We start from the raw sequence: 47,077 nt of genomic DNA, 5'->3' as shown, positions 1-47,077 counted from the left end.
TGGTGGAAGTGGTTGGATGAACTTTGTTGCCGAGGGCGAAAAACAAGGCTATAATTGAGTTCTTCGCTGATCACCACAGTGGAGAAAGTGATTGGGAAACAGAGACTTAGCGCTCTAGTGCATGACTCGTCTCCCGCTCCATGTTCCGACAGGCCCCATCGCGGGGTTTTGTCATGTCAGGGACTTCGTTCCTGGCGCGCAGTACGTTGGCCTCATGGCAGAGTGGCTATGCACCGGATTGCAAATCCGTTTACAGCGGTTCGATTCCGCTTGAGGCCTCCATATTGAAAAGCCCTGACTCCGGTCAGGGCTTTTTCTTTGGGCGCTTTCTGGCCGGTTCCGGTCGAGCCCTCCCATTCATGGGCATGTCACTAGAATCCGCCAACTTCTTCCCTGCCCGTGCTGGCGGCCGGCAGGTCCTTGTCGCCTGGCTCGGCAGCCGTACTCCCCCCACTTCTTGCATCCCGCCGCCATGCATCCTGCCCATCGCCGCCTTCTGGCCCTCGTTTTGAGCACCTGTCCACTGCTGCTCCTGGCCGCATGCGCGTCTGGATCCAACGCAGGTCGTGCAGTGGAAGCAGCTCCGGCGGAAGGCCGCTTCATCGCCATCCATGAGAAGGCAGCCACCAGGGAAAATCAGGCAGAGGCCCGGCTGTGGAAGGAACGGAAACTGCTCGAGGACTTCGTTGACGCGATGAACAGCTACATCCGCATCCCGCGTGACATCAAGGTCATCGCGAAGGAGTGCGGAGAGTCCAATGCCTACTTCGATCCGGAAACCAGCAGCATCGAGATGTGCTACGAGATGTCCGCGGAGGAGCGTGCGCGCTTTGAGGCGGCGGGCGATGCTGCTGAAGATATCGACAACGCGCTGTACCAGAGCGCGGTGGGTACGCTCTACCACGAGCTGGGCCATGCGCTGATCAGCGAACTGGAGCTGAAGATCACCGGCCGCGAGGAAGACGTTGCGGATCAGTTGGCCGCCTACGTACTGACCGCAGACGATGAGTCCAGGGCGTTCCTGGTCACGGTTGCTGATACCTATGTGCTGTCCGCGCAGGAGCAGACCCGTATCGAGGATCTGCCCACGGCGGGCACCCATTCGCTGGACTTCCAGCGCGCCGTGAATTTCCTGTGCTACCTGTACGGCTCGGACGCGGGCACCTTCGGTTATCTGGTGAAGGACGGCACGCTGCCCGAGGAGCGTGCGGAGAACTGCGAGCACGAATATGGGCAGCTGGTCGATGCCTGGGAGTCGCTGCTGAAGCCGTACCTCAAGCCGGAGTAGGGGGCTGTGCGCCTGGCCTTGTCTTGGCCCGGGTGAGCGGCCGCGGTAACGCATCGCCAGCCACCCCACAGATCGAGGTGCTGGCCGACGCGCTATACGCGCGCAATCGGGCCGCATTCAACACTGCTTGAGGTGGCCGCCAGCGCTGGCGTCTCCGCACGGAAGTTGCGCGCGACCGGTTCGCCCACGCCGGTGTAGTGGCGGAACAGGTAGATCAGCGGCTTCCAGCGGGTCACGTCGATGTGCTGGCTGCCCGCAATGGTGATGTCCTCGTGTGCATGCACGCAGCGGATGCGGCCTTCGGCAATCACGAAGCCCTGGCCATCGTCATCGCTGGGTGCATGCATCGCCATCATCGTGACTTCCACCTGCAGCGGGCATTCGGCAATCGTTGCCGGTGCCACCTGCGCTGAGGGCATGGCACTGAACCCGGCCAGCGCGAACTTGTCGCGCACATGCACATAGCCCATGGCCCGCTTGGCCTCGGGCACCGGATCGCGCCCGGTCGCGCGCGCGATGGCTTCCACCTGCTCGGCTTGTGTGGCTGCTGGGAAGTTCAGCACGCACTCGTTGCGCAGCTGCAGGTTGCGGTAGCCTTGGCCCTGCGTTCCCAGGCCCAGCACGACCCGGTTGCCTAGTGCCCAGAACGAAGACAACGGGCTGATGTTGCTGCTGCCATCGGGATTGAGCGTGGTCATCAGCACCACCGGGGTGCCCGGGTACATGACGGTCGGGGCGATGCGCCGGCGCGGGAAGGAAGGGATCGTCACTGCGGGTCTCACGATTGCGGGACGGCCACTGTGCGGGGTAGCTGCCGGTGGATGCTTCGGCCCGCATCGAACTGTCCGCGTGCCACTGCATGCCACAATGCCGGCATGGTCCATACCTCCGGTTCCCTTGTCAGCGTCGGTGCCCTGGTTGGCGACCAGGCACGCGCGGCCATGCTGCTGCAGCTGATGGATGGGCGGGCCTACACGGCGATGGAGCTGGCCCGCGTGGCAGGAGTGACGCCGCAGACGGCGAGCTCACACCTGCGCAGGTTGGTCGAGGGCGATCTGCTGGTGGCCGTCGCGCAGGGGCGCCATCGCTACCATCGGCTGGCCTCGCACGAGGTTGCCGATATGCTGGAGGGCATCCTGCGCGTTGCCGACCGCACGCCGTCCTGCACCGCTGCGGCATCACGCAGCATGCCGGCGCTGCGCAAGGCGCGCTCCTGCTACCGGCATCTGGCCGGCGTGCATGCGGTGGCCATCGCCGATCATCTGTTGCAGGTGGGGCATGTGCTTCCGTGCGAGGGGCATTGGCAGGTGAGCGCGGGTGGTGCCGACTTCCTGCGAGGGCTTGGCCAGCCGCTGGCCGATGTGTTTCAGCAGCCGCTGGCGGTCAAGCCGGCCCGCTACTGCCGGGGATGCCTGGACTGCACCGAGCGGCGCCCACACCTGGCGGGCGTGGTCGGCGAGGCGATGCTGGACAGCTTCGTGAAGAACGATTGGCTGCGGCGCGTCGAGGCACGGCGAGAGCTGCAGTTGACACCGCCCGGGCGCGAGGCCTTCTGGAGGTTGTTCGGTCTGGCGACCTGAGTCGCGCGATCAATCTCATCCGCCCGCGACATGGCAAGGCGCTATGGTCGAGGTCCAAGCCTCAGGGAGCAGCAATGTCGAGCAGGGACAAGATGGATCGCGGCATGCAGGCAGCAGGCCGACAATGAACAAATCTACTGCGGAAGTCCGCTGGCTGACGTTCCGGTTGATGAACGGCCAGTCGATCGGGCCGGATCAACTGAAGGATGGCTGGGTGACCGCTTCGGAAACCCGCCATTGTGGTGTGCGTCGCGAGTCCATTGAAGGCGCGGGCATGGTCTATGCGCTGTATGGGCCTGCCAACCTGGCCTCACCGCGACGCGCGGAAATGCGCATGCGCGAGTTTCTGATGAGCTCCGGCTACACCTTCACCATGGGCACGCTGGGCGGCTGACGCCGCCCGTCATCGTGGTCACGGACGTACCGTCAATGCCTGGGCGAGCGTCCCGATCGGGCCGCGCGCATCGTGCAGCACCGTGCTGGTCAGGCCCAGGCCCTGGCGGCCGAACGACACCGAGGTGTCAAAACCCAGCCACTCGCCTTCGGGCATGCCGAACAGGTGCGCGGTCAGGTCGAGGTTGGGGAAGGCGATTTCCTTGGGATCGGCGCGCACGGCCATGCCATTGGACAGATCGAACAGGGTGGCTGCACGGGCCAGCGGACTGACCGGTTCGCCGTCCAGCAGTGCGTGCTTTGCGCGCGCCCAGTAGCTGGCGCGTCCAGGCCCTTGGTCGTGTCGGCGGATCTCTACGCTTTGGATGAATCCCCCTGGCCAGACCGTGCCCGGATCCCACGCCGGCATCGACTCCGGTGGTGCAATGGTTGCTAGCGGTGTGCCGGCGATGGTCTCGGTATCGTTCGGACGCATCAGCCAGGCGCGCACGCGCAGTGCCGGCCGGCCGCCATGCTGCAGCGTGGCTTCGACCAGCTCGATGGTGCGACCGCTGCGCAGTACCTGCACGTCGGCTTCCATCGCTTCGATAGGGATGGTACCGAGAATGTCGTAGGACAGGCGCGCGATCAGGAAGCCGTGGCCACGTGCGGTGGCATCGCGCTCCAGATGATGCGCCAACAGGCCGATCGCAGGCGCGATATGTTGTTCGCGGATGTTCCAGGCGCCGCCGGTATGTTCGGTCGGCAGGTAGCGGGTGTCGCTGAGTCGTTCGAAGAAGGCCATCGTGCGCGTTGCTTCAGCAGGAAGGGAGGCGGCAGGTGCTGCACCGGTCCCTGCATCGTAAGCGTTTGGCAACGTGGCGGGCTGAGCCGGCTCCCGCAGGAGCCGGCCGGACGCCGGTCAGGGAGACGGGCAGTCCATTTCGCGGCACATCTTGTACTCGGCCAGACACTGCTCAGAGGTCTTGCCCAGCGGTCCATGTGACGTGCGCAGGCACTGCTCGTACTTCAGCGTGCAGAACTCGCAGGATCCTGCTGCGAAGGCCAGGCCGGTCACGGCCATGCCAAGGAACATCACGGTCTTCAAGGTCGTCTTGATCATCACGTCAGTCCTTTGTTCGCCCTTCATTGGGCCCGGCCACCATAGCAGTCCTCATGGCACGCCCCTGATGCGCTGCGGCACGCGATGGGCTCAGTGCTGCACCGCCTTCAAGGCCTCGACCACCTGTGCTTCAGAGAAGCCACAGTGACCTTCGCCCGCCGGCTGCAACACCCGTGGCCGTGGCCGTGCGCCGGCCCGTGCCGCCAACTGCGGGTACACCGCCTGCATGTGCGGCACGATGGTCGGGTCATTGTGGTTGAACTGGATCACCAGCGGTCGCTTCAATGCGCCGGTCAATGCCAGCGTGTTGCGAACGTGCGCCTGCGCCGCAGGCGCGGCAGCGATACGCTGCACGCCGGCGTTGAACGCGGCGTCGTCGCCGAAGCCGCTGTAGATCACGTCGATGTTGCCGACCGGCATGCCGTCGCTGCGCGTGACCAGTTCGTGCAGGACCAGCGCGTGCAGGCTGATCGTGCCGGCCAGTACATCAGGGGAGACCTGCAGCCGCCGCGCCAGCAATGCGGCGTGCGACGGATCGTGCTGCAGTGCAGTGGCAATGCCCTGGTACAACTCGCCCTGCGGCAGCGCCGCCGCCTCGCGCGATACCAGTCCTGCGCCCTGCAGGCCCTCGGCCTTGGGAAAGAAGTAATCGAACGCGACCAGTGTAGTCAGCAGTTCGGTCGCGATCTGTTCGCCACTGAGATTGGCGCCGCAGAGCGAAACACCGCCCGTATAGTGCTGCGGGAAGCGTTCAAGGGTACTGATGGCGACAGTACCCCCCATCGAGAATCCGAGCATCCAGGTGTGGCGTACATGCTTGAGTTCAATCAGGGCATGTTGGCGCAGGTGTTCCATGTCGGTGATCGCATCGGCCACCGCCCAGCCCTGGCTTGCATAGGCACTCTGCGCGACCGCGTAGCCCGCAGCCAACAGTGGCGCGGTGCTGTCATTGGCGGCCATCGGCGTAGTGCGAGGCACACCCACCGGTTCGTAGCCATGGGCCAGCATCACCAGGTCGCCGTTCCAGGCTGCCGGCACATCCAGCCGCCAGGGCGCGCCCTGCAGCTCGCCACTGAGCGTGCGTGCCGCCGTGGGCGGTGCACCCAGCAAGACCGTCGATGGCAACAGCAGGCCGAGGGCGAGGGCACATCGAAGCAAGGGGCGCATCGGGGTCGTTCCATGCAGGAATGGCGCCGAGCATAGATGCCAGCGAAACGTTGCGCGCGCTGCACTGCCGCAGGCATTGCCGGTCGACCGTGCTGCGCTCTACGCTGGCGACATGGTCCTGCACACTTCCGCGTCGATTATCCGCATTCCCCTCGGGAAGGCGGGATAGCGCGCGGTCGTCACGGCCATGCAACCCGCCCGGGAAGGCGGGCTGCGCACAGCTCTCTCTCCCGGATATTGGAAACCAGCCTGGAGAGCGTAGATGCACCATCCTTCATCGATCGGCGATGCCCCGATCCTGCACCTGATGTGCGGCAAGATCGGCGCCGGCAAATCCACCTTGTCGCAGCAGTTGGCTGCACAGCCACGCAGCGTGCTGATCAGCGAAGACGCGTGGCTGGCGGCGCTGTATCCCGACCAGATCCATTCCATCGCCGATTACCTGCAGTGCGCGGCAGCCCTGCGCGACGTGCTGACGCAGCATGTACGCGCGATCCTGAAGGCAGGTGTTTCGGTCGTGCTCGATTTTCCGTTCAATACGCCGGCCAGCCGTGAATGGGGCCGCGAATTATTCGACTCGGCCGGCGTTGCCCATCAGCTCCATTTTCTCGACGTTCCCGACCCCATCTGCAAGGCGCGGCTGCGCGCACGCAACGCACGCGGTGAACACCCATTCCAGGCCAGCGACGAGGCGTTCGAGCAGATCACCCGCCACTTCGTGGCGCCTGCGGCGATGGAGGGCTTCGTGGTGATCCGCCATTTGCAGGATGGGTGAGAGTCAGGGGCGGACAGCGCTGAATTGTCCATCACAGTGACGATTCCGATACGATCTGACGTATTGAACCCTTTCTGCTTGATCCGGAGTGCCGTCATGGTCGACCGTCTCGCCATTCTGCTTGAGCGCTTTTCGGTCACCGCTTCGGTGTTCCATGCGGGCGCGCTGTGCGGCATCAACAGCCTGGAGAGCGAAGATGAGGCCGGCCAGCTGCACCTGGTGCGGCGCGGGCCGGTGCAGGTCAGCCACGGCCAGCAGACCGTGCAGATCGAGGTGCCCAGCCTGCTGCTGTATCCGCGACCGACGCCGCACCGCTTCAGCACCGATCCACAGCATGGCGCCGACATGGCCTGTGCCAACCTGCATTTCGAAGGGGGCCGGCTGAATCCGATCAGCGCTGCGCTGCCCGATTTCATCTGCCTGCCCTTGGCGGATCTGTATGGCGGCCACGCGGCGCTGGAACTGCTGTTCGACGAGGCCTTCGAGCAGCGTTGTGGCCGTGCGGCCATGGTCAACCGCCTGTTCGAGGTGGTGATGATCCAGGTGCTGCGCCAGCTGATGGAAGGTGGCGAGATGCGTGGTGGCCTGTTTGCCGGGCTCGGCCATCCGCGGCTGCGGCTGGCGCTGGTGGCCATGCACGAAGCACCGGCACAGGCGTGGACGCTGGAAGATCTGGCCGACGTCGCCGGGATGTCGCGCAGTGTGTTCGCGGCCAGTTTCCGCGAGGCCATGGGAACCACTCCGGGCCAGTACCTGCAGGGCTGGCGGGTGGGCCTGGCGCAGCAGGCACTACGCCAGGGCAGGCCGCTGAAGCGGATTGCCGACGACGTGGGCTATGGCAGCGAAGCGGCGTTGTCGCGCGCGTTCAAGGCGCACACCGGGCAGTCGCCACGGCAGTGGCGCGGGCAGGCCCGTGCCACTGCGGCCTGAGCCTCAGCCCAGCACCAGCCTGGCCAGCTTCATCCCGCCGAACAGGCCAGCCAGGCCCAGTGCCACCGAGCCGCCGGCATACAACGCCGCCAGTCCGTGCTGGCCCCGCTGCAGCAGCAGGCCGATTTCCAGCGCGTAGGTGGAAAATGTGGTGTAGCCGCCGAGGATGCCGGTGGCCAGCAGCAGGCGAAGCTGCGGTGAGGCGCCATTGCGCATCGCGAAGACCTCGACCACCACGCCCATCAGCAGTGCGCCGCTGATGTTGATGAGGAAGGTCGACCACGGCCACGGGCTGCCGACTGCCACCCGTGCGCCGATCAGGTTGCAGGCATGGCGCAGGCAGGCGCCGAGACCGCCGCCAATGAAGACCAGGAAGTAATTGTTCAGAGCTTGCATCGCGTGCCTCGAGTGCGGATTCGCAGGTTCGATGGCGAACGGCGAGGGCAGGCACGACCTGCCCTCGACGAACGCCGGGTTCGTCTTGGCAGGAGCCATCAGCCTTCTCAGGCGGTTATCGGGGGAGCCCCATCCCCATCGTCGCCCATGCTACCAGCGGCGGTGCGCTCACGTCATCGAGGTCATCAGCACGCGGGCGACCTTGCTGCGGCTGAAGCCATCCATCAGCAGCTCGAACGCGAGCAGGTCCAGCGCCGCGTGACGGCGGTGATCGATCTCCAGTCCGTTCTCGGCAACCAGGTGACTGACCAGTTCGTAGGCGTCCTGCCAGACGTCCAGGTGGGCCTGGCTGGGGATGTAGGCATTGCCGGGCTCACCTACGCCGAGCCCACTGATGCCGTACAGCAGTTCACGCGCGTCCAGCTTGGCCGCATCGGCGATGCGGAACAGCTGTTCGGCCTTCACATGCGAGGGACTGACATGGTCGTTGAGCCAGTTGCTGATGGTTGCCGTCGTCGAATGCGCGGCGCGGGCCAGGTCGGCCGGGCGTGGATGCCCGGCTTTCTTCATGGCGGTGGCGAGTCGTTGGCCGAGAGTATTCATCTATGCAAGCCAGCTTAACGCGTGGAATGCGAAGAATCCTTGTCGCAAGAATAAGGCTGGTTAACAGAAGGACCGGCCATGACCGAATTCTGGAGCAAGGGGCAGGTGCGTACCCGGTTGGGCTTCCGGACCGACGCCGAACTGGCGCGTTTCTTCGGCATAAGCCGATCCGCAGTGTCGCAATGGCCCAGGGACTTTCCAATCCCGGCATTGCGGCAATACATCCTGCACCAGCGCTATCCGAATCTGTTCCCTGCAACTGAGGCGGCGGAAGGTAAATCCATCTGATCTGCGCCGCATTCTGTCGCATCTAGCACTCTAAGCACTTTTTGTTAAGTATGCTTAGCAACATAGGCAGATTCGATCAATCCGGGTTTGCCGATCAGTGATGTCTACTGGCGAGCGGAGCGGTCGAGGCAGGTCGCGTGTCGGCTTCGGACCATCCGGCGACCCCGTGGGCCCGTATGCAGTTTCGTGAACGATTAATAATTTCGATCACGAATGTCGCCGCATGTAATTGACCTGTCGTGAAATCTATGACTAATTGGCATCAACTGGGCGTGAAGCCCGGGAGTCTTTCAGTAGCACGCAAGTGAGTCGGTAGACCGTCAACAATGCAGAACAAGTCCAACGGAGGTCGTATGGAATACGGCATGCATGGCTTGGCTGAACGGGTACGCCGCGAACTGGAAGCCAGCTATCACAAACACGGATGCGGTCCGGCGTTCTGGGATACCTACCAGCAGGTGCTGGACCGCCTGGTCCCGCAGGGGACCGAGCGTACTGAAGTCACCAATGAAATGGCGTTGATCATCGAGCAGCTGGGCATCGTCCGACGAGCGCAGCTGGTCCCGCCGAACGCCAGCGGGCCGCGTTGATTCAGAGCAGGCGCCAGGCGCCGCAGGCAAGCAGCGCCAGCAGCATTGAAAGCAGGCCCAGGGTCCGCGGTCGCCACCAGCGCCGCGGTTGCCCGGCCATCGACTGTGGACTGCAGTAGCGCACCAGCCCCGGACCGAAGCCGGCCCGGTGCTGTTGCTGTGCGCAGGCTTCCAGGCAGGCGCCGCAGGCCAGGCAATCGGCCTGCGGCCCGTGGCGGATGTCCAGTTGCATCGGGCAGGCGCTGACGCAGGCAGCGCAGTCGGTACAGTCGCCCAGGCGGTTGGCGCTGAAGACGGGCATCGGCCCGGCCAGCAACGGATGCGCAGCACGGAACACGTAGTCCTGCGCAGTTGTTGGATCGAGCAGGCCACGACCGCGGCCGAGCACGCCGCCCAGGCCGGAGGGGCGCGAACCGCGTGGTTCACCCCGACGCGCGTCGTACATCATGCGCGGCGTGTGGGGATCGGTCAGCAACGGCTGCATGCGTGCGAACGGGCACAGCGAGCGGCAGACCTGCTCGCGCAGGAAGCCGGCATTGCCCCAGGTAGCGGCTGCATAGAACAGCACCCAGAACGTTTCCCAACGGCTCCAGCCCGCGTGCGGCAGCGCCGACACCAGTTCGCCGATTGGACTGAACAGTCCGACGACGGTCATGCCGGTCCACAGTGACAACAGTCCCCAGGCCACCTGCGTGGCGGGGCGTGCCATTGATGCCGGCAGCATGCGGGCCACGGCGCGTGCGATCCAGTCGAAGGCGCGGCGCCACAGTGTCTGCGGGCAGGCGTGGCCGCACCAGATGCGCCCGGCAAGATGGGTGAGCAGCGCAAGGCCCACCGCCAGCGCTGCCAATAGTCCGATCAGTACGCCGACGTCGCCAGGCCACAGCGTCCAGCCGAACAGGTCGAAGCGTCGCGCATTGATGTCCAGCAGCAGGGCCTGGCGACCGTCCCAGCGCAGCCACGGCAGTGCGTAGAACAGCACCAGCAGGGCGGCGCTGAGCGGGCCGCGCCAGTGCCAGTGCCAGGGGCCGGGTGTCGTGGTGCAGTTCGTGCTCATCCCAGCGGCAGCTCGTCGTCGTCGCTCGGCATCGGTCGTTGCAGGTACCAGGTGACTGCACTGGACAGCGCCGTCACTGCCCAGAACATGAAGAAGCCAGCGCTATAGCCAAGCTCGCGGCTGATCGCCGTGCCGGGGAAACTGATCGCCTGCAGGCGCAGCGGGTCGACGAAGGCGAAGAACACCACGCTGGCCACGCCGGCGGCAATGAAGCTGGGCCAGAGAATGGCGCCCCATTGCTGGATCAGTCGCTGGCGGCGGCTGGGAGAGGGTCTGTTCATGCTGTCCCGGTTCGAAAAGTGGGCGGCGCGTATACTTCGCCGGCTGGCGCAGCATCCGCAGGGCATGCTTCCTGCAAGCGTGCCAGCCTAGGTGCAGCGGACTGCGCCGACATTGATCTGGATCAACGGTGGTGATGGCCGGCTGCGGCACACTGCCGGCAAGCTTTGGGTACCCCGATGACCGCAATACCTCCGCCAGCCCTTCCCGTCGCCTCGCCGGAGTTGTGCACCGAGCAGGAAGTCTCCCGCCTGGTCCACGACTTCTATGCCCGCGTGCGCGAGGAAGAACGGCTGGGGCCGGTGTTCGGCGCGCACGTCCATGATTGGCCGGAGCATCTGGCGCAGCTGGTCGACTTCTGGTCGGCGATGCTGCGTGGCACCCGCCGCTTCAAGGGCTCGCCGATGTCCAAGCACATGGCCATTGAACTGGACAAGGATCTGTTCGACCGCTGGCTGGTGCTGTTCCGGATCACCACTGCCGAATGCAACAACCCGCCGATGCAGGAACTGGCCAACGATGTGGCCGCACGCATCGGAGACACCTTCTGGAAGCGCTACCAGATGCTGCGCTGGCCGCAGGTCGGCCTGCCGGTGCTGGGGATCCCCGCCAAGGATTGATCTGGGTCAAGGCGGCGCAGGCCGCCCGGCGCGATGCTGGCGCCATGGACACGTTCTCTCCCGCCGCTGGCGGCCTGGCCTGGAATTTCGACCCCGACCTGCTGCGTCGGCACGACCGCCCGGGGCCGCGCTACACCTCGTATCCGACCGCGCCGCATTTCCATGATGGCTTCGACGCACCGGCGTTGCGCCAGGCAATTGCAGACAGCAACCAGCTGGCCCGCGCGCTGTCGCTGTACGTGCACGTGCCGTTCTGTTCCAGCCCGTGCTTCTACTGCGGCTGCAACCGGGTGATCAGCCGTGATCGCGGCCGTGGCCACAGCTATGTCTCGCGGGTGCTGGCCGAGGCCGACCTGCTGGCGCCGCAGTTCGAGGATGGTCGCGAGGTCATCCAGCTGCATCTGGGCGGCGGCACGCCGAACTTCCTCGACGCCGAGGCGATGACCACGCTGATCGAAGGGCTGCGCCGGCGTTTCGACTTCAGCGATTCGTCACAGCGCGATTTCTCCATCGAGCTCGATCCGCGCTTCATCGATACCCGCGACGTAGCGATGCTGGCCCGGCTGGGGTTCAACCGCGCAAGCCTGGGCGTGCAGGATTTCGACCCGCAGGTGCAGGAATCGATCAACCGCGTGCAGGGCGTGCAGCAGACGCTGGACATCCTGCGCGCCTGCCGCGACAGCGGCATGCGCTCGGTCAACGTCGACCTGATCTATGGCCTGCCGGGGCAAAGCCTGGAGGGCTTCGGGCGCACATTGGAACTGGTGCTGGCGCTGCGCCCGGATCGTTTGGCGGTCTACGGATATGCGCACCTGCCGCATCTGTTCCGCGCGCAGAAGCAGATCGACGAAAGCCGGTTGCCGTCGCCGGAAGACAAGCTGGCGCTGCTGGGCCTGGCGGTGGAGAGGCTCTCCGCGGCCGGCTACCAGTACATCGGCATGGATCACTTCGCGTTGCCGGAAGAGGACCTGTCACGCGCGCAGCGTGCCGGCCAGCTGCATCGCAATTTCATGGGCTACACCACCCACGCCGATACCGATCTGCTCGGCCTGGGCGTGAGTGCGATCAGCCACATCGGGGCCACTTACAGCCAGAATCCGCGTGACCTGCCGTCCTGGGAGGATGCGGTGGATCACGGCCAACTGCCAGTCTGGCGTGGCGTGGCACTGAGTGCCGACGATCAACTGCGCGCGGAACTGATCCAGCAGCTGATGTGCCAGGGCGAGGTGGATGGTGCCGTGCTGGGCCAGCGCCATGGTGTCGACTTCGAGCAGTACTTCGCCGAAGACCTGCGTTCGGTGCAACGCCTGCAGGACGACGGTCTGGCCGAGTACCGTGAGGGTGTGGTGCGCGCCAGTGAACCGGGACGGCCGCTGCTGCGGCTGCTGGCAATGTGCTTCGATCCGTACCTGCGCGCGGCGCATGAGCAGCCGCGTTATTCGCGCGCGATCTGACGGCTCGCTGCGCTGTGCGTGTGTGGTGCCCGGAGCCGGAATCGAACCGGCATGGGGTTGCCCCCGGCGGATTTTAAGTCCGATGCGTCTACCAGTTTCGCCATCCGGGCCTGCAGCGCGGCGCCGATTGTAGCCCACCTGCCGCACGACGGCTGGATTGCACCGGAGCAGTGACCTGCGGGGACGTGCTTAACTGTTGTGCCTGTTCATGTCATAGTCCCAACCATCGTTCCCAGGGGGGGAGCCACCTGATGTCGCTGCACGCGATTGCCTATGCCAGTGAGGCCCGCGCCGATCTGCAGACAACCGATCTTGACCGCCTGCTGGCCGATGCCACGGCATTCAATCGTGTAGCCGGCGTCACCGGCGTGCTGATGTTCGACGGCACGCGCTTCCTGCAGTACCTGGAGGGTCCGGAAGATGGCATCGATTCGGTGTTCCCGCGCATCCTCAACGCGCGCAGTCATGGGCAGCTGAAGGTGTTGTGCCGCGCCCCGGTTGCGCAGCGTGCGTTCCCGCGCTGGTCGATGGGCACGCGCCGGATCGAAGCGGACCTGCTGGCGCAGATCATCGACGCCGCCTGGCCGGGCTTCCTGCTGGGCAGCGGTGGCTTCGAACGCCTGCGCCAGGCCTGGACCGGTGCTGATGGCGAGCTCGAACCGGCAGCGGTGGCACTGGGGTCCTGAACCGCCTTGGCGGCGGGGGGGCGAGGCCGTTACGCTGTAGTCTTTCCGGCGTGGGTTCCTCCGAGTGGTACAGCGAATGAGCGTATTGGCCGAAGCCATGGCTGCGAACGTGAAGCCTTGCCTGTTGCACAGGGCGTGCCGATGAGTGTGCCTGTTGCAGCGGCCGACGCACCCCGTTTTGCGGTGATCGGCCTGGGCTATGTCGGCCTGCCGCTGGCGGTGGCCTTCGGCCGGCACTGGCCGACGCTGGGTTTCGACATCGATGCCGGGCGCATCGCCGAGCTGCGCAACGGCGTGGATCACACGCTGGAAATGGAAGCCGACGAGCTGGTCACTGCGCAGCTGTTGGAGTACGGCAGTGATCCGGATCTGCTTGACGCGTGCAACGTCTACATCGTGACCGTGCCGACGCCGATCGATGCCTACGAGCAGCCCGACCTGGAGCCGCTGCGCTCGGCGACGCGGCTGATCGCCAGCCACCTGCGTGCCGGCGACCTGGTGATCTACGAATCCACGGTGTATCCAGGCACCACCGAAGAAGTGTGCGTGCCGCTGCTGGAGCAGGGCTCCGGCCTGCGCTTCAACGAAGATTTCTATTGCGGCTACAGCCCGGAACGGGTCAGCCCCGGTGATCGCCAGCGACGCCTGGCCGACATCCGCAAGATCACCTCCGGCTCGACCCCGGGCGTCGCTGCGGTGATCGACGGCCTGTACCAGCGCATCATCGCTGCCGGTACGTTCCCGGCGCCGTCGATGCGCGTGGCCGAAGCGGCCAAGGTGGTCGAGAACATCCAGCGTGACGTCAACATCGCGCTGGTCAACGAGCTGGCACTGATCTTCGACCGGCTCGGCATCGATACCCAGGACGTGCTCGACGCGGCGGGCAGCAAGTGGAACTTCCTGCCGTTCCGACCGGGCCTGGTTGGCGGCCACTGCATCGGCGTGGATCCGTATTACCTGCTGCACAAGTCCGAGAGCGTGGGTTTCCACCCGGACCTGATCCATACCGCGCGGCAGGTCAACAACCGCGTGGGTGAACACGTGGCGACGCGGGTGCTGGCAATGCTGGCCGAACGCGACCGCGCACCGGCGCAGGCGCGCATCCTGGTGCTGGGCGTGACCTTCAAGGAAGACTGCCCGGACCTGCGTAACAGCCGCGCGCTGGAACTTGCGCAGCGCCTGAGTGATGCCGGTGCCCAGGTCGAGGTCAGCGACCCATGGGTGGGTCCCGCCGCATTGGCCGACGAAGGCGTGCAGTGGCTGGCCGAGCCGGCAGCAGGCTGCTACGACGCGGTGGTGCTGGCCGTGGCCCATGCCCACTTCAGGGCGATGGATGAAGCACGGATCCGCAGCCTGCTGGCGCCCGGTGGCCTGGTCTACGACGTGAAATCGGCCTGGCCGCGCAACGTGGTTGATGATCGACTGTAAACCCTGCGGGCAGGCGGCGCGGTAGACTCGGGGGCAGTTGCAACCGAGGAAAGCCATGCACCGGTATATCGTCTACCTGCTCGCCATCCTGATGTTCCCGATCTGCCTGTGGCTGGCCGTGATATGGCCGGCCTGGTACTGGGGCGTCGGCCTGACTGCCGCGATGGTGGCGCTGGGGACCTGGGACCTGCTGCAGAAGCGCAGCACGCTGCGCCGCAATTATCCGGTGATGGCGCACTTCCGCTACGGCCTGGAATCGATCGGCCCGGAGATCCGCCAGTACTTCGTGCAGAGCGACCTGGAGGACGTGCCGTTCTCGCGGCAGCAGCGCGCGCTGATCTACCAGCGCGCCAAGAATGAGATGGACACGGTGCCGTTCGGTACCCTGCGCAGTACGTACGCTGTGGACTACGAGTGGATCAACCATTCGCTGGCGCCGACCGCCATCGCCAAGCATGATTTCCGAGTACTGATCGGTGCTGGCTGCGCCAAGCCCTATTCGGCCAGCGTGTTCAATATCTCGGCGATGAGCTTTGGCTCGTTGTCGGCCAATGCAATCCGTGCGCTGAACGAAGGCGCGCGCCGCGGCGGCTTCTACCACGACACCGGCGAAGGCTCGATTTCACCCTATCACCGCGAAATGGGGGGTGACCTGGTGTGGGAGATCGGCTCGGGCTACTTCGGTTGCCGCGACGAGAAGGGCGGTTTCAGCGAAGAGCGCTTCGTTGCCAACGCCACCCATGACCAGGTCAAGATGATCGAGATCAAGCTGTCGCAGGGTGCCAAGCCCGGCCACGGCGGCGTGCTGCCGGCGCCGAAGGTGACCGCCGAGATTTCGGTGACCCGTGGCGTCCCGATGGGCGTGGATTGCGTGTCGCCGTCGCGTCACTCGGCATTCTCCACGCCGGTCGAGCTGCTGCAGTTCGTCGCCCGCCTGCGCGAGTTGTCAGGCGGAAAGCCGGTCGGCTTCAAGCTGGCCATTGGCCATCCGTGGGAGTGGTTCGGCATCGCCAAGGCGATGCAGGAGACCGGCCTGCTGCCGGACTTCATCGTGGTCGATGGTGCCGAGGGTGGTACCGGCGCAGCCCCGGCCGAGTTCGTCGACCATGTCGGCGTGCCGATGCATGAAGCCCTTTTGCTGGTGCACAACACTCTGGTCGGTCTGGACCTGCGTGACCGCATCCGCATCGGCGCGGCGGGCAAGATCACCAGTGCCTTCGACATCGCGCGCACCATCGCGCTCGGGGCCGACTGGTGCAATGCCGGCCGTGGCTTCATGTTCGCGCTGGGCTGCATCCAGTCGCTGAGCTGCCACACCGACAAGTGCCCGACCGGCATCGCCACGCAGGACCCGGCACGCTGGAAGCACCTTGATGCGCCGGACAAGTCAACGCGTGTGTACAGCTACCACGAGCACACGTTGCACGCCTTGAAAGAGCTGCTCTGCGCTGCAGGCTTGAATGACCCGGCGGAGCTGGGCCCGGAGCACATCCTGCGTCGAGTTTCGCCGGTTGAGATCCGTTCGCTGGCGTCGCTGTACCGTTATCTGGAACCGGGCGAGCTGTTGCACAAGGTGCCGGACCACGCGGTGTTCCATGCGTTCTGGGCTGATGCACGCAGCGACTCGTTCCAGCCACCGCCGAAGATCCAGGCGTTGCGCGCCAGCAAGTCGCGGTAGCGCTTCGATAGAGTCGAGCCATGCTCGACTGCCTTTCGATCAGGCATCGCGATGTTGGAACGAAGAACAGCCGAGCATGGGCTTGGCTCTACAAGGAGATGTCATGCAGTTCAGGACCGGCACCATGGATGATGTGGCCAGGCTGTGGGCCCTGCGTACGCGCTGCGTGCGCGAGACCTGCAGCAGCCATTACCCACCCGAGGTCATCGCGCCCTGGTCTGCCTCGCCGCCACCGTCGCAGTACGCGCGGTTGTTGTCGCAGGGGGGCTGCGTGGTGGCCGAGGACGGGCAGGGTGTCCTGCTCGGGTTCGGCGTGTTTGATACCGATGCCAACGAGGTCGATGCGTTGTTCGTCGATCCGGATCGCGGCGGAAAGGGCATCGGCCAGGCGCTGATGCAGCGCCTGCTGGCGATGGCCGATCGTGATCGTGAGGTCGTGCTGTCGGCCTCGCTCAATGCCGTGCCGTTCTACCAGCGGCAGGGTTTCGTCAGCGTGCGCGAAGAGGCCTACCCGCATCCCAGCGGTGTGGCGCTGGCCTCGGTGAGCATGCGCCGGTCGTGGTGACCAGCGTGTAGAGCCGAGCCCACGCTCGGCTGCTTTTGTAGAGTCGAGCCATGCTCGACTGCTTTTGATTCAATCCGAGCATGGGCTCGGCTCTACAACGCAGTGCAGTCGAGCATGGCTCGACTCTACAACGCAGGTGTCACCGCCCGGCCAGCCACCCGATCACGCCCTCGGCGGCGCGCAGGCCACTGGCGTAGCACGCAGTCAGCAGGTAGCCACCCGTCGGCGCCTCCCAGTCCAGCATTTCGCCGGCACAGAACACGCCGGGCACTGCCCGCAGCATCAAGCCCTCATCCATCGCATCCAGGCGCACGCCACCGGCGGTGCTGATCACTTCGGCCATCGGCCGCGGGCGCAGCAGCCGCAGCGGCAGACGCTTGAGCGTGGCAACCACGGCGGTCAGATCGTTGCCCGCTTCCTTGCCGAGGAGCTCGAACACCAGCGCGGCCTTCACCGCATCCAGACCGGCCTGACGGCGCAGGTGTTCGCCGAAACTGCGACCCTTGCGCGGGCGCGACAGGTCGGCCAGCAGGCGTGCCTCGTCGCGTCCCGGCACAAGGTCCAGCCACAGCATGGCGTGGCCATCGCGGTTGATGGTCTCGCGCAGATCAGCCGCCAACGCGTAGACCAGGCTGCCTTCGATGCCGTACTCGCTGGCCACGCATTCGCCCTGCAGCGACCGCGGCTGGCCGGCCAGGTCGATCCAGTGCGCAACGACCGGCTTCAGCGGCGCGCCGGCGTTGCGCTGGGCAAAGAACGGCGTCCAGTCGACGTCGAAGCCGCAGTTGGCTGACTGCAGCGGCGCAATCTCCACACCCTGTGCCTGCAATGGTGTGACCCAGGCGCCGTCACTGCCGAGCTGCGGCCAGCTGCCACCACCGACGGCCAGCACGGTGGCATCGGCGTGGACCGCGATCTCACCCTCTTCCGTTGTGAAGCGCAGGGCGCCGTCGTCACTCCAGCCGATCCAGCGATGGTTGGCATGCAGGCGCACGCCCTGTTCCTTCAACCGGCGCACCCAGCCGCGCAGCAGCGGTGCCGCCTTGCGGTCGACCGGGAACACGCGCCCGGAGCTGCCGACGTAGGTTTCCACGCCGAAATCGGCGGCCCAATCGCGCAGCGCCTGCGCATCGAAGCTGTCCAGCCATCGACCGACCGTGGCCGCCTGCTCGCGGTAGCGGCTGTCGAACAACGGGCGCGGCTCGGAGTGGGTGAGGTTGAGCCCACCCTTGCCGGCGATCAGGAACTTGCGGCCGGGCGAACCCTTGGCCTCGTACAGGTCGACCTGCAGCCCGGCCGCGCGCAGGCGCTCGGCGGCGAACAGGCCGGCCGGACCACCGCCGACGACGGCGACCCGGGGTGGCATTGCGGTATTACGGTTTGACATCGAGCAGCTCGACATCGAACACCAGCGACGAGCCAGCCGGGATCGGGCCGACGCGACGGTCGCCGTAGCCGTAGTCCGGCGGAATCATCAGGGTGCGCTTGCCACCGACCTTCATGCCGGCCACGCCCTCATCCCAGCCGCGGATGACCTGGCCGGCGCCGAGCGCGAAGGTGAACGGTTCGCCACGGCTGACCGAGCTGTCGAAGGTCTTGCCGTGCTTGGTTTCGGTGCGGTTGTCGTAGATCCAGCCGGTGTAGTGCACGGTGACCTTGTTGCCGGCAACGGCTTCGGTGCCAGTGCCCGGGACGGTATCGATGCGCTCGAAGGTGGTCAGGGTGCCACCCGGCGGTGGGCCGGACGGTTCTGTCGAGCAGCCAACGGCGGCGAGGGACAGCAGCAGGGGAAGCAGCAGGCGGCGCATCGGGCGTCTCCGGAAGGGCGCAGGGCGAGGGCGGCAAGGGTAGCGCATCGGCGCCGGGTATCATGGGGCATGGCAAAACTCCTGCTCAATCTGCGCAATGTCGGCAACGACGAATATGCCGATGTCTGCACGCTGCTCGACCAGCACGGCATCGCCTGGTATCGCACCGAACCCAGCCCGTGGGGCATCTCCAACGGTGGCCTGTGGCTGCGCGAGGACGCCGATCATCCGCGCGCCAAGGCGCTGATGGCCGAGTACCAGGCCGAACGCGGGCCGCGCATCCGTGCCGAGCGCGAGCAGGCCCTGCGCGATGGCACCGCCGAGACTTTCGGCAGCCTGCTGCGGCGGCGGCCTGTGTACGTGGTACTGGTGCTGCTGGCGATGGCCGGTGCGGCGGCGCTGGTGCTGCTGCCGTTCGTGCTGCTGCGGGGATAAGGGGTTTCGGCCGGGTTGCACCCGGCACCCGCCGATGCCAGGGCAACTACAACAGCAACAGCAACAGCAGGCAATCCGTGGTGGGCAGGGCGGTGCGGGCAGGCGGGACACGCCGTAAACCCGTCCATGGGGGCTCGATGGCGCCATCCATGGCGCCAACGGTCCCGCCTGCCCACACCGCCCCGCCTCTGACAGATTCCGGGTATCTGCGGGGTCGGATCCCTCTGCCGCGCAGAGGGCTCTGACCCCCTGAATCTGTCCGTGCGGGCGGGAGGCGCTAAAATGGCAGGATGATCGCCAATACCGCTGCCTACCATTTCGCCGTCATCGACGCCCCCCAGGCCTTGTGCGACCAATTGCTGGCGCGCGCCGAGGCGGCGCAGCTGCGTGGCACGATCCTGGTGGCGGGCGAGGGGCTGAACCTGTTCCTGGCCGGTGCGCCGGAGGCGGTCGAAAGTTTCTATGCGGTGCTGCGTACCGATGCGCGCTTTGCCGATATGCGGGTCAAGACCAGTTTCAGCGAGCACCAGCCGTTCGTGCGGCTGAAGGCCAAGGTGAAGAACGAGATCATCAGCTTCCGTCGCGATGACGGCCAGCCGCTGGATTACCCGCGCGCACCTGCGGTCGACCCGGCCACCGTGCAGCGCTGGTTGCGCCAGGGTCATGACGACGCCGGTAAGCCGGTGGTGATGCTCGATACGCGCAATCTGCAGGAAGTGGAGTACGGCACCTTCAAGGATGCGCTGGTCTTGCCCATCGACAAGTTCACCGACCTGCCCGAGGCGTTGGCGCCGCACCGCGAAGCGTTGAAGGACAGCACGGTGGTCAGTTTCTGCACCGGCGGCATCCGTTGCGAGAAGGCGGCGCTGTGGATGGTCAACGACGGCATGGACAACGTGCTGCAGCTCGACGGCGGCATCCTCGGCTATTTCGAGGAGGTGGGGGGCGAAGGCTATGAAGGCCGCTGTTTCGTGTTCGACGAGCGCGTGGCGCTGGATGCCGAACTGAAGCCGATGGTCGACCAGCCGCTGCCGGAGCCGCGCCCCAGCGCGTTCTGATCCGCTCCGCTGTCGCGCCGGGCCATGCCTGGCGGAAATGTTGATTTCCGGGTAGAGCCGGCCGCTGGCCGGCTGCAAAGCGCTCTGCCTGCCGGCCAGCGGCCGGCACTACCGGATCAAGTGCGGTCAGCCCTGAACCCGCCCCACGGGAATCAGCATCCCGCTACCGTCACTGGCCGCCGCGCCTGACCGACCCCATGCATGGGGAATCCTGTGACGGAAAACCGCCTGATGATCCCGTTGTCGATTCTCGACCTGGCCCCGGTCTGCGAGGGCAGTGACACCACCGCTGCCTTCGCCAACATGCTGGAGCTGGCCCAGCATGCCGATGCGCTGGGCTACCGCCGCTACTGGCTGGCCGAACACCACAACATGCCCGGCATCGCCAGCGCCGCCACCGCAGTGCTGATCGGCCATGTCGCTGGTGGAACAAAGCGCATCCGCGTCGGTGCTGGCGGCATCATGCTACCCAATCATGCGCCGCTGCAGGTGGCCGAGCAGTTCGGCACGCTCGCCTCGTTGTATCCGGACCGCATCGATCTCGGCCTGGGCCGTGCGCCGGGCACCGATCAGCCGACCGCGCGTGCATTGCGCCGCTACTTCGACAGCGCTGACCAGTTCCCACAGGACGTGCGCGAGCTGCTGCACTACTTCGAGCCGGTGCAGCCCGGGCAGGCGGTGCAGGCCGTTCCGGGTGGTGGCCTGCGGGTGCCGACCTGGATCCTCGGTTCCAGCCTGTTCGGTGCGCGCATGGCCGCGTCGATGGGCCTGCCATACGCGTTTGCCTCGCACTTCGCACCGGATGTGATGGACGAAGCGCTGGCGGTGTACCGCCGCGAATTCCGCCCCTCGGCCACGCTGAAGCAGCCGCACGCGATGCTGGCCCTGAACGTCGTTGCCAGCGACAGCGAAGCCGAATCGCGGCGCCTGTTCACCAGCCAGCAGCAGAGTTTCGTGAACCTGCGCCGCGGCCGACCGGGCAAGATTCCGGCCCCGATCGACGACATCGAAACCTTCTGGGAGCCGCACGAAAAACTGGGCGTGGAACGGGCACTGGCCTGCACCGTCCTCGGCGATCCGCAGCAGGTGGCGGAGGGCATCGCCGCTTTCGTTGAACGGCACAAGCCGGACGAGCTGATGCTCACCGCCAACCTGTACGACCACCGCGCGCGCCTGCGCTCGTTCGAACTGGCGATGCAGGCCTGGCACGCCCGCCACGCCGGCTGAACAATTGCGTCACGAGCTGTTGCAGCGATGCACGGTCTGATGGGGCTCCCACTCACGGAGCCCCACATGTCCAACGCCCGCACTGAACACATCGCCCAGCTGGCTGAATTGATCAGGGACGTGGAGGTGGCGATGTTCACCACCACCGGTGTCGATGGTCGCCTCTACAGCCGGCCGCTGGCCACCCAGCAGGTCGCCTTCGATGGTGACCTGTGGTTCGTCATTACCGCCGACAGTCCGAAGGTGGCTGAAATCGCGCTCGATCCGCACGTCAACGTGGCCTATGCCTCGCCGTCGAAGAACACCTACGTGTCGGTGGCGGGGCGTGCGCGCGTGGTCGACGACCGCGCGAAGGTCGATGAACTGTGGTCGCCGGCGATGAAGCTGTTCTTCCCCGGTGGCAAGGATGATCCCAACCTGCGCCTGATCCATGTGCGTGCCGATTCGGCCGAGTACTGGGATGGCCCGGGTACGTTGCTGGGCAAGGCGTTGACGTTCGTGTTGTCGGCAGTGCAGGACGAGCCCGGGCAGTTGGCCGACAACGGATTCATTGACCTTCGGTGATGGCAGTAACCCGCCGGGCATGGCCCGGCGCTACCGGGCGTGGCTCGTGGGGGTAGCGCCGGGCCATGCCCGGCGAGCGCAGCGGCGCGCGCTCAGAACCAGCGCTGGAACAACTCCACCGTATAGCCCACCAGCTGCCCCGAACTGAAACCGAAGAAGGCGATCGCCGCCAATGCCGCGATCCAGTTGAACAGCATCAGTGCGCCATCGCGTTCCAGCAGCGCCAGCGCGAACAGCAGCAGCTGGAAGCCGAACAGGAAGTTGGTGAAGGGGATCGGCAACGACAGCAGCAGGCCCAGCAACACCAGCAGCATGCCGCTGAAGGCGTGCGCCGGCAGCGGTGTCAGCAGCTGCGGCAGGCGCGGTTTCAGCATCTTGTCCAGGCGCCGCAGCGGGCGATCGATGCGGTCCAGGAAACGGTGCATGGTGCCGCGCTTGGGCCCGCGACGGGCGATGAAGCCGGGCAGCCACGGTCGGCGCAGGCAGAACAGCATCTGCAGGCCGATCAGGATCACCAGCGGGCCGCTGACCGCGCCGCCCATGCCCGGGATCGGGATGAACGACGGCAGGATCGCCACGAACAGGAACACGCCGAACGCGCTTTGCTGCAGGTTGCACAGGATCTGGCCGAGCGGCATGTGCTCGGCCGGGTCGCCGGAGGCGAACATCTCCAGCAGGGTGCGGATGCCCTCGTTGCGGTAGGCCGGGCGCTCAGGGCCCGGTCCCTGGCCGGCCTCAGGCGGTGAGCTCATCGGCCTGCTCGTCCGACAGCGTGCGCAGCAGCAGCTTGTCCACGCGGGCACCGTCCAGGTCGACCACCTCGAAGCGCCAGCCAGCCCAGTCGAAGTATTCGCCCGCATGCGGGATGCGGCCGAAGTAGTGGATGCACATGCCGGCCAGGGTGTAGTAGTCGCCATCCTCGGCATCGGGCAGGTCGTTGCTGCCGATCAGCTCGCGCAGGTCTTCGATCGGCAACGAACCATCCACCAACAGCGAACCATCTTCGCGGGTCACCACCAGCGCATCTTCGTCGGCATTTTCGGTGGCCTGCAGACGGCCAACCACCGCGCCCATCAGATCGCTGATGGTCACCAGGCCCTGGATCTCGCCGTATTCGTCCACCACCAGCGCCATCGACTGCTGTTCCTCGCGGAAGATCTCCAGCAGCTTCATCGCGTGGGTGGATTCAGACACGTAAAGCGGCTCGCGCAGGGTCTGGAACAGCGCGTTGTCACCGCGCGCCATGCGCGTGGCCAGCGACTTCAGTTCCAGCACACCGACCACGTCCATGTCGTTGTCGCGGTACACCGGGTACCGCGAAAACTCATGCTCGGCCATGATCTCCAGGTTCTTGTCCAGACCGCCCTGCGTGTCCAGCCAGGCAATCCGGTTGCGCGGGGTCATCAGACTGTCGGCGGTACGATCGCCCAGGCGCATGACGCGGTTCATCATGTCGCGCTCGTGGGCGTCGATCACGCCGGCCTCGTGGCTTTCGGCCACCAGCATGCGGATCTCTTCTTCAGTTACCGAGGCGACTTCATCCTTGCCCAGGCCGAACAGGCGCAGCACCAGCTGGGTGGTCTTGGACAGCAGCCAGACGAAAGGCAGGGCCAGTTTGGCCAGCCAGCTCATCGGCATTGCCACCAGGCTGGCAATGGCCTCCGAACGGGTCAGCGCCAGTCGCTTGGGCACCAGTTCGCCGAAGATCAGCGTGATGAAGGTGATCAGGCTGACCGCCAGCGCGGTACCGACATTGCCGGCGTAGGCAAAGCCGGGCATCAGGCCCTGGATCCAGCCGGCGAAGGCCTCGCCCAGCGCTTCACCGCCGAGGTAGCCGGTCAGCACACCGATCACGGTGATGCCGATCTGCACGGTGGACAGGAAGCTTTCCGGCTTCTCCGACAGCTCCAGTGCCTTGGCGGCGCGCTTGGAGGTGCCGGCCATCTGCTTCAGGCGGCTCTTTCGCGAGGTCATGACCGACATCTCGGACATGGCGAAGAAGCCGTTCAACAGAACCAGCGCGAAGACAATCAGGATCATTTCAAACACGGGCATCGTCCCCGGTTGGTGGCAGGGAGGGCGGGTGCTTGCGATGGCGGCAGGCGCTCAGGAACCGGGTCCGGCGCGGCGCAGGGGGATAAGGGTCGTCGTCCATAAGGTGCGCCCGAGGGCGCGCTGGCATCTTAGCAAAGGGCCGTGGCAGGGTGGCAACTGCCTGTTCAGGTTGAGGGTCTCCAGGCCCCGAAAGGAGGCGGGGATACCCGAGATGGTCATCTAGCCGTCATAATTCCGTCTGGTGCCGTCCTTCCCGCGACGGCTGACAGGTTTCTCAATGTTCTCTCTGCAGACCATTTTCGGTTCCGGCAAACAGTTCTACACCCTGCTCGATGAGGCTGCCGTCGCGGCGTCCGACGCCGCCAAGGCGCTGCACTCCATGCTGCGCGAGGCCGACCGCCAGCCCGCGCTGGACGCTTTCAAGCTGGCCCGCCTGCGCGAACGCGCGGCCTCGGACAAGATCAGCCAGGCGCTGGTGGACAGCTTCATGACCCCGATCGAGCGCGAGGACATCGAGGCGCTGGGCTCGGCGCTGTACAAGATTCCCAAGCAGATCGAGAAGTTCGCCGATCGCTATTCGCTGGCCACGACCCACCTGGAGCACATCGACTTCGCGCCGCGCGCGGCGATGCTGGAGCAGGCTGCCGGCGTGGTGGTGGAGATGGTGGCCGACCTGCGCCACATGAACCTGGACCGGATGACCGCGCTCAACGAGAAGCTGCGCTCGCTGGAGAACGAGGCCGACCGCCTGATGCTCGAGCTGTACCGCGACATCTATTCGGGCCGCCTGGACAACCTGCAGATGTTCCTGCTGAAGGAATTCTTCGAGATCCTGGAAAAGGCCATCGACCGCTGCCGCGAGGCCGGCGTCGTGGCATACCAGATCGTGTTGAAGAACAGCTGACGGACGCCGCCGCATGTTGACCCTTGTCCTGGTGGTGATCCTGGCCGCACTCGTCTTCGAGTTCATCAACGGCTTCCACGACACCGCCAACTCCATTGCCACCGTGGTGGCGACCAAAGTGCTCTCGCCCGGCTGGGCGGTGATGCTGGCCGCTTTCATGAACCTCATCGGTGCACTGACCGGTACCGCGGTGGCGCTGACCATCGCTTCGGGCCTGCTCAACACCAACGTGGTCGACGTGACCCCGCAGGTGATCCTGTGCGCGCTGCTGGGCGGCATCATCTGGAACCTGATCACCTGGTGGAAGGGGCTGCCGTCCTCGTCCTCGCACGCGCTGATCGGCGGCCTCTGCGGCGCCGGCCTCGCGGCGGCCCACAACAACTGGGACGCGCTGATCTGGTCCGAGCGCCTGGGCAGCTGGGCGCAGAACAAGGGCCTGCTGTGGAAGGTGTTCGTGCCGATGATCACCTCGCCGATCGCCGGCTTCCTGCTCGGCATCGTGGTGATGGTGCTGCTGTGGGGCTTGATCGCCGGCCTGGCCAAGATCGGTGGTGCCATCGGCCGCCTGGCCCGTCCGCGCATCGTCAACGCCTTCTTCGGCAAGGCACAGATCGCCTCGGCGGCCTACATGGGCTTTGCCCACGGCCACAATGACGCGCAGAAGACCATGGGCATCATCGCGATGACCCTGATCGGTGCCGAAGCGACCGGCGCACTGAACGACCTGCCGTCGTGGCTGGCCTTCATGCACCCGGACGCGCATGCCGGCGACGGCATCGCCATGTGGATCGTGCTGACCTGCGCGGTGGTGATGGCTGCCGGTACCGCTTCGGGCGGCTGGAAGATCATCAAGACCCTGGGTCACAAGATGGTCAAGCTGCACCCCATCCATGGCTTCGCCGCAGAGACCAGCTCGGCAACCATCCTGACCCTGGCGGCCCACTTCGGCATGCCGGTCTCGACCACGCACAGCATCTCCACCGCGATCATGGGCGTCGGCTTCGCCAAGAACCCGCGTTCGCTGAAGTTCGGCGTGATCGAACGCATCGTCTGGGCCTGGATCCTGACCATTCCGGCAGCAGGTGGTTGTGCGTACCTGATCCTGAAGCTGTTCGAACTGTTCGGCTGGGCCTGATCGCCGCGCCAAGGTGCACACGAAAAAGCCCGCCGGATACCGGCGGGCTTTTTTCATGGGCAGAGCATTCTTCCGGACACATCGTGTCGACCAAGGTCGACACCTACCAGAGCAGAACCAGGGTCAGAGCCCGTTGCCAAGCAATGGGATCCGCCCCCGTGCCGACCAACGGTCGGCACCCACCAACAGCCGCAGGAATCTGTCAGCGGCGGGGTGGGGTGGGGTTGCAGGACCGTTGGCGCCATGGATGGCGCCATCGAGCCCCCATGGATGGGTTCACGGCGTGTCCTGCAACCCCACCCCACCTCGCCAGCCCACGGAAACCCGGCTTTTGACGCTGCCGTTGCCGTTGCCGTTGATCCGGCGGGTGCCGGGCCGCAGGCCCGGCCGAACCCCCTCAATTGCGCTGGAACAACGCCTGCACATCCTTCCGGAATGCCGCCTGGCTGTCCGCCCGGCTGTAGAACATGTGCCCGCCCGGATAACTGCGTACCTGCACCCGGTCCGGATTGCTGCCCATCGCCGGCATCTGGTCCACCGTCAGGATCGACCCCATGAACGGGCACGACAGGTCGTTCCAGCCATGCACGATCAAGACCTGAAGGTGCGGATCGATCGCCACCGCCTGGCGCAGCTGGGTCACCGCTCCCTGGCGCAGATCACTGTTGCGGTCCCACAACCGGTTCACCTCGTAGTTCAGCGCCTGGTAGCGGGAATCCACCTTCCAGCCGACCACGCGCGTGACGAAGTCGACCATCGCCGTGGTGGTCGGCGCGATGATGCTGTCCAGCAGCGGATCGTTGGCGCGCTGCTCCGGATCGTTCGGGAACGGATCGAACGCGGTCACGTTGGAATCGTAGCGGCTGCCCAGCGTGCCCTTGTCGCGGAACACCTCGCGCAGGTACGCCTGGGTTTCCAGACGACCACCGGCACGACGCACGAACTGCGGATCCAGGCCGGTCAGCTCGGTCACCCGGCGCAGCATCGCCTCGGTGGCCTGCGGATCGCTGCGGCCCTTCATCAGCGCGGTGGCGTAGTCGCCGCGGGTGTACTCGACCACGTCACGCATCGCCGCGTCGGTCAGCTTGCCCTGGCGCTCCAGGTGCGCGGCGGCGATGGAGGGCAGCGTCTGCATCCACGCCATCGGCGAGACATCGGCGTTGTCTTCCAGGGTCGGGCTCAGGTACGGCGACACCAGCACCAGGCCGTTCATCGCCACGCCCAGCCGGGTCTGCAGGTAGTGGGTGATGCGCGGGCCGCGGTAGCCACCGTAGCTTTCGCCGGTCAGGTACTTGCGCGAGGCCATGCGCTGGTTGCGCAGCAACCAGTCGTAGATCGAACGTGACAGGTACTCGATGTCGGCGTTGGGGTTGTACAGCTGCTTCTTGGCCTCGTCATCGCCGATGCGCGCGCGGCTGAAGCCGGTGCCGACCGGATCGATGAATACCAGGTCGGTGAAGTCCAGCCAGGTGCCCGGGTTGTCGTGCAGGGTGGCCGGCGCCGAGGCGCTGTCGCCTTCCGAACCGAAGGTCACCACCTTGGGGCCGATCGCGCCCATGTTGAGGTAGACCGACGAAGCGCCGGGGCCGCCATTGAGCGCGAAGGTCACAGGCCGGTCCTTGCCGGGCATCGTGTAGGCGGTGAACACCACGTCGGCGATCACCTTGCCCTTCTCATCGCGCACCGGCAGGGTGCCGACGGTGGCGGTGTAGTCGAGGGTGCGGCCGGCCAGGCGGATGCTCTGGCGGGCGGACGCATCGGCCGGCAGCGCAGGTGCTTCGGTCTTGTCGTCCTTGGCATCGGACTTGGATTCGGCGGCGGGCGCGGCCAGTACGCTGGCAGGAGCAATGAGCAGGCCGACGCAGAGCGCGGCAGTGTGCAGCAGGGACTTCATGGCACCGGATCGGCAGCGGAAGGGGGTTCCGATGCTAGGCCGCTACGGTGCCGCACCGTATGTGTCCAAAGCCATGGACAGGCGTTGTCGCCCGTTGCAGCCAGATTGGGTCAAGCGGGCAGGGCAGCGGCGGCTTCGTCGTCGGCCAGCAGACCGTACACCGCCGAGTCGGCCAGTTCACCCTGGATGCGCCAGCGCTGGCGCAGCAGGCCCTCACGATGGAAGCCGAGGCGTTCAAGCACGTGCGCGGAGGCCGCGTTGCGCGGATCGATCTCGGCTTCCACGCGATGCAGGCGCAAGGTGCGGAACAGGTAGGCCAGCACCTGCTGCAACGCTTCGTGCATGTAACCCTGGCCCTGCAGGTCAGGTGCCAGCAGGTAGCCGATCTCGGCACGGGCAGCGTCACGGTCGACGGCAAACACCACGCAGATGCCCAGCAGCGGCCCCTCCAGCGACTCGCGCACGGCCAGCTTGAGCTGGGTGCCGATGGCGTGCGCGGCGAGGTCGTCGTCGATCTGTTCGCGGGCGTCGGCCGGTCGTTTCCACGCCGGATGGTTCCACCAGCGCATCACCGCCGGATTGGATTGCAGCGTGAACAACGCAGCCGCGTCATCACGGCGGATCGGGCTCAGGACCAGGCGCGCGCTGTGCAGCGGCAGGCCGGGGAACAGCAGCGAGTGGCTGGGCAATGCGGTGGTCCGCGCGGGTAGGCGCGCATTATGGACCCGCAGGGTTTGCCGATGGGGGTGTAATGCCAATGGGGGTGTAATGCCAAGGGCACATGAACCGGTAGTGCCGGCCGCTGGCCGGCAGATCTGCCTGAATCACGCTGATGTCGAGGGTGCCGGCCAGCGGCCGGCACTACCGGGCGATGGGGTCAGAGCCCTTTCCCGCTGGGAAACGGATCCGACCCCGGTCAGGGATCAGGCTTCCAGCGAAGCGAGGTCGCCCTTGGTCTCCAGCCAGCCCTTGCGGTCAGACGCCCGCTTCTTGGCCAGCAGCATGTCCATCAAGGAACTGGTCTGCTCGCGATCGTCCACGGTCAGCTGCACCAGCCGGCGGGTATCCGGGTGGATGGTGGACTCACGCAGCTGCGGCGGGTTCATTTCGCCCAGGCCCTTGAAGCGGGTCACGTTGACCGCGCCCTTGATCTTTTCGCGTTCGATCTTGTCCAGCATCGAGCGCTTTTCTTCCTCGTCCAGGGCGTAGAACACCTGCTTGCCCACGTCGATGCGGAACAGCGGCGGCATTGCCACGAACACGTGGCCGGCATCGACCAGCGCCGGGAAGTGCTTCAGGAACAATGCGGTCAGCAGGGTGGCGATATGCAGGCCGTCCGAGTCGGCGTCGGCCAGGATGATCACCTTGCCGTAGCGCAGGCCGCTGATGTCATCCTTGCCCGGGTCGCAACCGATGGCGACGGCCAGGTTGTGCACTTCTTCCGAGGCCAGCACGCTGTTGGAGGACACTTCCCAGGTGTTCAGGATCTTGCCGCGCAACGGCAGGATCGCCTGGAAATCCTTGTCGCGGGCCTGCTTGGCGCTGCCACCTGCGGAGTCACCCTCCACCAGGAACAGCTCGGTACGGGAAAGATCCTGGCTGATGCAGTCGGCCAGCTTGCCTGGCAGGGCAGGGCCCTGGGTGACCTTCTTGCGGACGACCAGCTTTTCGGTCTTCAGGCGCGCGCTGGCGCGCTCGATGGCGATCTGCGCGATCTTCTCGCCCAGTTCCACGTTCTGGTTCAACAGCAGGCTGAACGCATCGTGCGCGGCGCCTTCGACGAAGCCGGCAGCTTGGCGCGAGGACAGGCGTTCCTTGGTCTGGCCACTGAACTGCGGGTCGGTCATCTTCAGCGACAGCACGAACGACACGCGGTCCCAGACGTCTTCCGGGGCCAGCTTGACGCCGCGCGGGAGCAGGTTGCGGAAGTCGCAGAACTCGCGCAGCGCTTCGGTCAGGCCGGTGCGCAGGCCGTTGGCATGGGTGCCGTGCTGCGCGGTCGGGATCAGGTTGACGTAGCTTTCCTGCACCAGCTCGCCTTCCGGCAGCCACGCCACGGCCCAGTCGACGATCTCGGTATCCTTCTTCAGGTTGCCGACGAACAGATCGGCCGGCAGCGACTCACGATCGCCGAGCTCCAGCTTCAGGTAATCGCGCAGGCCGTCTTCGTAGTACCAGGTGTCGACGTCGCCCGTGGCTTCGTCGGTCAGCTTGACGGTCAGGCCCGGGCACAGCACGGCCTTGGCACGCAGCAGGTGCTTGAGCGCACGCACCGCGAACTTGGGCGTGTCGAAATACTTGGGGTCGGGCCAGAAGCGCAGGCGGGTGCCGGTGTTCTTCTTGCCAACGCTGCCAACCACTTCCAGCGGCGAGGCGCGGTCGCCGTTGCGGAAGGTGATGCGGTGCTCGGCACCTTCGCGCTTGATGTGGATTTCGACCAGGGTGGACAGCGCGTTGACCACGCTGACGCCGACGCCATGCAGGCCGCCGGAGAAGGTGTAGTTGTTGTTGTTGAACTTGCCGCCGGCATGCAGGCGGGTGAGGATCAGCTCGACGCCCGGGATCTTCTCTTCCGGATGGATGTCCACCGGCATGCCGCGGCCGTCATCGCTGACCTCTACGCTGCCGTCCTTGAACAGGGTGATCTCGATCGAACGGGCGTGGCCGGCGAGGGCCTCGTCCACCGAGTTGTCGATCACTTCCTGCGCCAGGTGGTTCGGGCGCGCGGTGTCGGTATACATGCCGGGGCGGCGCTTGACCGGGTCAAGGCCGGACAGGACTTCAATATCGGCGGCGTTATAGCGGGCGTTCATCTGTCTTCGAAAGCTTGGAGCGACGCGCAAGTGTGCGGTCTGGCCCGTGATTTTGCACGCCTGCGGTTCAGCCTCGGAGCGCGCAAGGGGGTAAAATGGCAGCCGCTGGAATCTGAACGCCGGCGCCCCTAGTTGGACCGATATGTCCAAGCCATACCGCGAGGAGGACTCCATGAAGAAGTTGCTGACCATTGCGATCCTGGCCGCCGCTGCCGTTGCAGTGCCGCTGGTGCTGGCGCAGAACGCCGGCCAGCCGGCCCCGCAGCAGGGCGACCAGGCCGACAAGGCGCAGTCCGAGGCCGACGCCAAGGCCAAGCGCCGCGCCCAGGCCAATGCCGAGATGAAGGCCAAGGGCCAGCCGGTCCCGCAGCAGGAAGAAGAGGAAGAAGCGCGGAAGAAGCGCTGATCGCACAACCTGCCAGGCGCCCTTGCGACAAGGGTTGCGCTCCAGAACGCCCCGCCCAGCGGGGCGTTTTTTGTTGGATGGGACGCACAAGCCCCTTGGGTTGGCGGCCATCAATCTGTAAACTATGGCTTTCCGGGAGTAAGTGCGTGTCCACCATTTGCGAATGGGCTGGAGCGGCCAAGCGTGGCTTCCAGCATGGCGGGTCGCAGGTGACGGTCGATTTGACCGGCACGGCCGCCCCGACCTCGCACGGTGGTCCCCGTCCGGCGCCTGCCGCCGCACGGATCAGCACCTCCCTCGCTGTCCCAGCGAACCGGAAAACCCCCTCTGAGCACCATGCCCGCCCTCCGGGTGCGCGTGGTGCTGCCGTTTTCCATTTCCAGACAGGATGCTTGCAGCCATGACTCCCTTGATTTTCGTAACCGGCGGCGTGGTGTCCTCGCTCGGCAAAGGCATTGCCGCCGCGTCGCTGGCCGCCATTCTCGAAGCCCGTGGCCTCAAGGTCACGATGATGAAGCTCGACCCGTACATCAACGTCGACCCGGGCACCATGAGCCCGTTCCAGCACGGTGAGGTCTATGTCACCGACGATGGCGCCGAGACCGACCTCGACCTGGGCCACTACGAGCGCTTCGTGCGCACCCGCCTGAGCCGCAAGAACTCGGTTACCACCGGTCGCATCTACGAGAACGTGATCCGCAAGGAACGCCGCGGCGACTATCTGGGTGCGACCGTGCAGGTCATCCCGCACATCACCGACGAGATCCGTCGCTGCATCGATGAAGCCACCGAAGGCTACGACGTTGCCCTGGTCGAGATCGGCGGCACCGTCGGCGACATTGAATCGCTGCCGTTCCTGGAAGCGATCCGCCAGGTGCGCACCGAGCGCGGTCCGGAGAAGGCGCTGTTCATGCACCTCACCCTGGTGCCGTACATCGGCGCCGCCGGTGAGCTGAAGACCAAGCCGACCCAGCACTCGGTGAAGGAGCTGCGCTCGATCGGCATCCAGCCGGACGTGCTGCTGTGCCGCTCCGAGCAGGCCGTGCCGGATTCGGAGCGCCGCAAGATCGCCCAGTTCACCAACGTTTCCGAGCGCGCGGTGATCAGCGTGCCGGACGTGGACGTGCTGTACCGCATTCCGTCGGGCCTGCATGCGCAGGGCCTGGACGAGATCGTCGTCAACCAGCTGAAGCTGGCCGACAAGGTCGGTCCGGTCGACCTGTCGATGTGGGAAGACGCGGTCGACGCGACCCTGCACCCGCTGGATGAAGTGACCATCGCCGTGGTCGGCAAGTACGTCGACCACCAGGACGCCTACAAGTCGGTCGGCGAGGCACTCAAGCACGGCGGCCTGCGCCAGCGCACCAAGGTCAACCTGAAGTGGCTGGAAGCGCAGGATCTGGAAGGCACCGACATGGCCGCGCTGGCCGATGTCGATGGCATCCTGGTGCCGGGTGGTTTCGGCGACCGTGGTTTCGAAGGCAAGGTGCTGACCTCGAAGTTCGCCCGCGAGCAGCAGGTGCCGTACTTCGGCATCTGCTACGGCATGCAGGCGGCGGTCGTTGATTACGCCCGCAACGTGGTTGGCCTGGAAGGCGCCAACAGCACCGAAAACGACCGCCAGTCGCCGAACCCGGTGATCGGCCTGATCACCGAATGGCGCACCGCCACCGGCGACGTCGAGAAGCGTGACGACAAGAGCGACCTGGGCGGCACCATGCGCCTGGGCCTGCAGGAACAGCGCCTGAAGCCGGGCACGCTGGCGCGTGAGCTGTATGGCAAGGATGTGGTGGCCGAGCGCCATCGTCATCGCTACGAGTTCAACAACCGCTACCGTACCCAGCTGGAAGATGCGGGCCTGGTGATCGCCGGCAAGTCGATGGACGACACCCTGGTGGAAGTGGTCGAGCTGCCGCGCGATGCGCACCCCTGGTTCCTGGCCTGCCAGGCGCACCCGGAATTCCTGTCCACGCCGCGTGATGGCCACCCGCTGTTCATCGGCTTCATCCGTGCCGCGCGCGAGCGCAAGGCCGGCGGCAAGCTGCTGCAGGAAGTCCGCGCCTGACTTGTGATGGGGGCCGTGAGCCCCCATCTTGCTCGCTTCAACCCCAGTGCATCGGCCCGGCCGATGCCGTGGACAACCAAGGAAATGCCATGAAACTGTGTGGATTCGAGGTCGGGCTGGATCAGCCCCTGTTCCTGATCGCCGGCCCCTGCGTGATCGAGTCGATGCAGCTGCAGCTCGATACCGCCGGCAAGTTGAAGGAAGTCACCGACAGGCTCGGTGTCAACTTCATCTTCAAGTCCAGCTTCGACAAGGCCAACCGCACCTCGGGCACCGCGTTCCGCGGCCCGGGCATGGAAGAGGGCCTGAAGGTCCTGGCCGAGGTCAAGAAGCAGATCGGCGTGCCGGTGCTGACCGACGTCCACGAATACACCCCGATGGATGAAGTGGCCTCGGTGGTGGACGTGCTGCAGACCCCGGCGTTCCTGGTCCGCCAGACCGACTTCATCCGCAAGGTGTGCTCGGCCGGCAAGCCGGTCAACATCAAGAAGGGCCAGTTCCTGGCGCCGTGGGACATGAAGCCGGTCGTGGAAAAGGCCAAGGCCACCGGCAACGAGCAGATCATGGTCTGCGAGCGCGGTGCCAGCTTCGGCTACAACAACCTGGTCAGCGACATGCGTTCGCTGGCGGTGATGCGCGATACCGGTTGCCCGGTGGTGTTCGACGCCACCCACTCCGTGCAGCTGCCGGGCGGGCAGGGCACCAGTTCCGGTGGCCAGCGTGAGCATGTGCCGGTGCTGGCGCGTGCCGCCGTGGCGGTGGGCATCTCCGGCCTGTTCGCCGAAACCCATCCGGACCCGTCCAAGGCGCTGTCCGATGGCCCCAATGCATGGCCGCTGGACCAGATGGAAGCCCTGCTCGAGACCCTGATGGAGCTCGATGCGGTGACCAAGAAGCACGGCTTCTCGCGCTTCGCGTGAGTCGTGACCCGTGGGCGGCGCTGGCAACCCAGCGTCGTCGCCGGCACTGGAAGCAGTGGCCCTGGGGCCTGATCGCACTTGGCTTGGCATTGCTGTCGCTGTCGGGTGCGTTCTTCATCTTCATGCTGGTGGGCGCGGCGATGCGCCCGCCCGGTGACGGCGCGGGCGTCAACCTGAAGCCCTATGTCATCACCCTCGCCGTGGCCGAACTGTTCACTGTTTGCGCCGGCATCGTTGCGTCGGTGCTGGGCTGGCGACTGAACCGGGGCAGGGCGGCTGCGGCACTGGCGATGGTCCTGCTCTCGCTGTGGCTCGGCGTCCTGCTGCACGACCTGCTCTGATGAATACGACGACGCCGCCACGAAGCTGGCCCTGGGGTCTGGTTGCCCTGGGATTGTCGGTGCTTGCCTGGAGCAGCCTGTTTACCGCCGTAGTGGCCTTTGCGGCCAGCTTCCGTCCCCCGGGGGACGGCGACAACGGCGTGCAGGCGATGCAGTGGTGGGTGCTGGGCGCGCTGGTCACGCTGGTACTGTCCTTTCTGGGCAGTCTGGTGGCGATGGTGCTGGCCTGGCGGCGGCAGCGAGGACCCATCTGGGCGGCGATTGCCGGTGCCCTGCTGGTGATGCTGGTGTCGCTGGTGCTGATCGTGATCGGGTCCAGCTGGGGCTGACGCCGATCAGGCCATTTGGCAAGCGGCGGGTAGCCGGGGATAATCACGCGGCATTCGTTTTTGTCGCCCCCTCTCCATACAGGTAACCGGCCCGACCATGAGTACGATCCGCAGCATCCATGCCCGTGAAATCCTCGACAGCCGTGGCAACCCCACGCTGGAAGCCGAAGTCACCCTGGAGGACGGTTCGTTCGGTCGCGCCGCAGTTCCCTCTGGTGCCTCCACCGGCACCAAGGAAGCGGTGGAGCTGCGCGACGGCGACAAGACCCGTTACCTGGGCAAGGGCGTGCGCAAGGCGGTCGACAACGTCAACACCACCATCGCCAACGCGCTGAAGGGCGTTGAAGCCTCCGACCAGGAAGGCCTCGACCGTCGCCTGATCGACCTCGACGGCACCGAGAACAAGGGCCGCCTCGGCGCCAACGCGCTGCTGGGTGTTTCGATGGCCGCCGCGCATGCCGCCGCTGCATCGAGCAAGCAGGCGCTGTGGCAGTACCTGGCCGCCAAGACCGGCGTGACCCCGTCGCTGCCGGTGCCGATGATGAACATCATCAACGGCGGCGCACATGCCGACAACAACGTCGACTTCCAGGAGTTCATGGTGCTGCCGGTCGGCTTCACCTCGTTCTCCGAAGCGCTGCGTGCCGGTACCGAGATCTTCCACTCGCTGAAGTCGGTGCTGAAGGGCCACGGCCTGAGCACGGCGGTTGGCGACGAAGGCGGCTTCGCGCCGGACTTCCGCAGCAACGTCGAGGCGCTGGACACCATCCTCGAAGCGATCGGCAAGGCCGGCTACACCGCCGGTGAAGATGTGCTGCTGGGCCTGGACGTGGCCTCCAGCGAATTCTTCGAGAACGGCAAGTACAACCTGGTCGGCGAGAACAAGCGCCTGACCTCCGAGCAGTTCGTCGACTTCCTCGCCGACTGGGCCGCGCAGTACCCGATCATCACCATCGAAGACGGCCTGGCCGAGAACGACTGGGCCGGCTGGAAGCTGCTGACCGACCGCATCGGCAAGAAGGTGCAGCTGGTGGGTGACGATCTGTTCGTGACCAACCCGAAGATCTTCCAGGAAGGCATCGACTCGGGCACCGCCAACGCGATCCTGATCAAGGTCAACCAGATCGGCACGCTCAGCGAGACCCTGGAAGCCATCGCGATGGCCGACCGCGCCGGTTATGCCGCCGTCGTCTCGCACCGCTCGGGCGAAACCGAAGACACCACCATTGCCGATATCTCGGTGGCCACCACCGCCACCCAGATCAAGACCGGCTCGCTGTGCCGCAGCGATCGCGTGGCCAAGTACAACCAGCTGCTGCGCATCGAGGAAGCTCTCGGCGCCGGCGCGCGTTACGCCGGTCGTGACGCGTTCGTTTCGCTGAAGCGCTGATCCGATGCGCGACTGGCGCTGGATGCTGCTGGTGCTGGCCCTGTTGCTGGGCTGGCTGCAGTATCGCTTCTGGTTTGGTCCGGGCAATTCGGGTGAAGTGATGATGCTCGAAGCCCAGGTCACCAACCAGGAGCGCGACAATGAGGGCCTGCAGCAGCGCAATGATGCGCTGGCTGCCGAAGTGAAGGACCTCAAGGAAGGCCAGTCCGCCATCGAAGAGCGCGCACGCAGCGAGCTGGGCATGATCAAGCCTGGCGAGAAGTTCTACCGCGTGGTCGAGGATGCACCGGTGCATCCGGTGCAGCCTGCGGCTGGGGTCAGCGCGCAGGTGGGCGAACACCCGGCGGACGTGCCATGAGCGCGGCGATCTGGGTGGTGGTTCCGGCCGCCGGTCGTGGCGCCCGTTTCGGTGCGCCGATGCCCAAGCAGTACCTGCAGGCGGGTGGGCAGATCCTGCTCGCCCATACCCTGGACGCACTGCTGGCACATCCGGCGGTGGCCGGAGCGATGGTGGTGATCGGCCCGGACGATGCCGACTGGCCGGGCTGGAGCGAATGGGCCGGCAAGCCGGTGCTGACCTGTATCGGTGGCGCTACCCGTGCGGCCTCGGTGCTGGCCGGGTTGCAGGCGCTGCCGGAGACGGTGCGCGCCGATGAATTCGTGCTGGTCCACGACGCGGCGCGCCCGAACCTGTCGCCGGCCGATCTCGGCCGCCTGCTCGAAGTTGGTCGTGCCGACCCGGTCGGCGCGATTCTCGCCGCACCGGTGCGTGACACCCTCAAGCGCGCTGGCGACGATGGTGGCATCGATGGTACCGAGCCGCGCGAGCGCCTGTGGCGCGCATTGACGCCGCAACTGTTCCGCCGCCATCAGCTCAGCCGCGCGCTGTCCGAAGCCGCCACCGCCGGTGTGGAAGTCACCGACGAGGCCATGGCCATGGAGCGCCAGGGCCAGCGCCCGCTGCTGGTCGAAGGCAGCGAGGACAACTTCAAGGTCACCACCCCGGCCGATCTGGACCGGTTTGAATTCGTACTTTCCCGCCGTGCCGGCTGATCGCCCGCGCGGCCCTGCTGCAAGGGCTGTATCCATGAGCACCGCACCGTTCCCGCCCGTCCGCATCGGCCAGGGCTACGACGTCCATGCCTTCGGTGAAGGCGACCACATCATGCTCGGCGGAGTGAACGTGCCGCACAGCTGCGGCGTGCTCGCACACAGCGATGGCGACGTGATCCTGCATGCGCTGTGCGATGCCATGCTGGGTGCGATCGCGCTGGGTGACATCGGCCAGCATTTCCCGCCCAGCGACGATCGCTGGAAGGGCGCCGACAGCAGCGATTTCGTGCGCCACTGCGACAGCCTGCTGCGCGGGCGCGGCTGGCGCGTCGGCAACACCGACATCACCGTGATCTGCGAGCGGCCGAAGGTCGGCCCGCACGCGTTGGCCATGCGCGAACGCATCGGCGAGCTGCTGCAGCTGCCGCTCGACGCGGTCAGCGTCAAGGCCACCACCTCGGAGAAGCTGGGCTTCACCGGCCGTGGCGAAGGCATCGCCGCGCAGGCGGTAGTGCTGCTGGTGGCGGCATGATTCCGCTGCCGCTCGCGTTCGGCGCGCCGCTGCTGAGCGCACGCATCCGCACCACGCCGGAAGATTTCCAGGTTGACGAACTGCCGGCCTTCGAGGCCACCGGCGAAGGCGAGCACCTGCTGCTGCATATCCGCAAGCGTGGAGCCAACACCGTGCACGTGGCCAAGTTGCTGGCCACATGGGCCGGCCTACCGGAAATGGCGGTGAGCTATGCCGGCATGAAGGATCGGCACGCGGTCACCACCCAGCGCTTCAGCGTGCACCTGCCCAAGCGCGTGGCACCTGACCTGGCCACGCTGGCCAGTGATGAAATCGAAGTGATCGAATCCACCTGGCACAACCGCAAGCTGCAGCGTGGCGCGCTGGCCGGCAACCGCTTCAAGCTGGTGCTGCGCGACGTGCAGGGTGATGCCGCGGCGATCAGCGAGCGCCTGCAGCAGATCGCAGAGCGGGGCCTGCCGAACTGGTTCGGCGAGCAGCGTTTTGGCCGCGACGGTGGCAACGTGCCGGCGGCGCTGGCGATGTTCGGTGGCCGTCGCATGCGCAAGGACCAGCGTTCACTGCTGCTGTCGGCGGCCCGCTCGGCGCTGTTCAACCGCGTGCTGGCCGCGCGCGTGGAGCAGGGCAACTGGGACCAGCCGCTGGATGGCGAAGTGTGGATGCTCGATGGCAGCCGCAGCGTGTTCGGCCCCGAGCCGTATACCGACGTACTGGCCGAGCGCCTGGCGCGCTTCGACATCCACCCCAGCGCACCGCTGTGGGGCGAAGGTGAACTGCGCAGCACCGAAGCGGCACACGCGCTGGAGCTGGCGGCGCTGGATGACGACGAATCCAGGGCGCTGCGTGCAGGTCTGGAAGACGCGCGCCTGAAGCAGGAGCGCCGCGCACTGCGCCTGCGTCCAGCGTTGCTGCAGCACCAGTGGCTGGCCGACGACGTGCTGGAACTATCGTTCGCGCTGCCGCCGGGCTGCTACGCCACCGCCGTGCTGCACGAACTCGGCCCCGTCGAAGACGCCTCGCAGGCCTGACAGAAAAAGGGGACGGAGGGAATTAAGTCGTTTGTGCCACAAACGACTTAATTCCCTCCGTCCCCTTTTTCATCTACGCGCCAGCAGCACCAGCACTGCGCCGGTGCCGCCTTGTCCGGTCGGCGCCGAATGGAATGCCAGCACGTCGTTGCGCAGCCGCAGCAGGCGATCGACCAGGTTTTTCAATACCGGGGCGCCGCCATCGGATTGCAGGCCCTTGCCATGGATGATGCGCACGCAGCCGTATTCGTGCGCATGCGCTTCCAGCAGGAACTGGCGCAGCAACGCCTCTGCCTGCGACGCAGTGGCGCCATGCAGGTCCAGCTCGTCCTGCACCGAGTACTGGCCACGCTTGAGGCGCTGGAACACCCGCGGTGGCAGGTTGTCGCGTCGATAGCTGGCCACGTCGCCGGCTTCCAGTGGTGTACTGTCGCGCAGCAGCCGGGCGAACTCGCCGGCGGCTTCCGCCTCGTCGCGCTCTGCCATGCGCGCGCGCGGTTTCGGCCGCGGCGCGGCGGGCGCCGGCTCGACTTCCTTGCGCAGCGGCGTCACTTCGCCGATGGCCGCACGGAACAATGCGGCCGGATCTTCGTCTTCAGGGTGCGACATGCGCACAGGGTAAACCGCCGGCGCGAGCCTGCCTATGACGATTCGATGTCGGCCGTGACCGCCGGCAGGGTAGGACCGGCGGCTCGCATGCGGCACAATAGACGATGCCCTTGCAGGGTCGACCGCTTCCGCAGGGAAGCGCGACGGTCCCGCCCACACTGCACGGTGATGGAATCGAATTCTTGGAAAATCAAGCGGTTAAATCGAAGATGCGAATCCTGGTCAGCAATGACGATGGTGTCGACGCCGCAGGCATCCGGATGCTTGCCTCGGTCCTGCGCGAAGCCGGTCACGAAGTGACGGTGGTCGCACCCGACCGCGACCGTTCCGGCGCCAGCAACTCGCTGACCCTGGACCTGCCGATCCGCCTCAAGCGCATCGACCACTACACCGTCTCGGTAGCCGGCACGCCGACCGATTGCGTGCATCTGGCGCTGACTGGCCTGCTTGAATTCGAACCCGACATTGTCGTGTCCGGCATCAATAACGCCGCCAACCTCGGCGACGACGTGATCTATTCCGGAACCGTCTCTGCAGCGATGGAAGGCCGCTTCCTCGGCCTGCCGGCAGTAGCGGTCTCACTGGTCAGCCGCAATCACGATCCGAAGCACTTCGAGACCGCCGCGCGTGCCGCAGTCGAGATCGTTGCCCGGCTCAAGGCCGACCCGCTGCCCGCCGACACCATCCTCAACGTCAACGTGCCGGATCTGCCGTGGAACGAGGTCAAGGGCTTCGAGGTCACCCGCCTCGGCAACCGCCATCGCGCCGAAGGCTGCATCGCGCAGAAAGACCCGCGCGGCAATGAGGTGTACTGGATCGGTCCGGCTGGCCGCGAGCAGGACTCCGGCCCCGGCACCGATTTCCATGCGGTGCGCACCGGCCACATCTCGATCACGCCGATCCAGGTTGACCTGACCCGCTACCAGGCGCTGGAGAAGGTGGCCAGCTGGGTCGGCGGCCTCAGTGCTGCGCTGGACCAGCCGGCATGAGCCCGCGCCTGCGCCTGCAACCGGAAGCCGTCGGTATCGGCATGACCTCGCAACGTGTGCGCGACCGTCTGGTCGACCGCCTGCGTGAAGCAGGCATCGTCGACGAATCAACCTTGAATGCGATCCGGGTGGTGCCGCGCCATCTGTTCATCGATGAGGCGCTGGCGTCACGCGCCTACGAAGACACCGCACTGCCGATCGGCCATGGCCAGACCATTTCGCAACCCTGGGTGGTGGCGCGGATGACCGAGGCCGTGCTGCAGGTGGCACCCAAGCGGGTGCTGGAAGTGGGTACCGGTTCGGGCTACCAGGCCGCCGTGCTCGGTGCACTGGGCCTGGAGGTCTACACCGTCGAGCGCATCGGCGACCTGCTGCGCCAGGCGCGCAAGCGCTTTCGTGCGCTGGGCATGAACATCCGTACCAAGCATGATGACGGCCGCGTCGGTTGGGCCGAGCACGGTCCGTTCGATGCCATCGTGGTCACTGCAGCGGCGCCGGCGCTGGTCGATGTACTGATCGAGCAGCTCGCTGAAGGCGGCCGCCTGGTGGCCCCGGTCGGCGGCCCCAGTGCGCAGTCGCTGGTGCAGCTGGACCGCAGGGCCGACGGCAGCATCGAACAACACGTGCTGGCGCCGGTCACCTTCGTACCGCTGCTGTCTGGCATGCTGGACTAATCCACGGAGCAGGGTTGCATGAAGATTTTCGGGCCGCTGTACGAGCGGGCGATGAAGTGGGCGGCGCACGAACGCGCGCCGACCTATCTGACGGTATTGAGTTTCTTCGAGGCGATCATTTTTCCGGTGATGCCGGAAGTGATGCTGGCGCCGATGTGCGTGGCCCAGCCCAAGCGCGGCTGGTGGTTCGCGACTCTCAGCCTGGCCGGTTCAATGGTCGGTGCGGTGGTCGGCTATGCGCTGGGTCATTTCGCCTTCGAGGCGATCAAGCCACTGTTCGAAGCACTGGGCATGCTGCCGGCGATCGAGCAGGGCATCACCACCGTGCAGGCCAAGATGGCCGAGTCGCCGTGGGCGGTGTTCACCTTCCTGGTGCTGGGCGGCTTCATGCCCATCCCGATGAAGGTCTTCACGTGGGCATCGGGTATCGTCGGCGTACCGATGCCGCAGTACCTGTTGAGCATGCTGATCGGTCGTGGCAAGCGCGTGTTTGTGCTGGCCGCGGTCATCCGTATCGGTGGTGCGCGTGCCGAAGCGGCGCTGCGCCGCTGGATTGAACCGCTGGGCTGGATCGCCACCGCGTTGGTGGTGGTGCTGATCGCCTGGCTTGTATGGAGGTCGAAGTTCGCATGAATCCTGATCGTCTGAGCAAGGGAGTGCGCATCGGCGCGCTGGCGTTGCTGGTTTCCACCCTGGCCGCCTGCGGCACCGCTACCGTGGTTCGTCCTGGTGGTGGCAGCACCGGTGGCGGCGTGAGCACGCCGAAGACCTCGGTGCCCAAGCCGGGGCAGACCGTGGTCGTGCGCAAGGGTGACACCATCTATGCGCTGGCCCGCATCCACGACATCACCCCGGCCGACCTGATTGCCTGGAACAGCCTGGACAACCCCTCGTCGATCCATCCGGGGCAGGTGATCCGGCTGTATCCGGCGGGTGCCAGCGGTGGCCGCGCACCGACCACGGTGGTGACCCCGCCACGTTCCGGCGGCAGCACCGCAGGCAGTACTGCACCGACCACGGCGCCGGCCGGTCCGGTGAAGAGCAACATCGCATGGCGCTGGCCGGCCGATGGCGCCGTCGTGGGCCGCTATGTGGCGGGTGATGCGACCAAGCAGGGCGTGGATATCGCGGGCACCAGCGGCCAGGCGGTCAAGGCCACTGCCAATGGCGTGGTGGTGTATTCCGGTGCCGGCCTGGTCGGCTACGGCGAGCTGATCATCATCAAGCACAGCGATCAGTGGTTGTCGGCCTACGGTCATAACCGCAAGCGACTGGTGAATGAAGGCCAGAGCGTGAAGGCCGGTGAGCAGATCGCGGAGATGGGCCGTACCGGCGCGAACCGCGACATGGTCCACTTCGAGATCCGCTACAACGGCAAGCCGGTCGACCCGCAGCAGTACCTGCCGGCGCGCTGATCAGCGCGCTACGAGTTGCCGCATTCACTGTAGAGCCGAGCCTAGGCTCGGCTGCCTGTCGTCGCCATGCGGCGCCGCCCGAGCATGGGCTCGGGCGCTGGGTGTCGCGTTTCAACCTTCCCGGCGAGCCGGGGACGCGGCATGCTTCTGCGTATCCCAACCGAGCCCGTTGCCGCGTATGAGTCGTCTTGCCTCCACTCTGCTGCTGCTCATCGTCGCGCCGCTGGCTGCCGCAGCCAGTGATCCGCGTGACGTGGTCACCCGCCTCTACGCCACAGTCCAGGCCCCTGCTTCGAGTGAAGAGGTCATCAGACCGTTGCTCGGCGATGCCCTGAGCGCGGCCATCAATGCGCAACGCGCATACGAGAGGGCTTGCACCGTGCTGGCCGCGCACGACGAGAAGCCGCATATGCTCGACCAGAGTCCCTACCTGATGGCCCCAGATCGACCGGAGACGGTGAGGGTGGGAAGGCCAGGGCCGATTGGCAGCGCGACGTGGGTCCAGGTCGACATGGCCGTGGGCGACTATCGCTGGACCGACCGGGTCCTGCTGCAAAGGCAGGGCCAGGACTGGAAGGTCATGGACATCCGCTGGGGCCAGGGCGGTAACCTGATCGGGCGGCTGAAGCAGTTCTCCGCCTTCCGATGCACCGCTTCTGGCAGCTAGCGCCGGGGTGCACCCGGCGGCTCGAAATCAGCCTTCCAGAATGAAGGCGGCCGCGACCTTGCGGCCTTCGCCGGCCAGGATGTTGAAGGTGCGCGCGGCGGCCGGGTTGTTCATCACTTCCAGACCGATGCCACGGCTCAGGCACGCAGCCATCACCACCGCCGGCGGGAACACCTGGCGGTCGCCGGTGCCCAACACGATCAGCGCCGGATTCAGCGCCAGGATCGGCTCAAGGTCAGCCAGCTGCAGCGCGGTGGCGCTCACTACCGGCCATTGCGTGACCAGCTGGTCCGGGGTCAGGAAGAAACTGCTGCCCAGCACCTGGTCATTCACCTTGGCCGAGCGGCCATCGGCGGCACGCAGGCTGTAGGCGTAATCGGGCGGTTCGTGGTTCAGCTGCATGGCAGTAAGGCGATCAGCCGCGCGGCAGCACGATCTGGCGCTGTTCCTTGCTCGGGCGGTACAGCACGGCGACGTGGCCGATGCGCTGCACCAACGCGCTCTCGGTGGCTTCGACGATCTCGCCGATCATCACGTCACGGGCGTCGCGGTCTTCGGCAGCGACCTTCACCTTGACCAGCTCGTGGCGCTCCAGCACTTCGTTCAGCTCAGCGATGAAGGCCGGGGTCACGCCCTTGCCGCCGGTCTGCAGCAGGGCCTTCAGGTCGTGGGCTTGGCCGCGCAGGAAACGGGTCTGGGAAGCGGTCAGGGCGATGGACATGCAGGAAAACACGGTTGAATGGGGCGATCAGGGTATCATGAGGACCCCATCAGCCCCTATTTTCAATGGCTACCCGCAGCAAAAGCAGCCAGCGCTGGCTCAAGGAACACTTCTCCGACCCCTTCGTGAAGAAGGCCCAGGCCGAAGGCATGCGCTCACGCGCCGCCTACAAGCTCGAAGAGCTGCTGGAACGTGACCGGTTGCTGAAGCCGCACATGGTGGTGGTCGACCTCGGCGCAGCCCCGGGCGGCTGGTCTCAGCAGGTTCGGAGACAGATCGGCGACACCGGCCGCGTCCTGGCATTGGACATCCTGGACATGCCGCCGCTGGCCGGCGTGGAGTTCCTTCATGGTGACTTCAGGGAAGAAACCGTTCTATCGCAGTTTGAAGCCATGCTCGGGGATCAGCCGGTAGACCTTGTGCTGTCGGACATGGCCCCCAATAAGAGTGGTGTAGGCGCGGTCGACCAGCCGCGGATGATGCACCTGGCGGAGCTGGCCCTGGATTTTGCCGACAACCACCTGAAGACCGGTGGGGCGTTCCTGATCAAGCTGTTCCAGGGTGAAGGCTTTGACGACTACGTGCGTGACATGCGCCGCCGGTACGACAAGGTCTCCATCCGCAAGCCGGAAGCGTCGCGCAAGCGCTCCCCCGAGGTGTATGCCTTGGGTCAGGGAAAACGCGCCCACATGAAGTAAGCTCGCAACGTACGCAAGTTCGACCCCAACGCAACGCCAGCACTGAGAGGAACACCGGAGCCAATGAGGATGAACGACTTGACCAAGAACCTCCTGCTATGGGTGGTCGTCGCCGTCGTGCTGATGGTGGTCTTCCAGAGCTTCTCGCCCAAGACCTCCGGGGCCGGGGCGCAGGGCGCGTCGTATTCGCAGTTCCTGGACCAGGTGGACAGCGGCAACGTGCAGAAGGTCGCCTTCGGCGGCGACATGCGCGGCGGCACCAGCCAGCTCACCTACACCACCCGCGGCGGCCAGTCGGCCACCATCACCGCACCGTTCGATCGTGACCTGATCAACGTGCTGCGTACCAAGAACGTGGAAATCGTGCAGGAAGAGCCGTCCAGTGGCATCTCCCTCGGCGCGATCCTGATGAATTTCCTGCCGGTCATCCTGATCATCGGCTTCTGGCTGTTCATCATGCGCCAGATGCAGGGCGGTGGCGGCGGCGCCAAGGGCGCGATGTCCTTCGGCAAGTCGCGCGCCAAGCTGCAGGGCGAGGACCAGATCAAGGTCACCTTCGCCGACGTCGCTGGCTGCGACGAGGCCAAGGAAGAAGTGGGCGAGCTGGTCGACTTCCTGCGCGACCCGTCCAAGTTCACCAAGCTGGGCGGCAAGATTCCGCGCGGCGTGCTGATGGTGGGCCCGCCGGGTACCGGCAAGACGCTGCTGGCCAAGGCCATCGCCGGCGAAGCCAAGGTGCCGTTCTTCTCGATCTCCGGTTCGGACTTCGTGGAAATGTTCGTCGGCGTCGGCGCCAGCCGCGTGCGCGACATGTTCGAGCAGGCCAAGAAGCACGCGCCGTGCATCATCTTCATCGACGAAATCGACGCTGTCGGCCGTCACCGTGGCGCCGGCCTTGGCGGCGGTCATGACGAGCGCGAGCAGACCCTGAACCAGCTGCTGGTCGAGATGGACGGTTTCGAAGGCGGCGAAGGCGTGATCGTGATCGCCGCGACCAACCGTCCGGACGTGCTGGACCCGGCGCTGCTGCGTCCCGGCCGTTTCGACCGCCAGGTGGTGGTCGGCCTGCCGGACGTGAAGGGCCGCGAGCACATCCTGAAGGTGCACATGCGCAAGCTGCCGCTGGCCGACGATGTCGAGCCGATGGTGATCGCGCGTGGTACCCCGGGCTTCTCCGGCGCCGACCTGGCCAACCTCTGCAACGAGGCCGCCCTGTTCGCCGCGCGTGGCAACGAGAAGGAAGTCCGCATGGACCACTTCGACCGTGCCCGCGACAAGATCCTGATGGGTGCCGAGCGCCGCTCGATGGCCATGAGCGAAGAAGAGAAGACCCTCACCGCCTACCACGAAGCCGGTCATGCCATCGTCGGCCGCCTGGTGCCCGAGCATGACCCGGTCTACAAGGTCACCATCATCCCGCGCGGCCGTGCGCTGGGTGTGACCATGTACCTGCCGGAAGGCGACAAGTACTCGATGAACCGCGTGGCGATCAAGTCTCAGCTGTGCTCGCTGTACGGTGGCCGCGTGGCCGAGGAGCTGATCTTCGGTGCCGACAAGGTCACCACCGGCGCCTCCAACGACATCGAGCGCGCCACCAAGATGGCTCGCAACATGGTCACCAAGTGGGGCCTGTCCGACCAGCTCGGCCCGATCGCCTATGGCGAGGAGGACGACGAGGTGTTCCTGGGCCGTTCGGTCACCCAGCACAAGAGCGTGTCCAACGACACCGCGCGCCGCATTGACGAGGAAGTGCGCAACATCCTCGACGAGGCTTACGCACGCACCACCGAGCTGATGACGGCCAACCTGGACAAGCTGCACGCGATGTCCCAGCTGCTGCTGCAGTACGAGACCATCGACGCGCCGCAGATCGACGCCATCATGGAAGGCCGCGATCCGCCGCCGCCGGCCGGCTGGAACAAGTCGAACAAGGACGGCGGCAACGACAAGGGCGGCGACGCCCGTCCGCTGCCGCCGATCGCAGGCCCGGCCGAATCGCACTGACGGCCCGCTGCAGGTAACACCAGACGAGGCCGGGGCAACCCGGCTTCGTCGTTTCCGGGCCCCACTGGCCCATCCCGAAGACCCGATCTGACGCTGGAGCCCGCATGTCCACCCCGAAGCCCGAACCGATTTCCCACACTGTCGAAATGGTCATCGCCACCATGGTCGGCGTGGGTGTAGGCCTGGGTGCCGACAACCTGTTGCTGGGCTGTGTGGTGGGTATCGGTGTCGGCATCGTGCTGAGCATTGCCAAGACCCTGTACGTGGACCGCAAGCGCCGCCGTCGTTGAGGGGTATCGGCAGGGCTGCGCCCTGCACCTGCTACGAGCCGGAGCAACAGCAACAGCAGCATCAGGTTTCTGGGGATGGTGGGGCGGTGTGGGTTGGCAGGACACGCCGTAAACCCGTCCCTGGGGGCTCGATGGCGCCATCCATGGCGCCAACGGTCCTGCCAACCCACACCG

At 66.0% G+C, this 47,077-nt stretch carries 55 protein-coding genes, 2 tRNA genes and 1 riboswitch; of the genes, 38 read left to right on the top strand and 19 right to left on the bottom strand.

The genetic code is table 11. The features are described from left to right. Window positions 1-208 precede the first annotated feature (208 nt). Window positions 209-282, top strand: a tRNA-Cys gene (locus tag AC0Z6F_RS20860). 289 nt (window positions 283-571) lie between these two features. Next, on the top strand, window positions 572-1,288 hold the full coding sequence (locus AC0Z6F_RS20855) for a DUF4344 domain-containing metallopeptidase (RefSeq protein ID WP_229298191.1): 717 nt from the start codon (window positions 572-574) through the stop codon (window positions 1,286-1,288). A 92-nt stretch (window positions 1,289-1,380) separates the two neighbouring features. Here the strand turns inward: AC0Z6F_RS20855 and AC0Z6F_RS20850 are convergent, their stop codons facing one another. Next, window positions 1,381-2,058, bottom strand: coding sequence for a flavin reductase family protein (locus AC0Z6F_RS20850; protein ID WP_032969490.1), 678 nt, complete (start codon window positions 2,056-2,058; stop codon window positions 1,381-1,383). Window positions 2,059-2,163: 105 nt separating this feature from the next. Between AC0Z6F_RS20850 and AC0Z6F_RS20845 the strand changes: the two genes are divergently transcribed. Beyond that, window positions 2,164-2,868, top strand: a complete 705-nt coding sequence (locus AC0Z6F_RS20845) for an ArsR/SmtB family transcription factor (protein WP_012510625.1) — start codon at window positions 2,164-2,166, stop codon at window positions 2,866-2,868. Window positions 2,869-2,992: 124 nt separating this feature from the next. After that, complete coding sequence (locus AC0Z6F_RS20840; RefSeq protein ID WP_012510626.1) at window positions 2,993-3,262, top strand: hypothetical protein; 270 nt, start codon at window positions 2,993-2,995, stop codon at window positions 3,260-3,262. A gap of 18 nt (window positions 3,263-3,280) precedes the next feature. Here the strand turns inward: AC0Z6F_RS20840 and AC0Z6F_RS20835 are convergent, their stop codons facing one another. The 3 genes from AC0Z6F_RS20835 to AC0Z6F_RS20825 form a co-directional block, all read right to left on the bottom strand. After that, window positions 3,281-4,045: a thioesterase family protein gene (locus AC0Z6F_RS20835; protein WP_004152764.1), complete on the bottom strand. Its 765-nt coding sequence runs from the start codon at window positions 4,043-4,045 to the stop codon at window positions 3,281-3,283. A gap of 117 nt (window positions 4,046-4,162) precedes the next feature. Continuing rightward, a complete protein-coding gene (locus tag AC0Z6F_RS20830; RefSeq protein WP_032969494.1) occupies window positions 4,163-4,363 on the bottom strand; it encodes a hypothetical protein in 201 nt (66 codons plus the stop codon). A 90-nt stretch (window positions 4,364-4,453) separates the two neighbouring features. After that, window positions 4,454-5,530: an alpha/beta hydrolase family protein gene (locus AC0Z6F_RS20825; RefSeq protein WP_012510629.1), complete on the bottom strand. Its 1,077-nt coding sequence runs from the start codon at window positions 5,528-5,530 to the stop codon at window positions 4,454-4,456. Between the two features lie 262 nt (window positions 5,531-5,792). On the opposite strand from AC0Z6F_RS20825, the gene AC0Z6F_RS20820 reads away from it, so the two are divergent. Then, window positions 5,793-6,305, top strand: a complete 513-nt coding sequence (locus AC0Z6F_RS20820) for a P-loop nucleotide/nucleoside kinase family protein (RefSeq protein WP_485618314.1) — start codon at window positions 5,793-5,795, stop codon at window positions 6,303-6,305. A gap of 96 nt (window positions 6,306-6,401) precedes the next feature. Next, window positions 6,402-7,235 (top strand): AraC family transcriptional regulator, encoded by an 834-nt coding sequence (locus AC0Z6F_RS20815; protein WP_065722317.1) that lies wholly within the window; start codon window positions 6,402-6,404, stop codon window positions 7,233-7,235. 3 nt (window positions 7,236-7,238) lie between these two features. On the opposite strand, the gene crcB is transcribed toward AC0Z6F_RS20815, so the two are convergent. Together crcB and AC0Z6F_RS20805 are read right to left on the bottom strand one after the other, a co-directional pair. Then, entirely contained in the window at window positions 7,239-7,631 is a 393-nt protein-coding gene (crcB, locus tag AC0Z6F_RS20810) for a fluoride efflux transporter CrcB (RefSeq protein WP_012510632.1), read from the bottom strand. 82 nt (window positions 7,632-7,713) lie between these two features. Further along, window positions 7,714-7,777, bottom strand: a riboswitch (Fluoride riboswitch). Window positions 7,778-7,799: 22 nt separating this feature from the next. Next, complete coding sequence (locus AC0Z6F_RS20805) at window positions 7,800-8,201, bottom strand: helix-turn-helix domain-containing protein (protein WP_012510633.1); 402 nt, start codon at window positions 8,199-8,201, stop codon at window positions 7,800-7,802. A gap of 111 nt (window positions 8,202-8,312) precedes the next feature. Here AC0Z6F_RS20805 and AC0Z6F_RS20800 point away from each other — a divergent pair, with 111 nt between their 5' ends. Together AC0Z6F_RS20800 and AC0Z6F_RS20795 are read left to right on the top strand one after the other, a co-directional pair. After that, window positions 8,313-8,522, top strand: a complete 210-nt coding sequence (locus tag AC0Z6F_RS20800) for a helix-turn-helix domain-containing protein (RefSeq protein ID WP_004152788.1) — start codon at window positions 8,313-8,315, stop codon at window positions 8,520-8,522. 353 nt (window positions 8,523-8,875) lie between these two features. Further along, complete coding sequence (locus AC0Z6F_RS20795) at window positions 8,876-9,112, top strand: hypothetical protein (protein WP_012510634.1); 237 nt, start codon at window positions 8,876-8,878, stop codon at window positions 9,110-9,112. A 1-nt stretch (window position 9,113) separates the two neighbouring features. Here AC0Z6F_RS20795 and AC0Z6F_RS20790 read toward each other — a convergent pair whose 3' ends face one another. Next, window positions 9,114-10,169, bottom strand: coding sequence for a 4Fe-4S dicluster domain-containing protein (locus AC0Z6F_RS20790; RefSeq protein ID WP_153675248.1), 1,056 nt, complete (start codon window positions 10,167-10,169; stop codon window positions 9,114-9,116). Next, entirely contained in the window at window positions 10,166-10,450 is a 285-nt protein-coding gene (locus AC0Z6F_RS20785) for a hypothetical protein (RefSeq protein ID WP_485618317.1), read from the bottom strand. The genes AC0Z6F_RS20790 and AC0Z6F_RS20785 overlap by 4 nt, the downstream gene beginning before the upstream one ends. 177 nt (window positions 10,451-10,627) lie before the next feature. Here AC0Z6F_RS20785 and AC0Z6F_RS20780 point away from each other — a divergent pair, with 177 nt between their 5' ends. Then, window positions 10,628-11,068 carry a group III truncated hemoglobin gene (locus AC0Z6F_RS20780; protein ID WP_004152794.1) on the top strand — a complete coding sequence of 147 codons (441 nt, stop codon included), beginning with the start codon at window positions 10,628-10,630 and terminating at the stop codon, window positions 11,066-11,068. Between the two features lie 44 nt (window positions 11,069-11,112). Beyond that, the gene (hemN, locus tag AC0Z6F_RS20775; RefSeq protein WP_004152795.1) at window positions 11,113-12,522 is read left to right on the top strand and encodes an oxygen-independent coproporphyrinogen III oxidase; all 1,410 of its coding nucleotides are present in this window, start codon (window positions 11,113-11,115) and stop codon (window positions 12,520-12,522) included. Window positions 12,523-12,545: 23 nt separating this feature from the next. Here the strand turns inward: hemN and AC0Z6F_RS20770 are convergent. Next, window positions 12,546-12,632, bottom strand: a tRNA-Leu gene (locus AC0Z6F_RS20770). Window positions 12,633-12,773: 141 nt separating this feature from the next. Here AC0Z6F_RS20770 and AC0Z6F_RS20765 point away from each other — a divergent pair. From AC0Z6F_RS20765 to AC0Z6F_RS20750, 4 genes are all read left to right on the top strand, one after another. After that, window positions 12,774-13,208 (top strand): BLUF domain-containing protein, encoded by a 435-nt coding sequence (locus AC0Z6F_RS20765; protein WP_004152797.1) that lies wholly within the window; start codon window positions 12,774-12,776, stop codon window positions 13,206-13,208. Window positions 13,209-13,349: 141 nt separating this feature from the next. Then, on the top strand, window positions 13,350-14,636 hold the full coding sequence (locus AC0Z6F_RS20760; protein WP_032969501.1) for a nucleotide sugar dehydrogenase: 1,287 nt from the start codon (window positions 13,350-13,352) through the stop codon (window positions 14,634-14,636). Between the two features lie 55 nt (window positions 14,637-14,691). Next, window positions 14,692-16,314 carry an FMN-binding glutamate synthase family protein gene (locus AC0Z6F_RS20755; protein ID WP_485618320.1) on the top strand — a complete coding sequence of 541 codons (1,623 nt, stop codon included), beginning with the start codon at window positions 14,692-14,694 and terminating at the stop codon, window positions 16,312-16,314. 103 nt (window positions 16,315-16,417) lie between these two features. Next, the gene (locus AC0Z6F_RS20750) at window positions 16,418-16,879 is read left to right on the top strand and encodes a GNAT family N-acetyltransferase (protein WP_004152801.1); all 462 of its coding nucleotides are present in this window, start codon (window positions 16,418-16,420) and stop codon (window positions 16,877-16,879) included. Between the two features lie 139 nt (window positions 16,880-17,018). Here the strand turns inward: AC0Z6F_RS20750 and AC0Z6F_RS20745 are convergent, their stop codons facing one another. Together AC0Z6F_RS20745 and AC0Z6F_RS20740 are read right to left on the bottom strand one after the other, a co-directional pair. Beyond that, complete coding sequence (locus tag AC0Z6F_RS20745; RefSeq protein WP_485618323.1) at window positions 17,019-18,266, bottom strand: TIGR03862 family flavoprotein; 1,248 nt, start codon at window positions 18,264-18,266, stop codon at window positions 17,019-17,021. After that, on the bottom strand, window positions 18,253-18,687 hold the full coding sequence (locus tag AC0Z6F_RS20740) for an FKBP-type peptidyl-prolyl cis-trans isomerase (protein WP_004152813.1): 435 nt from the start codon (window positions 18,685-18,687) through the stop codon (window positions 18,253-18,255). The genes AC0Z6F_RS20745 and AC0Z6F_RS20740 overlap by 14 nt, the downstream gene beginning before the upstream one ends. A gap of 69 nt (window positions 18,688-18,756) precedes the next feature. On the opposite strand from AC0Z6F_RS20740, the gene AC0Z6F_RS20735 reads away from it, so the two are divergent. The 4 genes from AC0Z6F_RS20735 (at window position 18,757) to AC0Z6F_RS20720 (ending at window position 21,971) form a co-directional block, all read left to right on the top strand. Continuing rightward, complete coding sequence (locus tag AC0Z6F_RS20735) at window positions 18,757-19,122, top strand: DUF6164 family protein (RefSeq protein ID WP_012510642.1); 366 nt, start codon at window positions 18,757-18,759, stop codon at window positions 19,120-19,122. A 290-nt stretch (window positions 19,123-19,412) separates the two neighbouring features. Continuing rightward, a complete protein-coding gene (locus AC0Z6F_RS20730; RefSeq protein WP_100434403.1) occupies window positions 19,413-20,180 on the top strand; it encodes a sulfurtransferase in 768 nt (255 codons plus the stop codon). A 231-nt stretch (window positions 20,181-20,411) separates the two neighbouring features. Next, on the top strand, window positions 20,412-21,407 hold the full coding sequence (locus AC0Z6F_RS20725) for an LLM class flavin-dependent oxidoreductase (protein WP_065722305.1): 996 nt from the start codon (window positions 20,412-20,414) through the stop codon (window positions 21,405-21,407). Window positions 21,408-21,473: 66 nt separating this feature from the next. Next, window positions 21,474-21,971: a pyridoxamine 5'-phosphate oxidase family protein gene (locus tag AC0Z6F_RS20720; protein WP_065722304.1), complete on the top strand. Its 498-nt coding sequence runs from the start codon at window positions 21,474-21,476 to the stop codon at window positions 21,969-21,971. A gap of 92 nt (window positions 21,972-22,063) precedes the next feature. Here AC0Z6F_RS20720 and AC0Z6F_RS20715 read toward each other — a convergent pair whose 3' ends face one another. Beyond that, window positions 22,064-22,723, bottom strand: a complete 660-nt coding sequence (locus tag AC0Z6F_RS20715) for an exopolysaccharide biosynthesis protein (RefSeq protein WP_012510646.1) — start codon at window positions 22,721-22,723, stop codon at window positions 22,064-22,066. Further along, window positions 22,707-24,011: a hemolysin family protein gene (locus AC0Z6F_RS20710; RefSeq protein ID WP_041864498.1), complete on the bottom strand. Its 1,305-nt coding sequence runs from the start codon at window positions 24,009-24,011 to the stop codon at window positions 22,707-22,709. The genes AC0Z6F_RS20715 and AC0Z6F_RS20710 overlap by 17 nt, the downstream gene beginning before the upstream one ends. Window positions 24,012-24,303: 292 nt before the next feature. On the opposite strand from AC0Z6F_RS20710, the gene AC0Z6F_RS20705 reads away from it, so the two are divergent. Then, complete coding sequence (locus AC0Z6F_RS20705; RefSeq protein WP_004152833.1) at window positions 24,304-24,930, top strand: DUF47 domain-containing protein; 627 nt, start codon at window positions 24,304-24,306, stop codon at window positions 24,928-24,930. 13 nt (window positions 24,931-24,943) lie between these two features. Continuing rightward, the gene (locus tag AC0Z6F_RS20700) at window positions 24,944-26,065 is read left to right on the top strand and encodes an inorganic phosphate transporter (RefSeq protein WP_012510648.1); all 1,122 of its coding nucleotides are present in this window, start codon (window positions 24,944-24,946) and stop codon (window positions 26,063-26,065) included. A gap of 397 nt (window positions 26,066-26,462) precedes the next feature. Here AC0Z6F_RS20700 and AC0Z6F_RS20695 read toward each other — a convergent pair whose 3' ends face one another. The 3 genes from AC0Z6F_RS20695 to parE all read right to left on the bottom strand — a co-directional run bounded on the left by AC0Z6F_RS20695 (window position 26,463) and on the right by parE (window position 30,772). Continuing rightward, window positions 26,463-27,959, bottom strand: a complete 1,497-nt coding sequence (locus tag AC0Z6F_RS20695) for a S10 family peptidase (RefSeq protein WP_004152835.1) — start codon at window positions 27,957-27,959, stop codon at window positions 26,463-26,465. Window positions 27,960-28,069: 110 nt separating this feature from the next. Next, window positions 28,070-28,648, bottom strand: a complete 579-nt coding sequence (locus AC0Z6F_RS20690; protein ID WP_012510649.1) for a GNAT family N-acetyltransferase — start codon at window positions 28,646-28,648, stop codon at window positions 28,070-28,072. 234 nt (window positions 28,649-28,882) lie between these two features. Further along, window positions 28,883-30,772, bottom strand: a complete 1,890-nt coding sequence (gene parE, locus AC0Z6F_RS20685; RefSeq protein ID WP_012510650.1) for a DNA topoisomerase IV subunit B — start codon at window positions 30,770-30,772, stop codon at window positions 28,883-28,885. A 172-nt stretch (window positions 30,773-30,944) separates the two neighbouring features. On the opposite strand from parE, the gene AC0Z6F_RS20680 reads away from it, so the two are divergent. The 10 genes from AC0Z6F_RS20680 (at window position 30,945) to truD (ending at window position 38,836) form a co-directional block, all read left to right on the top strand. Next, window positions 30,945-31,178, top strand: coding sequence for a hypothetical protein (locus tag AC0Z6F_RS20680; protein WP_032969519.1), 234 nt, complete (start codon window positions 30,945-30,947; stop codon window positions 31,176-31,178). 400 nt (window positions 31,179-31,578) lie between these two features. Next, the gene (gene pyrG / locus AC0Z6F_RS20675) at window positions 31,579-33,243 is read left to right on the top strand and encodes a CTP synthase (RefSeq protein WP_004152841.1); all 1,665 of its coding nucleotides are present in this window, start codon (window positions 31,579-31,581) and stop codon (window positions 33,241-33,243) included. An 89-nt stretch (window positions 33,244-33,332) separates the two neighbouring features. Beyond that, entirely contained in the window at window positions 33,333-34,163 is an 831-nt protein-coding gene (gene kdsA / locus AC0Z6F_RS20670) for a 3-deoxy-8-phosphooctulonate synthase (RefSeq protein WP_012510652.1), read from the top strand. Beyond that, a complete protein-coding gene (locus tag AC0Z6F_RS20665) occupies window positions 34,160-34,504 on the top strand; it encodes a hypothetical protein (RefSeq protein WP_004152843.1) in 345 nt (114 codons plus the stop codon). The genes kdsA and AC0Z6F_RS20665 overlap by 4 nt, the downstream gene beginning before the upstream one ends. Next, window positions 34,504-34,833, top strand: a complete 330-nt coding sequence (locus AC0Z6F_RS20660) for a hypothetical protein (RefSeq protein ID WP_012510653.1) — start codon at window positions 34,504-34,506, stop codon at window positions 34,831-34,833. Before AC0Z6F_RS20665 ends, AC0Z6F_RS20660 begins: the two co-directional genes overlap by 1 nt. 97 nt (window positions 34,834-34,930) lie before the next feature. Next, window positions 34,931-36,223 (top strand): phosphopyruvate hydratase, encoded by a 1,293-nt coding sequence (eno, locus tag AC0Z6F_RS20655; protein ID WP_004152845.1) that lies wholly within the window; start codon window positions 34,931-34,933, stop codon window positions 36,221-36,223. Window positions 36,224-36,227: 4 nt separating this feature from the next. Further along, window positions 36,228-36,581: a cell division protein FtsB gene (gene ftsB / locus AC0Z6F_RS20650; RefSeq protein WP_004152846.1), complete on the top strand. Its 354-nt coding sequence runs from the start codon at window positions 36,228-36,230 to the stop codon at window positions 36,579-36,581. After that, window positions 36,578-37,276 (top strand): 2-C-methyl-D-erythritol 4-phosphate cytidylyltransferase, encoded by a 699-nt coding sequence (gene ispD / locus AC0Z6F_RS20645; RefSeq protein ID WP_004152847.1) that lies wholly within the window; start codon window positions 36,578-36,580, stop codon window positions 37,274-37,276. Before ftsB ends, ispD begins: the two co-directional genes overlap by 4 nt. A gap of 34 nt (window positions 37,277-37,310) precedes the next feature. Then, window positions 37,311-37,808: a 2-C-methyl-D-erythritol 2,4-cyclodiphosphate synthase gene (ispF, locus tag AC0Z6F_RS20640; RefSeq protein ID WP_004152848.1), complete on the top strand. Its 498-nt coding sequence runs from the start codon at window positions 37,311-37,313 to the stop codon at window positions 37,806-37,808. Next, entirely contained in the window at window positions 37,805-38,836 is a 1,032-nt protein-coding gene (truD, locus tag AC0Z6F_RS20635) for a tRNA pseudouridine(13) synthase TruD (RefSeq protein ID WP_004152849.1), read from the top strand. The genes ispF and truD overlap by 4 nt, the downstream gene beginning before the upstream one ends. Window positions 38,837-38,905: 69 nt before the next feature. On the opposite strand, the gene AC0Z6F_RS20630 is transcribed toward truD, so the two are convergent. After that, window positions 38,906-39,445 carry a Smr/MutS family protein gene (locus AC0Z6F_RS20630; protein ID WP_012510654.1) on the bottom strand — a complete coding sequence of 180 codons (540 nt, stop codon included), beginning with the start codon at window positions 39,443-39,445 and terminating at the stop codon, window positions 38,906-38,908. A 209-nt stretch (window positions 39,446-39,654) separates the two neighbouring features. On the opposite strand from AC0Z6F_RS20630, the gene surE reads away from it, so the two are divergent. The 5 genes from surE (at window position 39,655) to AC0Z6F_RS20605 (ending at window position 43,190) form a co-directional block, all read left to right on the top strand. Continuing rightward, a complete protein-coding gene (surE, locus tag AC0Z6F_RS20625; protein WP_012510655.1) occupies window positions 39,655-40,434 on the top strand; it encodes a 5'/3'-nucleotidase SurE in 780 nt (259 codons plus the stop codon). Further along, window positions 40,431-41,108 (top strand): protein-L-isoaspartate(D-aspartate) O-methyltransferase, encoded by a 678-nt coding sequence (locus tag AC0Z6F_RS20620; RefSeq protein ID WP_012510656.1) that lies wholly within the window; start codon window positions 40,431-40,433, stop codon window positions 41,106-41,108. The genes surE and AC0Z6F_RS20620 overlap by 4 nt, the downstream gene beginning before the upstream one ends. An 18-nt stretch (window positions 41,109-41,126) precedes the next feature. Beyond that, window positions 41,127-41,741: a YqaA family protein gene (locus tag AC0Z6F_RS20615; protein ID WP_004152860.1), complete on the top strand. Its 615-nt coding sequence runs from the start codon at window positions 41,127-41,129 to the stop codon at window positions 41,739-41,741. Next, window positions 41,738-42,523: a peptidoglycan DD-metalloendopeptidase family protein gene (locus tag AC0Z6F_RS20610; protein WP_004152861.1), complete on the top strand. Its 786-nt coding sequence runs from the start codon at window positions 41,738-41,740 to the stop codon at window positions 42,521-42,523. The genes AC0Z6F_RS20615 and AC0Z6F_RS20610 overlap by 4 nt, the downstream gene beginning before the upstream one ends. Before the next feature lie 178 nt (window positions 42,524-42,701). Beyond that, on the top strand, window positions 42,702-43,190 hold the full coding sequence (locus AC0Z6F_RS20605) for a hypothetical protein (protein WP_012510658.1): 489 nt from the start codon (window positions 42,702-42,704) through the stop codon (window positions 43,188-43,190). Window positions 43,191-43,217: 27 nt separating this feature from the next. On the opposite strand, the gene AC0Z6F_RS20600 is transcribed toward AC0Z6F_RS20605, so the two are convergent. Both AC0Z6F_RS20600 and yhbY read right to left on the bottom strand, forming a co-directional pair. Further along, on the bottom strand, window positions 43,218-43,592 hold the full coding sequence (locus AC0Z6F_RS20600) for an Mth938-like domain-containing protein (RefSeq protein WP_012510659.1): 375 nt from the start codon (window positions 43,590-43,592) through the stop codon (window positions 43,218-43,220). A gap of 13 nt (window positions 43,593-43,605) precedes the next feature. Beyond that, complete coding sequence (gene yhbY / locus AC0Z6F_RS20595; protein ID WP_004152868.1) at window positions 43,606-43,911, bottom strand: ribosome assembly RNA-binding protein YhbY; 306 nt, start codon at window positions 43,909-43,911, stop codon at window positions 43,606-43,608. Window positions 43,912-43,976: 65 nt separating this feature from the next. Here yhbY and rlmE point away from each other — a divergent pair, with 65 nt between their 5' ends. From rlmE to AC0Z6F_RS20580, 3 genes are all read left to right on the top strand, one after another. Then, a complete protein-coding gene (rlmE, locus tag AC0Z6F_RS20590) occupies window positions 43,977-44,609 on the top strand; it encodes a 23S rRNA (uridine(2552)-2'-O)-methyltransferase RlmE (RefSeq protein ID WP_004152870.1) in 633 nt (210 codons plus the stop codon). Window positions 44,610-44,678: 69 nt separating this feature from the next. Further along, a complete protein-coding gene (ftsH, locus tag AC0Z6F_RS20585; RefSeq protein WP_004152871.1) occupies window positions 44,679-46,613 on the top strand; it encodes an ATP-dependent zinc metalloprotease FtsH in 1,935 nt (644 codons plus the stop codon). A gap of 104 nt (window positions 46,614-46,717) precedes the next feature. After that, window positions 46,718-46,903 (top strand): hypothetical protein, encoded by a 186-nt coding sequence (locus tag AC0Z6F_RS20580; RefSeq protein ID WP_485618336.1) that lies wholly within the window; start codon window positions 46,718-46,720, stop codon window positions 46,901-46,903. Window positions 46,904-47,077 lie beyond the last annotated feature (174 nt).

This window comes from Stenotrophomonas sp. 1L-E-5-B-C3 (assembly GCF_057292075.1).
The sequence above is the reverse complement of the archived record's forward strand: the minus strand, read 5'-3'. Positions and strand labels throughout refer to the sequence as shown.

What these genes read in the sequence shown, in the direction of transcription:
- AC0Z6F_RS20730 (WP_100434403.1), top strand. Translation starts at nt 19,413, where the DNA reads ATGATCGCCAATACCGCTGCCTACCATTTCGCCGTCATCGACGCCCCC.
- AC0Z6F_RS20825 (WP_012510629.1), bottom strand. Translation starts at nt 5,530, where the DNA reads ATGCGCCCCTTGCTTCGATGTGCCCTCGCCCTCGGCCTGCTGTTGCCA.
- AC0Z6F_RS20705 (WP_004152833.1), top strand. Translation starts at nt 24,304, where the DNA reads ATGTTCTCTCTGCAGACCATTTTCGGTTCCGGCAAACAGTTCTACACC.
- AC0Z6F_RS20780 (WP_004152794.1), top strand. Translation starts at nt 10,628, where the DNA reads ATGACCGCAATACCTCCGCCAGCCCTTCCCGTCGCCTCGCCGGAGTTG.
- AC0Z6F_RS20815 (WP_065722317.1), top strand. Translation starts at nt 6,402, where the DNA reads ATGGTCGACCGTCTCGCCATTCTGCTTGAGCGCTTTTCGGTCACCGCT.
- AC0Z6F_RS20765 (WP_004152797.1), top strand. Translation starts at nt 12,774, where the DNA reads ATGTCGCTGCACGCGATTGCCTATGCCAGTGAGGCCCGCGCCGATCTG.
- ftsH (WP_004152871.1), top strand. Translation starts at nt 44,679, where the DNA reads ATGAACGACTTGACCAAGAACCTCCTGCTATGGGTGGTCGTCGCCGTC.
- AC0Z6F_RS20760 (WP_032969501.1), top strand. Translation starts at nt 13,350, where the DNA reads ATGAGTGTGCCTGTTGCAGCGGCCGACGCACCCCGTTTTGCGGTGATC.
- AC0Z6F_RS20735 (WP_012510642.1), top strand. Translation starts at nt 18,757, where the DNA reads ATGGCAAAACTCCTGCTCAATCTGCGCAATGTCGGCAACGACGAATAT.
- AC0Z6F_RS20805 (WP_012510633.1), bottom strand. Translation starts at nt 8,201, where the DNA reads ATGAAGAAAGCCGGGCATCCACGCCCGGCCGACCTGGCCCGCGCCGCG.
- truD (WP_004152849.1), top strand. Translation starts at nt 37,805, where the DNA reads ATGATTCCGCTGCCGCTCGCGTTCGGCGCGCCGCTGCTGAGCGCACGC.
- AC0Z6F_RS20700 (WP_012510648.1), top strand. Translation starts at nt 24,944, where the DNA reads ATGTTGACCCTTGTCCTGGTGGTGATCCTGGCCGCACTCGTCTTCGAG.
- AC0Z6F_RS20580 (WP_485618336.1), top strand. Translation starts at nt 46,718, where the DNA reads ATGTCCACCCCGAAGCCCGAACCGATTTCCCACACTGTCGAAATGGTC.
- ftsB (WP_004152846.1), top strand. Translation starts at nt 36,228, where the DNA reads ATGCGCGACTGGCGCTGGATGCTGCTGGTGCTGGCCCTGTTGCTGGGC.
- AC0Z6F_RS20740 (WP_004152813.1), bottom strand. Translation starts at nt 18,687, where the DNA reads ATGCGCCGCCTGCTGCTTCCCCTGCTGCTGTCCCTCGCCGCCGTTGGC.
- hemN (WP_004152795.1), top strand. Translation starts at nt 11,113, where the DNA reads ATGGACACGTTCTCTCCCGCCGCTGGCGGCCTGGCCTGGAATTTCGAC.
- yhbY (WP_004152868.1), bottom strand. Translation starts at nt 43,911, where the DNA reads ATGTCCATCGCCCTGACCGCTTCCCAGACCCGTTTCCTGCGCGGCCAA.
- AC0Z6F_RS20785 (WP_485618317.1), bottom strand. Translation starts at nt 10,450, where the DNA reads ATGAACAGACCCTCTCCCAGCCGCCGCCAGCGACTGATCCAGCAATGG.
- AC0Z6F_RS20795 (WP_012510634.1), top strand. Translation starts at nt 8,876, where the DNA reads ATGGAATACGGCATGCATGGCTTGGCTGAACGGGTACGCCGCGAACTG.
- AC0Z6F_RS20615 (WP_004152860.1), top strand. Translation starts at nt 41,127, where the DNA reads ATGAAGATTTTCGGGCCGCTGTACGAGCGGGCGATGAAGTGGGCGGCG.
- AC0Z6F_RS20820 (WP_485618314.1), top strand. Translation starts at nt 5,793, where the DNA reads ATGCACCATCCTTCATCGATCGGCGATGCCCCGATCCTGCACCTGATG.
- AC0Z6F_RS20710 (WP_041864498.1), bottom strand. Translation starts at nt 24,011, where the DNA reads ATGATCCTGATTGTCTTCGCGCTGGTTCTGTTGAACGGCTTCTTCGCC.
- AC0Z6F_RS20600 (WP_012510659.1), bottom strand. Translation starts at nt 43,592, where the DNA reads ATGCAGCTGAACCACGAACCGCCCGATTACGCCTACAGCCTGCGTGCC.
- ispF (WP_004152848.1), top strand. Translation starts at nt 37,311, where the DNA reads ATGAGCACCGCACCGTTCCCGCCCGTCCGCATCGGCCAGGGCTACGAC.
- AC0Z6F_RS20840 (WP_012510626.1), top strand. Translation starts at nt 2,993, where the DNA reads ATGAACAAATCTACTGCGGAAGTCCGCTGGCTGACGTTCCGGTTGATG.
- surE (WP_012510655.1), top strand. Translation starts at nt 39,655, where the DNA reads ATGCGAATCCTGGTCAGCAATGACGATGGTGTCGACGCCGCAGGCATC.
- pyrG (WP_004152841.1), top strand. Translation starts at nt 31,579, where the DNA reads ATGACTCCCTTGATTTTCGTAACCGGCGGCGTGGTGTCCTCGCTCGGC.
- rlmE (WP_004152870.1), top strand. Translation starts at nt 43,977, where the DNA reads ATGGCTACCCGCAGCAAAAGCAGCCAGCGCTGGCTCAAGGAACACTTC.
- AC0Z6F_RS20680 (WP_032969519.1), top strand. Translation starts at nt 30,945, where the DNA reads ATGAAGAAGTTGCTGACCATTGCGATCCTGGCCGCCGCTGCCGTTGCA.
- AC0Z6F_RS20610 (WP_004152861.1), top strand. Translation starts at nt 41,738, where the DNA reads ATGAATCCTGATCGTCTGAGCAAGGGAGTGCGCATCGGCGCGCTGGCG.
- eno (WP_004152845.1), top strand. Translation starts at nt 34,931, where the DNA reads ATGAGTACGATCCGCAGCATCCATGCCCGTGAAATCCTCGACAGCCGT.
- AC0Z6F_RS20720 (WP_065722304.1), top strand. Translation starts at nt 21,474, where the DNA reads ATGTCCAACGCCCGCACTGAACACATCGCCCAGCTGGCTGAATTGATC.
- AC0Z6F_RS20630 (WP_012510654.1), bottom strand. Translation starts at nt 39,445, where the DNA reads ATGTCGCACCCTGAAGACGAAGATCCGGCCGCATTGTTCCGTGCGGCC.
- AC0Z6F_RS20605 (WP_012510658.1), top strand. Translation starts at nt 42,702, where the DNA reads ATGAGTCGTCTTGCCTCCACTCTGCTGCTGCTCATCGTCGCGCCGCTG.
- AC0Z6F_RS20745 (WP_485618323.1), bottom strand. Translation starts at nt 18,266, where the DNA reads ATGTCAAACCGTAATACCGCAATGCCACCCCGGGTCGCCGTCGTCGGC.
- AC0Z6F_RS20695 (WP_004152835.1), bottom strand. Translation starts at nt 27,959, where the DNA reads ATGAAGTCCCTGCTGCACACTGCCGCGCTCTGCGTCGGCCTGCTCATT.
- AC0Z6F_RS20755 (WP_485618320.1), top strand. Translation starts at nt 14,692, where the DNA reads ATGCACCGGTATATCGTCTACCTGCTCGCCATCCTGATGTTCCCGATC.
- AC0Z6F_RS20660 (WP_012510653.1), top strand. Translation starts at nt 34,504, where the DNA reads ATGAATACGACGACGCCGCCACGAAGCTGGCCCTGGGGTCTGGTTGCC.
- AC0Z6F_RS20845 (WP_012510625.1), top strand. Translation starts at nt 2,164, where the DNA reads ATGGTCCATACCTCCGGTTCCCTTGTCAGCGTCGGTGCCCTGGTTGGC.
- kdsA (WP_012510652.1), top strand. Translation starts at nt 33,333, where the DNA reads ATGAAACTGTGTGGATTCGAGGTCGGGCTGGATCAGCCCCTGTTCCTG.
- parE (WP_012510650.1), bottom strand. Translation starts at nt 30,772, where the DNA reads ATGAACGCCCGCTATAACGCCGCCGATATTGAAGTCCTGTCCGGCCTT.
- AC0Z6F_RS20715 (WP_012510646.1), bottom strand. Translation starts at nt 22,723, where the DNA reads ATGAGCTCACCGCCTGAGGCCGGCCAGGGACCGGGCCCTGAGCGCCCG.
- AC0Z6F_RS20835 (WP_004152764.1), bottom strand. Translation starts at nt 4,045, where the DNA reads ATGGCCTTCTTCGAACGACTCAGCGACACCCGCTACCTGCCGACCGAA.
- AC0Z6F_RS20725 (WP_065722305.1), top strand. Translation starts at nt 20,412, where the DNA reads ATGATCCCGTTGTCGATTCTCGACCTGGCCCCGGTCTGCGAGGGCAGT.
- AC0Z6F_RS20790 (WP_153675248.1), bottom strand. Translation starts at nt 10,169, where the DNA reads ATGAGCACGAACTGCACCACGACACCCGGCCCCTGGCACTGGCACTGG.
- AC0Z6F_RS20750 (WP_004152801.1), top strand. Translation starts at nt 16,418, where the DNA reads ATGCAGTTCAGGACCGGCACCATGGATGATGTGGCCAGGCTGTGGGCC.
- AC0Z6F_RS20800 (WP_004152788.1), top strand. Translation starts at nt 8,313, where the DNA reads ATGACCGAATTCTGGAGCAAGGGGCAGGTGCGTACCCGGTTGGGCTTC.
- crcB (WP_012510632.1), bottom strand. Translation starts at nt 7,631, where the DNA reads ATGCAAGCTCTGAACAATTACTTCCTGGTCTTCATTGGCGGCGGTCTC.
- ispD (WP_004152847.1), top strand. Translation starts at nt 36,578, where the DNA reads ATGAGCGCGGCGATCTGGGTGGTGGTTCCGGCCGCCGGTCGTGGCGCC.
- AC0Z6F_RS20830 (WP_032969494.1), bottom strand. Translation starts at nt 4,363, where the DNA reads ATGATCAAGACGACCTTGAAGACCGTGATGTTCCTTGGCATGGCCGTG.
- AC0Z6F_RS20620 (WP_012510656.1), top strand. Translation starts at nt 40,431, where the DNA reads ATGAGCCCGCGCCTGCGCCTGCAACCGGAAGCCGTCGGTATCGGCATG.